The 57671-nt window shown below is 59.4% G+C and carries 50 protein-coding genes, 5 tRNA genes and 1 pseudogene (2 of these 56 only partly in view); 41 read left to right on the top strand and 15 right to left on the bottom strand.

Annotated elements, in window-relative coordinates:
* The 18 genes and pseudogenes from ispD to ACRX4W_RS00960 all read left to right on the top strand — a co-directional run.
* Positions 1–539, top strand: partial view of a 2-C-methyl-D-erythritol 4-phosphate cytidylyltransferase gene (ispD, locus tag ACRX4W_RS01045; RefSeq protein ID WP_432298926.1) — the 3' portion only. It extends 190 nt beyond the left edge of the window; the window shows 539 of its 729 coding nt (coding positions 191–729); its start codon lies off the left edge, out of view; it ends in the stop codon at positions 537–539.
* A complete protein-coding gene (gene ispF, locus ACRX4W_RS01040; protein WP_006234975.1) occupies positions 529–1023 on the top strand; it encodes a 2-C-methyl-D-erythritol 2,4-cyclodiphosphate synthase in 495 nt (164 codons plus the stop codon). The genes ispD and ispF overlap by 11 nt, the downstream gene beginning before the upstream one ends.
* Positions 1024–1026: 3 nt before the next feature.
* Positions 1027–2493 carry a cysteine--tRNA ligase gene (cysS, locus tag ACRX4W_RS01035; protein WP_432298925.1) on the top strand — a complete coding sequence of 489 codons (1467 nt, stop codon included), beginning with the start codon at positions 1027–1029 and terminating at the stop codon, positions 2491–2493.
* Between the two features lie 186 nt (positions 2494–2679).
* A complete protein-coding gene (gene rlmB / locus ACRX4W_RS01030; protein WP_432298924.1) occupies positions 2680–3594 on the top strand; it encodes a 23S rRNA (guanosine(2251)-2'-O)-methyltransferase RlmB in 915 nt (304 codons plus the stop codon).
* Positions 3595–3597: 3 nt separating this feature from the next.
* A complete protein-coding gene (locus ACRX4W_RS01025) occupies positions 3598–4275 on the top strand; it encodes an NYN domain-containing protein (protein ID WP_432298923.1) in 678 nt (225 codons plus the stop codon).
* A 223-nt stretch (positions 4276–4498) separates the two neighbouring features.
* Positions 4499–4573, top strand: a tRNA-Thr gene (locus ACRX4W_RS01020).
* A gap of 794 nt (positions 4574–5367) precedes the next feature.
* Positions 5368–5449 (top strand) — tRNA-Tyr (locus tag ACRX4W_RS01015).
* A gap of 10 nt (positions 5450–5459) precedes the next feature.
* Positions 5460–5535 (top strand) — tRNA-Thr (locus tag ACRX4W_RS01010).
* Between the two features lie 3 nt (positions 5536–5538).
* A tRNA-Met gene (locus ACRX4W_RS01005) sits at positions 5539–5615 on the top strand.
* 96 nt (positions 5616–5711) lie between these two features.
* On the top strand, positions 5712–6902 hold the full coding sequence (gene tuf / locus ACRX4W_RS01000; RefSeq protein WP_089572520.1) for an elongation factor Tu: 1191 nt from the start codon (positions 5712–5714) through the stop codon (positions 6900–6902).
* Positions 6903–7181: 279 nt separating this feature from the next.
* Positions 7182–7331: a 50S ribosomal protein L33 gene (gene rpmG, locus ACRX4W_RS00995; RefSeq protein ID WP_022093895.1), complete on the top strand. Its 150-nt coding sequence runs from the start codon at positions 7182–7184 to the stop codon at positions 7329–7331.
* A gap of 13 nt (positions 7332–7344) precedes the next feature.
* Positions 7345–7420 (top strand) — tRNA-Trp (locus ACRX4W_RS00990).
* Between the two features lie 76 nt (positions 7421–7496).
* Positions 7497–7835, top strand: a complete 339-nt coding sequence (gene secE / locus ACRX4W_RS00985) for a preprotein translocase subunit SecE (RefSeq protein ID WP_117855823.1) — start codon at positions 7497–7499, stop codon at positions 7833–7835.
* A gap of 3 nt (positions 7836–7838) precedes the next feature.
* The gene (gene nusG / locus ACRX4W_RS00980; protein WP_006234984.1) at positions 7839–8375 is read left to right on the top strand and encodes a transcription termination/antitermination protein NusG; all 537 of its coding nucleotides are present in this window, start codon (positions 7839–7841) and stop codon (positions 8373–8375) included.
* 120 nt (positions 8376–8495) lie between these two features.
* The gene (gene rplK, locus ACRX4W_RS00975; protein WP_022093893.1) at positions 8496–8924 is read left to right on the top strand and encodes a 50S ribosomal protein L11; all 429 of its coding nucleotides are present in this window, start codon (positions 8496–8498) and stop codon (positions 8922–8924) included.
* Positions 8925–9041: 117 nt separating this feature from the next.
* A complete protein-coding gene (rplA, locus tag ACRX4W_RS00970; protein WP_022093892.1) occupies positions 9042–9749 on the top strand; it encodes a 50S ribosomal protein L1 in 708 nt (235 codons plus the stop codon).
* Positions 9750–10062: 313 nt separating this feature from the next.
* Positions 10063–10782: pseudogene (locus ACRX4W_RS00965) on the top strand (beta/alpha barrel domain-containing protein).
* Positions 10706–11356, top strand: a complete 651-nt coding sequence (locus ACRX4W_RS00960; protein ID WP_233502585.1) for an isocitrate/isopropylmalate family dehydrogenase — start codon at positions 10706–10708, stop codon at positions 11354–11356. Before ACRX4W_RS00965 ends, ACRX4W_RS00960 begins: the two are co-directional and overlap by 77 nt.
* A 351-nt stretch (positions 11357–11707) precedes the next feature.
* Here the strand turns inward: ACRX4W_RS00960 and ACRX4W_RS00955 are convergent, their stop codons facing one another.
* The 11 genes from ACRX4W_RS00955 to ACRX4W_RS00905 form a co-directional block, all read right to left on the bottom strand.
* The gene (locus ACRX4W_RS00955; RefSeq protein ID WP_432298922.1) at positions 11708–12838 is read right to left on the bottom strand and encodes a DUF4179 domain-containing protein; all 1131 of its coding nucleotides are present in this window, start codon (positions 12836–12838) and stop codon (positions 11708–11710) included.
* The gene (locus ACRX4W_RS00950) at positions 12780–13379 is read right to left on the bottom strand and encodes an RNA polymerase sigma factor (RefSeq protein ID WP_432298921.1); all 600 of its coding nucleotides are present in this window, start codon (positions 13377–13379) and stop codon (positions 12780–12782) included. The genes ACRX4W_RS00955 and ACRX4W_RS00950 overlap by 59 nt, the downstream gene beginning before the upstream one ends.
* A gap of 232 nt (positions 13380–13611) precedes the next feature.
* Complete coding sequence (locus ACRX4W_RS00945; RefSeq protein ID WP_117639531.1) at positions 13612–14322, bottom strand: metallophosphoesterase family protein; 711 nt, start codon at positions 14320–14322, stop codon at positions 13612–13614.
* Positions 14319–16241: a BMP family ABC transporter substrate-binding protein gene (locus ACRX4W_RS00940; RefSeq protein ID WP_432298920.1), complete on the bottom strand. Its 1923-nt coding sequence runs from the start codon at positions 16239–16241 to the stop codon at positions 14319–14321. The genes ACRX4W_RS00945 and ACRX4W_RS00940 overlap by 4 nt, the downstream gene beginning before the upstream one ends.
* A gap of 94 nt (positions 16242–16335) precedes the next feature.
* Positions 16336–17103, bottom strand: a complete 768-nt coding sequence (locus ACRX4W_RS00935) for a mechanosensitive ion channel family protein (protein WP_432298919.1) — start codon at positions 17101–17103, stop codon at positions 16336–16338.
* Between the two features lie 330 nt (positions 17104–17433).
* Positions 17434–18228, bottom strand: a complete 795-nt coding sequence (locus tag ACRX4W_RS00930; protein WP_022093887.1) for an ABC transporter ATP-binding protein — start codon at positions 18226–18228, stop codon at positions 17434–17436.
* A complete protein-coding gene (locus tag ACRX4W_RS00925; protein ID WP_432298918.1) occupies positions 18221–19144 on the bottom strand; it encodes an ABC transporter permease in 924 nt (307 codons plus the stop codon). The genes ACRX4W_RS00930 and ACRX4W_RS00925 overlap by 8 nt, the downstream gene beginning before the upstream one ends.
* Before the next feature lie 189 nt (positions 19145–19333).
* A complete protein-coding gene (locus ACRX4W_RS00920; RefSeq protein WP_432298917.1) occupies positions 19334–20314 on the bottom strand; it encodes an ABC transporter substrate-binding protein in 981 nt (326 codons plus the stop codon).
* Positions 20315–20474: 160 nt separating this feature from the next.
* Complete coding sequence (locus ACRX4W_RS00915; RefSeq protein ID WP_117736550.1) at positions 20475–21260, bottom strand: hypothetical protein; 786 nt, start codon at positions 21258–21260, stop codon at positions 20475–20477.
* A 250-nt stretch (positions 21261–21510) separates the two neighbouring features.
* Positions 21511–22914 (bottom strand): asparagine--tRNA ligase, encoded by a 1404-nt coding sequence (gene asnS / locus ACRX4W_RS00910; RefSeq protein ID WP_055285210.1) that lies wholly within the window; start codon positions 22912–22914, stop codon positions 21511–21513.
* A 181-nt stretch (positions 22915–23095) separates the two neighbouring features.
* Complete coding sequence (locus ACRX4W_RS00905) at positions 23096–23659, bottom strand: PTS sugar transporter subunit IIA (RefSeq protein ID WP_118206428.1); 564 nt, start codon at positions 23657–23659, stop codon at positions 23096–23098.
* A gap of 244 nt (positions 23660–23903) precedes the next feature.
* On the opposite strand from ACRX4W_RS00905, the gene ACRX4W_RS00900 reads away from it, so the two are divergent.
* The 3 genes from ACRX4W_RS00900 to ACRX4W_RS00890 all read left to right on the top strand — a co-directional run bounded on the left by ACRX4W_RS00900 (position 23904) and on the right by ACRX4W_RS00890 (position 29492).
* Entirely contained in the window at positions 23904–24806 is a 903-nt protein-coding gene (locus tag ACRX4W_RS00900; protein WP_035137525.1) for an alpha/beta hydrolase, read from the top strand.
* A 295-nt stretch (positions 24807–25101) separates the two neighbouring features.
* Positions 25102–27513 (top strand): ferrous iron transport protein B, encoded by a 2412-nt coding sequence (gene feoB / locus ACRX4W_RS00895; protein WP_432298916.1) that lies wholly within the window; start codon positions 25102–25104, stop codon positions 27511–27513.
* 314 nt (positions 27514–27827) lie between these two features.
* A complete protein-coding gene (locus ACRX4W_RS00890) occupies positions 27828–29492 on the top strand; it encodes a PTS transporter subunit EIIC (RefSeq protein ID WP_158551627.1) in 1665 nt (554 codons plus the stop codon).
* Positions 29493–29554: 62 nt separating this feature from the next.
* Here ACRX4W_RS00890 and ACRX4W_RS00885 read toward each other — a convergent pair whose 3' ends face one another.
* Positions 29555–30307, bottom strand: a complete 753-nt coding sequence (locus tag ACRX4W_RS00885) for a MurR/RpiR family transcriptional regulator (RefSeq protein ID WP_158550125.1) — start codon at positions 30305–30307, stop codon at positions 29555–29557.
* Between the two features lie 175 nt (positions 30308–30482).
* Here ACRX4W_RS00885 and ACRX4W_RS00880 point away from each other — a divergent pair, with 175 nt between their 5' ends.
* The 5 genes from ACRX4W_RS00880 (at position 30483) to ACRX4W_RS00860 (ending at position 36244) form a co-directional block, all read left to right on the top strand.
* Positions 30483–31856, top strand: coding sequence for a family 4 glycosyl hydrolase (locus tag ACRX4W_RS00880; protein WP_117583084.1), 1374 nt, complete (start codon positions 30483–30485; stop codon positions 31854–31856).
* Between the two features lie 165 nt (positions 31857–32021).
* On the top strand, positions 32022–32774 hold the full coding sequence (locus tag ACRX4W_RS00875; protein ID WP_432298915.1) for a hypothetical protein: 753 nt from the start codon (positions 32022–32024) through the stop codon (positions 32772–32774).
* 175 nt (positions 32775–32949) lie between these two features.
* Positions 32950–34146: an MFS transporter gene (locus ACRX4W_RS00870; RefSeq protein WP_432298914.1), complete on the top strand. Its 1197-nt coding sequence runs from the start codon at positions 32950–32952 to the stop codon at positions 34144–34146.
* A gap of 154 nt (positions 34147–34300) precedes the next feature.
* Positions 34301–35677 carry an alpha-amylase family glycosyl hydrolase gene (locus ACRX4W_RS00865; RefSeq protein WP_118079361.1) on the top strand — a complete coding sequence of 459 codons (1377 nt, stop codon included), beginning with the start codon at positions 34301–34303 and terminating at the stop codon, positions 35675–35677.
* Between the two features lie 3 nt (positions 35678–35680).
* A complete protein-coding gene (locus tag ACRX4W_RS00860) occupies positions 35681–36244 on the top strand; it encodes a DNA-deoxyinosine glycosylase (protein ID WP_118079363.1) in 564 nt (187 codons plus the stop codon).
* 1 nt (position 36245) lies between these two features.
* On the opposite strand, the gene ACRX4W_RS00855 is transcribed toward ACRX4W_RS00860, so the two are convergent.
* Positions 36246–36905, bottom strand: coding sequence for a hypothetical protein (locus tag ACRX4W_RS00855; RefSeq protein ID WP_118079365.1), 660 nt, complete (start codon positions 36903–36905; stop codon positions 36246–36248).
* Positions 36906–36998: 93 nt separating this feature from the next.
* On the opposite strand from ACRX4W_RS00855, the gene ACRX4W_RS00850 reads away from it, so the two are divergent.
* The 6 genes from ACRX4W_RS00850 (at position 36999) to ACRX4W_RS00825 (ending at position 49130) form a co-directional block, all read left to right on the top strand.
* Entirely contained in the window at positions 36999–38135 is a 1137-nt protein-coding gene (locus ACRX4W_RS00850; RefSeq protein WP_118079367.1) for a pyridoxal phosphate-dependent aminotransferase, read from the top strand.
* 507 nt (positions 38136–38642) lie between these two features.
* Positions 38643–39164 carry a 50S ribosomal protein L10 gene (rplJ, locus tag ACRX4W_RS00845; protein WP_006235004.1) on the top strand — a complete coding sequence of 174 codons (522 nt, stop codon included), beginning with the start codon at positions 38643–38645 and terminating at the stop codon, positions 39162–39164.
* A 102-nt stretch (positions 39165–39266) separates the two neighbouring features.
* On the top strand, positions 39267–39644 hold the full coding sequence (rplL, locus tag ACRX4W_RS00840) for a 50S ribosomal protein L7/L12 (RefSeq protein WP_006235005.1): 378 nt from the start codon (positions 39267–39269) through the stop codon (positions 39642–39644).
* Between the two features lie 313 nt (positions 39645–39957).
* Entirely contained in the window at positions 39958–40866 is a 909-nt protein-coding gene (locus tag ACRX4W_RS00835) for a UTP--glucose-1-phosphate uridylyltransferase (protein WP_118079369.1), read from the top strand.
* A 287-nt stretch (positions 40867–41153) separates the two neighbouring features.
* Complete coding sequence (gene rpoB / locus ACRX4W_RS00830; protein ID WP_255415126.1) at positions 41154–44645, top strand: DNA-directed RNA polymerase subunit beta; 3492 nt, start codon at positions 41154–41156, stop codon at positions 44643–44645.
* Positions 44646–44651: 6 nt separating this feature from the next.
* Positions 44652–49130, top strand: a complete 4479-nt coding sequence (locus ACRX4W_RS00825; RefSeq protein WP_432298913.1) for a DNA-directed RNA polymerase subunit beta' — start codon at positions 44652–44654, stop codon at positions 49128–49130.
* A gap of 97 nt (positions 49131–49227) precedes the next feature.
* On the opposite strand, the gene ACRX4W_RS00820 is transcribed toward ACRX4W_RS00825, so the two are convergent.
* Positions 49228–49548 (bottom strand): hypothetical protein, encoded by a 321-nt coding sequence (locus ACRX4W_RS00820; protein ID WP_432298944.1) that lies wholly within the window; start codon positions 49546–49548, stop codon positions 49228–49230.
* Here ACRX4W_RS00820 and ACRX4W_RS00815 point away from each other — a divergent pair.
* The 6 genes from ACRX4W_RS00815 (at position 49441) to rpsJ (ending at position 54669) form a co-directional block, all read left to right on the top strand.
* Positions 49441–49959, top strand: coding sequence for an RNA polymerase sigma factor (locus tag ACRX4W_RS00815; protein WP_432298943.1), 519 nt, complete (start codon positions 49441–49443; stop codon positions 49957–49959). The genes ACRX4W_RS00820 and ACRX4W_RS00815 overlap by 108 nt on opposite strands.
* A complete protein-coding gene (locus ACRX4W_RS00810; RefSeq protein ID WP_432298912.1) occupies positions 49910–50986 on the top strand; it encodes a DUF4179 domain-containing protein in 1077 nt (358 codons plus the stop codon). The genes ACRX4W_RS00815 and ACRX4W_RS00810 overlap by 50 nt, the downstream gene beginning before the upstream one ends.
* A gap of 269 nt (positions 50987–51255) precedes the next feature.
* Positions 51256–51633, top strand: a complete 378-nt coding sequence (rpsL, locus tag ACRX4W_RS00805; protein ID WP_006235012.1) for a 30S ribosomal protein S12 — start codon at positions 51256–51258, stop codon at positions 51631–51633.
* 74 nt (positions 51634–51707) lie between these two features.
* Positions 51708–52181: a 30S ribosomal protein S7 gene (gene rpsG, locus ACRX4W_RS00800; protein WP_006235013.1), complete on the top strand. Its 474-nt coding sequence runs from the start codon at positions 51708–51710 to the stop codon at positions 52179–52181.
* A gap of 19 nt (positions 52182–52200) precedes the next feature.
* Complete coding sequence (gene fusA / locus ACRX4W_RS00795) at positions 52201–54300, top strand: elongation factor G (protein ID WP_022094183.1); 2100 nt, start codon at positions 52201–52203, stop codon at positions 54298–54300.
* Between the two features lie 60 nt (positions 54301–54360).
* On the top strand, positions 54361–54669 hold the full coding sequence (gene rpsJ, locus ACRX4W_RS00790) for a 30S ribosomal protein S10 (RefSeq protein ID WP_022094184.1): 309 nt from the start codon (positions 54361–54363) through the stop codon (positions 54667–54669).
* A 116-nt stretch (positions 54670–54785) separates the two neighbouring features.
* Here the strand turns inward: rpsJ and ACRX4W_RS00785 are convergent, their stop codons facing one another.
* Positions 54786–55562, bottom strand: coding sequence for a biotin--[acetyl-CoA-carboxylase] ligase (locus ACRX4W_RS00785; protein ID WP_432298911.1), 777 nt, complete (start codon positions 55560–55562; stop codon positions 54786–54788).
* A 176-nt stretch (positions 55563–55738) separates the two neighbouring features.
* Between ACRX4W_RS00785 and ACRX4W_RS00780 the strand changes: the two genes are divergently transcribed.
* The 3 genes in view from ACRX4W_RS00780 to fabK are tightly spaced (at most 51 nt apart) and all read left to right on the top strand, a layout consistent with a single transcriptional unit that may run on beyond the window.
* Positions 55739–56698, top strand: coding sequence for a 3-oxoacyl-ACP synthase III family protein (locus tag ACRX4W_RS00780; protein WP_432298910.1), 960 nt, complete (start codon positions 55739–55741; stop codon positions 56696–56698).
* Positions 56699–56749: 51 nt separating this feature from the next.
* A complete protein-coding gene (locus tag ACRX4W_RS00775) occupies positions 56750–56986 on the top strand; it encodes an acyl carrier protein (RefSeq protein ID WP_117639573.1) in 237 nt (78 codons plus the stop codon).
* A gap of 2 nt (positions 56987–56988) precedes the next feature.
* Positions 56989–57671, top strand: partial view of an enoyl-[acyl-carrier-protein] reductase FabK gene (fabK, locus tag ACRX4W_RS00770; protein WP_432298909.1) — the 5' portion only. It continues 262 nt past the right edge of the window; only the first 683 of its 945 coding nucleotides appear in the window; the start codon lies at positions 56989–56991; its stop codon lies off the right edge, out of view.

Below are 57671 nucleotides of genomic sequence, written 5' to 3'. Positions count from 1 at the left end.
GCCTGGCCATCGACCCGTTTGACTATGACACGCCCATCAGTTTTGCCGATGCCGGCGATACCCGTCAGGATTCCACCCGTGCCGGCGTGCATGCGGTACCGACGGGTTTCGAATATGTCGCCATCCACGACGGCGCCCGTCCGCTTATCACGACCGAGGCCATCGATCATGCGATTGACGTGCTTGTGGGTGACCGCTCGCTCGACGGTGTCGTGTGCGGTCAGCCCGCGATCGATACGCTCAAGATCGTCGACGGCGACAATATCGTCGAGACGCCGCCGCGCGAGCTCTATTGGGCCGCGCAGACGCCGCAGATCTTTAGCGTCGATGCTATGAAGCGCGCCCACGCTGCAGCCATTGCCGAGGGCTTTATCGGTACCGACGATTCATCGCTGGTCGAGCGCATGGGCGGGCGCGTCCGCTGTGTCCAGAGCCCGCGCGATAACCTTAAGGTGACGGTGCCCGAGGACCTGCGTCCCGTAACCGCGATTCTGCTTGGCCGCATGGCCGAGGGAGAGGACCTTCCCCATGTTCAGTAACCTGCGCATTGGCCACGGCTACGACGTCCACCGTTTGGTGGAGGGGCGTCGATGTATCATCGGCGGGGTCGACATTCCCTACGAGCGCGGCCTGCTGGGCCACTCGGATGCCGATGTGCTTGCGCACGCCTTGGCCGACGCCATTCTGGGCGCCTGCCGCGGGGGAGACATCGGCAAGCTATTCCCCGACACCGATCCCGCCTACGAGGGTGCCGATTCGATGGTGCTGCTCGCTCGCGTGATGGACTATGCGCGCGAGTTGGGCTTTGAGTTTGTCGATGCCGATTGCACCATTGCCTGTCAGCAGCCCAAGATCACTCCGCACCGCGATGCCATGCGCGCCAACCTTGCCCATGCCCTGGGTGTCGACGTCGAAAACGTGGGCGTCGCCGCCACCACGACCGAAAAGCTCGGTTGGGAAGGCCAGGGCGAGGGAATTGGCGCCTGGGCCGTCTGCCTGCTACAGAAAACCGTTAAGGAGTAACGAATGCGTATCTACAACAGCGCTACCCATAAAAAGGAAGAGTTCCAGCCCATCGAGTCCGGCAAGGTCCGCATGTACGTGTGCGGCCCCACGGTCTACGACAACATACACATCGGCAATGCCCGCACGTTCATCAGTTTTGACGTGATTCGTCGCTGGCTCATCGCGAGCGGCTACGAGGTCACGTTCGCCCAGAACCTCACCGATGTCGACGACAAGATCATCAAGCGCGCCAACGAGCAGGGCCGTACGGCTGCCGAGGTCGCGACGGAGTTCTCGGATAAGTTCATCGGCGTCATGCGCGCCGCCAACGTGCTCGATCCCGATGTGCGCCCCCGCGCCACCAAGGAGATCGGCCCCATGATCGCCATGATCAAGACGCTCATCGAGCAGGGCCACGCTTACGCCGCCGATAACGGCGACGTGTACTTTGCCGTGCGCAGCGATCCCAACTATGGCCAGGTCTCGGGCCGCAACATCGATGACCTTATGGTTGGTGCACGTATCGAGGAGAACGAGGACAAGAACGACCCGCTCGACTTTGCCCTGTGGAAGGCCGCAAAGCCCGGCGAGCCCAGCTGGCCGAGCCCCTGGGGCGAGGGCCGTCCCGGTTGGCACACCGAGTGCGCCGCCATGGCGCACCGCTACCTGGGCACCCCAATTGACATTCATGGCGGCGGCTCCGACCTTGCCTTCCCGCATCACGAGAACGAGTGCGCCCAGGCTACCTGCGCTTGGCACCAGGGCTTTTCCAACACCTGGATGCACACGGGCATGCTGCTGGTTGACGGCGAGAAGATGTCCAAGTCGCTCGGAAACTTCTTTACGCTGGCCGAGGTCCTCGAGCAGCACTCCGCTGCCGCCCTGCGCCTGCTGATGCTGCAGACGAGCTATCGCTCGCCGCTCGACTTTTCTTGGGAGCGCCTGGAGGGTGCCGAAAACTCGCTCACGCGTATCGCCGGTACGGTCGAGAACCTGCGTTGGGCCGCGAACCACGCGACGGCCGATGCCGATGAGGCAGCATCCGAGGCGTTTGCCGCCAAGGCCGCCGAGACCCGTGCCACCTTTAAGGAGTGCATGGACGACGACTTTAACACCGCCGGTGCCATGGGTGCCGTCTTTGGCTTTGTGACCGAGTGCAACCAGTACCTGGAGCAGGCGGGCGACGCTGCCGACAAGGCCGCCGCGCTTGCCGCCGCCGATACGCTGGTCGAGCTGCTCGATACGTTTGGCGTTGAGCTCCCCGAGCCAAAGGTCGAGTTGCCGCTGGGCCTGCTGGGCGTAGCCGCCGGCCTGGTTGCCTACACGGGCGACGACGTGGACGAGGCCGCTGCCAAGATTCTCGAGGCCCGCGCCGAGGCCCGCGCTGCCAAGAACTGGGATCTGGCCGACGCCATCCGCGATCAGCTCAAGGACCTGGGCCTGACGATTGAAGATACCGCCGCCGGCACCCGTATCAAATCTCTCTAATCCCCTCGGGTTTCCCAAGCACCCGACCTTGCCGTTCAAACCGTCGCTCGCGTACTCAAGTACGCGTCGCTCCTCTTTCACGGCAATCTCGGGCACTTGGAAAACCCGTACCGACCGCTTGAGCTATTCGTCTTAAGCGGTCGCTTCTTTTGTCCTGTTTGAAAATTTTTTAAAGGAGGCCGTTTTATGGCCGACAATCGCAAGCGTGCGCCTCGTGGCGGCAAGCAGACTGCTTCTGGCTCGCGTCCGATTCGCCGCAACGACCGCGCTGCCGCTCCCGAGGGCCAGCGCGATCGCGCCCAGGCCGCACGTCCGCAACGCGATCGTAACCGCGACGCTGTCCAGGTTCCCAAGGGCGAGTTTATCGAAGGTCGTCGTGCTGCCGCCGAGGCACTGCGTACCGGCTTTCCCGTCAAGTGCGCGCTCATCGCCGAGGGCGGGGAGCGCGATGCCGCCTTGTCGCGCCTGGTCGACGACCTCAACGCCGCGGACGTCCGCATTAAGTATGTGCCGCGCACGCAGCTCGATGCGCTGTCGAGCCATGGCGCTCACCAGGGCATTGCGCTCGAGGTGGGCAATTTCCCCTATGCTGATGTCGCCGATATCCTCGATCGCGCGGGTGACGGACCGGCGCTCGTCGTCGTGCTCGACCATGTGACCGACGATGGCAACTTTGGTGCGATCGTGCGCTCCGCCGAGGTCGTGGGCGCGGCGGGCGTCATCATTGCAAACAAGCGCGCCGCCGGTGTGACCGTGGGCAGCTACAAAACCTCTGCTGGTGCCGTCATGCACCTGCCCATCGCGCAAGTTCCCAATATCGCCCGAGCGCTTGACGACCTCAAGGCCGCCGGCTTTTGGGTGGGCGGTGCTTCCGAGCACGCCGAGGGCAGCTGCTGGGATGCTCCCTTCGAGGGCCGCGTTGCGCTCGTCATGGGCTCCGAGGGCGACGGCATCTCGCGCCTGGTGCTCGAGAAATGCGACTTTTTGACCAAGCTTCCCCAGCGCGGCATGACCGAGAGTCTCAATGTGGCCCAGGCGACCACCGCGCTGTGCTTTGAGTGGCTGCGCCGCAATGCCGGCGAGCTCATGGGGGAGGAGTAGCGCATGTCCAAGAAGAACCGCGCCAAGTCCAAGGCCAAGCGCTTTGGCGAAGGCTCGGCCAAGCCGATTGTTTCGGCCGCGACCTATGGCGTGGGCGGCAATGCGTTTGCGCAGGCCATCGCCGACCCGGTCTCGACGGTGCACCCCAATAAGCCCGAGCTGCTGGTGGTCGACGGCTACAACGTGATCCACTGCACGCCGCGCTACGAAAAGCTCGTCTACGACCATTCCGATGATCCGTATTCCAGCGACGTTCACGATATGGCGCGCACGGCACTCATCAACGATGTTGCCGCGTTTGCCCAGGGCCGCTACGAGGCCGTAATCGTGTTTGACGGCGCGGGCAATATCTCCAGCGAGCGTCCCAACCTGCCGGCCCGCGGCGTGCGCATCGAGTTTTCGCCGACGGGCGTATCGGCCGACACCGTGGTGCAGAAGCTCTGCATCGAGGCGCGCGAGGAAGGCCGCGCGTGCTCCGTGGTGTCGAGCGACGGCACGATCCAGGCCGTCGTCATGGGTAAGGGCGTTACGCGCATCTCGAGCCGCATGCTGGTGGACGAGATCAAGCAGATAGATAACGATGTTCACGAGGCAGAGGAAGCTCCGCAGATCAAGATGACCCTGGGCAGCCGCCTGAGCCCCGATGCCCTGGCCAAGCTCAAGGCCCTGCGCGGGAGGTAGGGGATTATCCATAGAGACCCGTTTCCCAATTGGCCGGCCCGTTGATTTGTAATCAACGGACTGTGGGTTGCCGTCGCCAAAACGAATAGTTTTTGGTTTTGGCGAACGGATAAAACTATTCGTTCTGACGAATAGTTTTGAGATATGGTCGGTCGAAGGGTCTGTTGCGCCTCGTCCGCAATTCCTTTATTCTTAACTGGCTTCGCGCGAAAGCGCCAAGTGTGCCAGTGTGGCGCAACGGTAGCGCAACTGATTTGTAATCAGTGGGTTGCAGGTTCGATTCCTGTCACTGGCTCCATGAGAGTTTCGGGCCCTGTCCCCCTGAGGGACAGGGCCCGTTTCTATTTATGTCGATAAGTCAGCGTGTTTGGCGCCAACCAAGCTTCAGGTTTGACTCGATCTGTAACACGAGTGGGCTGAAGACCCTCCTTATAGTTACAGATCGAGACATTGCCAAGGGACGGCCGATAACATCTCGATCTGTAACACGAAGAGGCTGAAAGCCGTTCTTGCTGTTATAGATTTAGATAAACAGACAAGCCGCCAGGGAAACATCTCGATCTGTAACAGATAGAGGAGGAATAACCCTCTTACTGTTACAGATCGAGACAGAAGCCAGGGTGAGGTTGGTCATCGTCATCGAGCGAGGATTTTCGGACACACGAGAGTGGAAAATCTCCCGCCTGGAGAATGAGCGTGGATAATCTGCCACTTTGGCCTCAGAAACACGCCAAAAGTGGGAGATTATCCACGCTCGATGTCAAACGGGAGAAAATCCACGCTCGATTGTGCCGGTGAAGCCCGATCACGACCTATGTAATAAGCGCAAGGGATCCGTTATCGAGGGTCGAGACTGCAGACATACTCCATTACGCCAAAGTGTTCCCTTGGGAAATGACGCCGGCATTGCCAAATTCATCACTCCACATAATCAAACTCAACAAAACCGCAGGTCAAAGGTATATAGATACGCCCGGAACCGTGTATCTAGAGGTTTTCGTTGACAGCCCCCAAGGTTGCATCGTATTATCTTTTTCGTTCGCGGGGGCGGCGGTCCAAAAGACCAAAGAACCTGCGGATACTTGAACGATTGGGAGTTTGCCCGAGTGGTTAATGGGGACGGGCTGTAAACCCGTTGGCTCTGCCTACATAGGTTCGAATCCTATAGCTCCCACCCGTCAAGTGCCTGTATAGCTCAGTCGGTAGAGCACTTCGTTGGTAACGAAGAGGTCACCAGTTCAAGTCTGGTTGCAGGCTCCATCCGGCGGTGTAGCTCAGTTGGTTAGAGCACACGGTTCATACCCGTGGCGTCACTGGTTCGAATCCAGTCACCGCTACCATAGGTAACACGGTGGCTTCTCAATAGTATGTTGAGAGGCCACTATGGTATAAAGGCAAAGTCCCGTCCGGGGACGACCTGTTAAGAGGAGGGCTTTATGGCCAAAGAGAAGTTTGAGCGCACTAAGCCGCATGTTAACATCGGCACCATTGGTCACGTCGACCACGGCAAGACCACGCTGACCGCTGCCATCACCAAGGTTCTCTCCGAGACCGAGGGCTGCAAGGCTGACTTCACTGCGTTCGAGAACATCGACAAGGCTCCCGAGGAGCGCGAGCGCGGCATTACGATCTCCGTCTCCCACGTCGAGTACGAGACCGCTTCCCGTCACTACGCTCACGTTGACTGCCCGGGCCACGCTGACTACGTCAAGAACATGATCTCCGGCGCTGCTCAGATGGACGGCGCTATCCTGGTCATCGCTGCTACCGACGGCCCCATGGCTCAGACTCGCGAGCACATCCTGCTCGCCCGTCAGGTCGGCGTTCCCTACATCGTCGTCTTCCTGAACAAGTGCGACATGGTCGACGATGACGAGCTTATCGACCTCGTCGAGATGGAGACCCGTGAGCTCCTCTCCGAGTACGATTTCCCCGGCGACGACATCCCCGTCATCCGTGGTTCCGCTCTGGGCGCTCTCGAGGGCGACGCCAAGTGGATGGACGCTATCCGCGAGCTCATGAACGCCGTCGACGAGTACATCCCGACGCCTGCTCGTAACAACGACCTTCCGTTCCTGATGGCCGTTGAGGACGTTATGACCATCTCCGGCCGTGGTACCGTTGCTACCGGCCGTGTCGAGCGCGGTGAGCTCAAGCTCAACGAGCCCGTCGAGATCGTCGGCATCAAGGATACCCAGAACACCGTCGTTACCGGTATCGAGATGTTCCGTAAGTCCATGGACTTCTGCGAGGCTGGCGACAACGTCGGTCTGCTGCTCCGCGGCATCAAGCGCGAGGACATCGAGCGCGGCCAGGTTCTCTGCAAGCCCGGTTCGGTTACCCCGCACACCAAGTTCACCGGTGAGATCTACGTTCTGACCAAGGAGGAGGGCGGCCGTCATACCCCGTTCTTCGATGGTTATCGTCCTCAGTTCTACTTCCGTACCACCGACGTTACCGGTACGGTCAAGCTCCCCGAGGGCACCGAGATGGCTATGCCTGGTGACCACATCACCATCGAGGGCGACCTCATCCACCCGATCGCCATGGAGGAGGGCCTGCGCTTCGCTATCCGCGAGGGTGGCCACACCGTCGGTTCGGGCATCGTCTCCACGATCATTGAGTAAATTAGCTCTTTGATATAGCTGACTTAGAGAACCCGGCACTTATTTGGGTGCCGGGTTCTTTTCTGCAATGGATATTGAGCCGTTGCTGGTGTCGAGAGGATCGATAATGGTCCTGGATGCACCGTCGATTAGATCTCGATGGCTTCATTGATGTGTTCCAAATATGAATGGATCCACCGAGAACCAATTGACTCGAGGTTTTCATTGACAGCACTTACGTGGAGCTGATAAAGTAACAACTCGTGCCCGTACGGGGCGGAAATGAAAGGTTCAGGATACATGCGTACTCTAGTTACTCTTGCGTGCACTGAGTGCAAGCGCCGCAACTATACGACCACCAAGAACAAGTCGACCATGCCTGATCGTATGGAGATCAAGAAGTATTGCCCCTGGTGCCGTCACCACACGCTGCACAAAGAGACTCGCTAGTCTCTAGTCATATACGCCAGTAGTTCAATTGGTAGAGCATCGGTCTCCAAAACCGAGTGTTGAGGGTTCGAGTCCTTCCTGGCGTGCCAGTCATTATTCCGTAAGCTCCCACTTGGGGGCTTACGGTTTACTCATGTATAAGCGCATTGCGCGGAGGTAACCCAAATGGCCAACAAGAAGAACAAGAAGAAGGCACAGCAGCAGGCGCCTGCCAACAACGCTGCCGCCAACTCCAAGGTTGAGGCCAAGAAGGCCGTTGCCAAGAAGAGCGAGAAGGCTGCGAAGTCTAAGAAGAACGAGAAGCCTGGTTTCTTCGCCCGCACCAAGAAGTATTTCGCTTCGGTCAAGTCCGAGATGAAGCGTGTCACGTGGCCTGATAAGAAGGAGCTCGTGAACTACTCGGTCGTCGTTTGCGCTTCTCTGGTCGTCGTCGGCGTCGTCATCGCTCTGCTCGATGCTGGCTTTGGCGAGGCTCTTGCTCTGTTCTCTGGATTGAGGGGCTAAACCATGTCTAAGCGTTGGTACGTCGTTCACACTTACTCCGGATACGAGAACCGCGTAAAGTCCGATCTCGAGCATCGTATCGAGACCATGGGCATGCAGGACCGTATCTTTGATATCGAGATTCCTATGGAGCGTGTCACCGAGATCAAAGAGGGTGGCAAGCGCGAGACCAAGGATTCCAAGATCTTTCCGGGTTATGTCCTGGTTCGCATGGAGATGGATGACGATGCGTGGACGTGTGTTCGCAACACGCCCGGCGTCACCGGTTTCCTAGGCGGCAACGGCAAGCCCGCTCCGCTTTCCCGCGACGAGTACAACAAGATGACTCGTCGTCCCGGTAAGGGCGATTCGCCCAAGCGCACCTCGGTTGATATTCAGGTCGGCACGTCCGTCCGCGTCACCGATGGCCCGCTTACCGACTTTGATGGCAAGGTCTCCGAGGTTAACACCGAGGCTGGCAAGCTCAAGGTCACGCTGATGATCTTTGGCCGCGAGACGCCGGTCGAGCTCGACTTTAACCAGGTCGCTGTCATCGCTTAAGTTTTCGTCCGTTCGCGCGAGCGTGCTTCTTCTGTGACTGCTCATCTCAGGAGTGCTTCTAACACGTGCGTGCTTACGATATAGCAAGTACTTCACACTCGTGATTCGAAAGGAATGACCATGGCTGAGAAGAAGGTTGCCAACGTCATTAAGCTCCAGATTCCTGCTGGTGCAGCTAACCCCGCTCCTCCCGTCGGCCCCGCTCTGGGCGCTGCTGGCGTGAACATCATGCAGTTCTGCCAGGCCTTTAACGCCGAGACGCAGGACAAGAAGGGCGACATCATCCCCGTTGAGATCTCTGTCTACGAGGATAAGTCCTTCTCCTTCATCACCAAGACCCCGCCGGCGGCTCACCTCATCAAGAAGGAGCTGAACCTCAAGTCTGGTTCCGCTAAGCCCCAGGCCGACAAGGTTGGTCAGCTCTCCCAGGAGCAGCTCACCAAGATCGCCGAGATCAAGATGCCGGACCTCAATGCCAACGACATTGACGCCGCCAAGAAGATCATCGCCGGTACCGCCCGTTCCATGGGCGTCACCATCGCTGAGTAGCGATTTCTTATGGTAACGACGGGTGCTCCGACCTGGGCGCCCGTTAAATGTGTGCAATAGGGCACACGATACGATGTGGGAGGGCTCACGCCCGTTTAACCACAGGAGGTAATGCACATGGCTAAGCATGGTAAGAGCTATAACGCCGCTGCCGAGAAGATCGATCGCGCCACGCTCTACACCCCCCTTCAGGCTGCCAAGCTCATTAAGGAGCTCGACACCGCCAAGTTCGACGAGACCGTCGAGGCCCACTTCCGTCTGGGCATCGATACTCGTAAGGCTGACCAGAACATCCGTGGTTCCATCTCCCTGCCCCACGGCACCGGCAAGACCGTTCGTGTTGCCGTCTTCGCCGAGGGCGAGAAGGCCCGCGAGGCTGAGGCTGCCGGCGCCGACATCATCGGTTCCGACGAGCTTGTCGCCCAGATTCAGAAGGGCGAGATCAACTTCGACGCCGCTATCGCTACGCCGAACATGATGGCCAAGGTTGGCCGCATCGGTAAGATCCTTGGTCCCCGTGGCCTCATGCCGAACCCCAAGCTCGGCACCGTGACCATGGACGTCGCCAAGATGGTCTCCGAGCTCAAGGCCGGCCGCGTTGAGTATCGCGCCGACCGTTACGGCATCTGCCACGTGCCCCTGGGCAAGAAGTCCTTCTCTGAGCAGCAGCTCGTCGAGAACTACGCTGCCCTGTACACCGAGATCCTGCGCGTCAAGCCCTCTTCTGCTAAGGGCAAGTACGTCAAGTCCATCTCCGTGTCTTCCACCATGGGCCCTGGCGTCAAGGTCGATCCCGCTGTCCAGCGCGACTTCCTGGCTGAGTAACTGCTAGTTTACTGCCTGAGCAAAGCAAGCATTGCTAAAGAAACCCGGTTCTGCCTCGCGCGCGACCGGGTTTCTTGCTTTTGAGTCAACGAAACCACCACGAAGGGGACAGGCACCCTTGTGGTGGTTTTACTTGTGTTGTACTTTAGCGCGATGTAGTACTACCCGAGGCCGAAGGGAGCCCAACATGTTTAAGAACACGCAACAGCTCCTAGGCCTAGCGCTACTAGATTGGATAGCGCGCTAGGGTTGTAATCTCGCTATAACGATTTGTTGTACCCGGGTGCGCTATCGTCTGCCGCTTTCAGGCGTGATGAGCGACACGGGTATTTTTCTATCTCTAGGCCTTCTCTCTCTCCTGAAAGCCATCTGTCATAAAACGGTCAATCAGGAGGAACATATAAGCCGCAAAATCACAATCTTTGACGCCACCCTGTGCGACGGTGAGCAGTCGCCGGGCGCCAGCATGAATACCGAGGAAAAGCTCTTCATCGCCCGCCAGCTGGTGCGCATGAACGTGGACGTTATCGAGGCGGGCTTTCCCATCTCGAGTCCTGGTGACTTTCGCTCCGTACAGGAGATTGGCAAGATTGCGGGCGACCGATGCACGGTATGCGGCCTGACGCGCGCTGTCGACAGGGATATCGAAGTGGCTGCAGAGGCGCTCAAAACGGCCCAGAGGCCCCGTATCCATACAGGGCTGGGTGTGAGCACCAGTCACCTGCGCGACAAGCTCCATATGACTGAGGAAAGGGCAATTGAGTGAGCGATCCATGCCGTCAAACATGCTCGCAAGTTCGTTGACGATGTTGAGTTTTATGCCGAGGATGCCGGCCGCTCCGATCAGGAGTTTCTGGTGCGCATTATCGAGGCGGCCGTAAAGGCCGGTGCCACGGTCGTGAACATCCCCGATACGATGGGCTACAACATGCCGTGGGACTTTGGCGCCCGCATCCGTGACCTGCGCGGGCGCTGCGGGTGCGGCCGGTCAGCGTGCGGTCGACGTGATGGAGTATCGCGAGTACGAGATTGAGCGCATTGCGCGCCAGGCATTTGAGGCGGCGCGCAAACGTCGCGGCAAGGTGACGAGCGTTGATAAGCGCAACGTGCTGGAGACGAGCCGCATGTGGCGCGAGATCGTGCATCGCGTGCAAGACGAGGAGTACTCCGACGTGGAGCTTGAGGACCTGCTCGTCGACAACGCCGCCATGCAGCTCATCAGTCGACCGGCAGACTTTGACGTCGTGGTGACGGAGAACATGTTCGGCGACATCCTGTCCGATGAGGCGGCTCAGATTACCGGATCGCTCGGTATGCTTGCCTCTGCCTCGCTGGATGATGGCGTATCGCTGTTTGGGCCGAGCGCTGGCAGCGCTCCTGACATCGCGGGGCTCGGCGTGGCCAATCCGCTGGCTCAAATCTTGTCGGTGGCGATGCTGCTGACCTACGCGCTCGACATGGGCGAGCAAGCCGCGTGGATCGAGAGCGCCGTGGCGCGCGTGCTCGACGAGGGCTGGCGCACCCGTGACATCGCCGATGTCAACACCCCGGCAGATAAGATCCTCGGCACCACGACGATGGGCGACAAGGTCGTCGCCGCGCTGTAGGCGATGCCGATTCAAGCTGTCAAATATCTCAATCTGTAACATCTAAGGGGCAAAATCGTTCCTACCTGTTACAGATTGAGATTTTCGGCTGAGCATCCGTGGTCTGTCTCGATCTGTAACAGCTAACCGATTATTTGGGCCCTACCTGTTACAGATTGAGACAAACCGTTGGGACAGGTCGGACGAGTCAGCAAAACCACCACAAAGGTGCCGGTCCCCTTCGTGGTGGTTTTTAGCGCAACGAGGTGTTCCCAGCCGACCATACGGGCGGCCTTGCGCTCACGCTGCTCGATGACAGCGCATCTTTAGACGCGAAGTGCGGAACCGGGTGCATATACGAGCCGCGTAGCGTTACGAATTCATGGGAATGACCGTATCGCCAATTTGTACGCTTGCAATCTTGTCTGTGTCACAAACTTGCGAGAACGGCCAGGTCTTGTGGACATCAGTGGTGCCGTTATCCAGTTTATTTGCGAAATAGCCGCTGTGGCTGGTTGCGTCCTCAACATGACCGTCTTTGAACGTCACGATGAGGGGTATGTTGCCAACGGCATCCATAGACTCCTCCATGTTTTGAGACATCTTGCCGCTGTTGTTGTCGTGTTCGATGGAACGATCTATGTTGTAGCGGACTGAAACGCCAACGCAGGATACGGTGGCCTCTTGAATCGTCGCCTTGGTGCCGTTAAAGTTGACCGATTTGGGCGCGGGAATCGTAACGGATGTATCTTCGTAATTCAGCTGGAACTTAAGATCCCATGGGCCCGTAAGTATTTTCTTATACTCGGGAAGCTCTTTGCCAGCACGTGGCACAACGAGAGAGTTGATATGCGTGCGGACGGTCCTGCCCATAAGGCCGGGTGATTCAACGCTGAACTGTGCAAAGTATTGAATGCTGGAGTCATTGGGGTTCTTGTCAATGAGCCATGATTGGCCTTGGCCGCCATGCTCGCCATCAACGTATACGTTTCCATCGACACTTCCGGCGATAGTTCCGTTCTCGCCCGGCTCGGAAAGCTTTTTCAGGGCAGCGGGATCGTCGAACGTAAGCGTATAGGCGATGGTAACCATATCCTTGTCGCCCATGATGGCGTCGGCGGTCACGGTGACTCCGTTGTTGGAGCAGCTAGCACCGACGGGCCGGCCAATACGGTCGATGATCTCGGTTTGAGAAGCAGGTCCGTCAAAGATGTCGGAAAGCATGTCAGAAGGAAGCGGCAGGACGCCTGTTGCCATAGCCGTGCCAGCGCCTCCAATGACGATAGCGAGGACTGCCGTTACAGCGGCAATGCGAGCGACTGTTCTTACGGGATGGCGGGCGATGCGCGGCTTGCGTCGCGTGCCATTAAAGTTGCTTTGAGCGGTCGCCGCATCGCTTGAGGCGACGGACTGAGCAATCGAGTTTGCCATGTGCTGCTTCGCATTATCGGTAAACGAAATGTGCTCCAGGGCGTGGCGATAGCCATTCGAATTCGTAGTCATTGTGGTCTCCTTTCAAGGAAAGCCGAAGTGACGCACGTCCGCGGCTAAGGTGCTGGGCGGTTGCAGCTGGCGTCGCGTGAACGGCGTCTGCGATTTCCCTGATGCTCATGCCTGCGTAGTAGTGCAAAAAGATGGCGATGCGCTGTGCTTGAGGCAGGGCCGTGACAGCGGAAAGAATGGCGCAGTCGCGTTGCGCGAATTCTTGCTCGGTATGTGTTACGGGTGCGCAGAAATCGGGGAGCGAATCGAGGTCGACAACCGGGTGATTCGCGTGCGTACGGCCGATATCGCGACATGCGTTCAGTGCGACTCGGATCACCCAAGCACGTTCGTGTTCGAGCGAGTCGAACGGTTGAGTGCGTTGGAGAATCTTGATCAGCGTGTCCTGGCAGATGTCTTGAGCGTCGTCAGCGGATCCAAGGGCCGAATAGCACAATCGAAGGATGAGGTCGGAATACGTGTCGACCAAGCGCTTTGCTTCCCGCTCGATCTGATCGGCATCGCATCGGAGCGTGCTATTGCGGTTACGGCGTGCAGGCATAGTGTCACCTCCAATTGGTCGTGGTGGATATAGGGAAGGCGTCTCGCGAGGTCCCTCTACATACAACACGGTCGAGACTGCATAAGTTGACAAAAAAAGACGGCACGTGAGCGCCGTCCTTACAAAACAATGAGTGTTCTCGTTAATTACACAAGCACCGTGATGGACAGGTCGGACGAGTCAGCAAAACCACCATAAAGGCGCCTATCCCCTTCGTGGTGGTTGTTGGCAGTTACCAGGGGGTTCTGGCGGTTGAAGACTCGATTGCTTCGTGGCGTTTGAGCTCGCGGCGCATGGTTTGCGAGTTGAGCCAAGCGGCCTTCCAACCGCGCGTGGGGTAGCGCGCCTCGTCAATTTCGATCTTGGTATAGCCGCAGGCGTTGACAATCTTCGTTCCGCATGGGTGTTGGCGCTCGCGTTGAAAGTTGGGGCCGTAGCTTTGGTGCACATGCCCGTGAATCATATAGTCGGGACCCCAAGACTCAAGAGCCGCATTAAAGCACTCGAATCCTCGATGCGGCAGGTCGTCCAGGTCGCCCATGCCTGCGACGGGTGCATGGGTAAGTAGAATATCGCATCCGTCTACCAGTGCGATTTTTCGCGATAGCTTGCGCATGCGTTTTGCCATCTCGCGCTCGGTATACATGTTCGCGCCGTCGCGGTAGCGCATGGAACCGCCCAGACCCGCAATGCGAATACCTCGGTACACATATACGCTGTCCTCAACACAAATGCACCCGCCCGGTGCATGGCGCGCGTAGCGGTCGTCGTGGTTGCCACGAACGTACACAAGCGGTTTGTTGATGACAGTGACCAAAAACTCAAGATAGTCCGGATCCAGGTCGCCTGCGGATAGAATCAGGTCAACGTCCTCAAAGCGCTCCTTGCGAAAACATTCCCACAGGCAGCGCTCCTCTACATCGGCAATGGCTAGGATATTCATAGGGCACGGACCTCCGGCTCGTTATCGAGCTGCGGAATCGAGCCTATAACGTTGTCAGCCAGCCAGTTCATCTCGACAATCTGCGTACTCGGCAGGGGAGGGAAGCCCTCAATCTGAACCACGCCGTCCTGGCTGTGGAGCTCGCCGCCAAATGGGTTGATGGAGCCCTCGACAATGCCGTTGCGAAGCAGCTGCACAAGTTTACGCGTCTGATAGGGTAGGCCCGGAGCGTAGCGAATATCGATGACGCCGGAGCTCATACCGTACCAGTAGTTGACGGCGCGCACCTGCTGGTCATCGGCGGTCTCGTCCCATGTGCCGTGCAGTAGGCTGCGTACGATGAGTTCGTAGTAACGGCCCCAGTTCCATACCGGCATAGCAATACCGGTAACTTCCTTGCCGTTTACCAGACGGTGAAGCCCGTAGGCGGTGGGGTCCTCGAGAGACTTGGACATATCGGCGCCGGTCATGACGCTCACGCCCTCGCGACACATGGCTTCGGCAAGACCGCCGGCGGGAACATCTCCCCAACTGAGGATAATCTGCGCACGAGGGTCGAGCAGCGAGGCACCGATAGCGAAGGCGTTGATTTCGCTCAGCGCGCCCGAGGCGAAGACCGACGCATGGTAGCCAATACGGTGGTTGTCGGCCATGCTGGCGGCAAGGGCGCCCAGTAGGAACTTGGCCTCGTACATCTTTCCAAAGTACGAGCGGACGCTTTGGTGGGGAAGGCCGATTGAGCAGTTAAGGAACCGCACCTGGGGATACTCGACTGACGCCCTGAGCGTGTATTCCATGAGCCGGTGTGAGGTCGAGAAGATGACGTTCGCCCCGTGCTTTACGGCTGTCTCGACGGCGGCGTAGAACACGTCCGAATCGTGGCAGTCCTCGAACGCCTCGGTGCGCACGATGCCGCCAAAGTGCTCATCAAGATACCGGCGGCCCTGGTCGTGTAGGCTGTCCCAGCTCGACGTGGCACAGGGAAACTCGTGGATAAAGGCGATTCGCATGGGATTGGCAGTGGAGTAGACGGTCTTGCTCATAAAGAAGTTGAGCACGCCCGAGGTAGCTTTTGTCGGTGCGCCCTCTTTCTCGTTGGGCTGCGGCGCTTCGACAAGATCGACTTTGTCCTCGTCGCTTTTGCCGGCAATGACAAGCTCGCGCCAAATCTTGCACAGACGGTTGACGACGATATCCGTCGGCGTATCCAGCAGACGGTCCTGGTTGTAGACGTTGAGGTAGACGAGCATGGCATCGGCAGGCGTAATGTCCAAGTGGTCGCCGCCCGCGCGAAGATAGGCGCGCTTAAAGAGCAGGAAGGTGTGACGTAGGTAGTCGACCTTCTTTTGAGGCCATTTTTCGACAAGATCTTGGCCGAGCATTTTGGCAAGCATCTCGTAGCTGCCCTCGCGCGAAAACTCAATCTCGTACAGGGGGCATACGTACCAAAAGGCGCAAAACTCACCGTACAGGCGGCTCTCGACGGAATCCCACTTACCGGGGTACAGACGCGTCACCTTGGCCGAAACCGTCGGAGCGTCAAGGAATTTGAGGACGCTGACACGCTTGTTGCCCTCTTGGACGTAAAAGCGGTGCATGAACTCGGTGACGATGATGGGGTCGCGGTAGCCCTCGGAGATTTGGATATCGTAGAGGTTGGACCATTTGCGGGCGAATTCGGTATTCCAGGGGAGCAGCGGCATAAAGTTACACGAAAAGGCGGACTGGCGACCTTTGGTAACCGTGCCGACGACCATTTCGAGCGGAATGTCCCGCAGGCCGATGTTCTCGCGCTGCCCGCAGGGAAGCTGGGCGACCAAGCTGTCGAGGTCCGTAAGATATGGATGCTCGCTTTGGCTGATGGCGCGACGGCGTCCCTGCTCGCCGCGCTTGCGTGCTTGACGATAGGCCTCTTCCATGGTGTCTACTCCCTTAGTCGTTTAAACAACGATATGAACCATGGTACCACGATGCGAAACCACCACAAAGGTGCCTGTCCCCTTTGCGGTGGTTTTAGGCGATGATGGGGGCGATGGCGCGGATGCAGGCGTCGGCTGCCGTGAAAGTGGTGCTGTCGTCGCTGACGATAAAGATGATTTTGCCCTTGACGCCAAAGTCGCCGATCTCGCTAAAGAGCACGTAGGGCTCCTTGTCAAAGCCCGAGATGGGAAGCACCGCGGCCTTGGTGGCGTCGGTGAGCTCATCTGCCAACGCGTCCAGTGAAGCCCACTTGGACGTGTCCTTGACCGCGACGGGGACGGCCACGCGCCCAAAGGGCATGAGGTGCACGAGTGTGTTCTTGGAGATGTTGGAGTTGGGGACGATGATGGTCTGCCCGCAGGCGTCCTCGATGGTCGTATGGCGCCAGGTGATGTCTTGGACCACGCCCGATACGCCACCGACCTCGATATTGTCGCCGGGCTTGATGATGCCCATAAACGTTACCTGCATGCCGCCGATAAGATTTGACAGCGTGTCCTGAAAGCCGAGCGAGATGGCGATGCCGCCGACGCCAAGAGCGGCAACGAGGGCGTTTGCGTTAATGCCAAAGCAGTTGTCGAGGATAAAGCTGCCGCCGATCATCCAGATAACGGCGCGCGCGATGTTGATGAAGATGCTCGATGCCGGAAGCGGATTGTCGTCTCGGTTAAGCAGATGGTGCAGGGTCTTGGATGCGACCTTGGCGGCGACGGCGGTGCCTATTGCCAAGATGCCGGCCCAGATGATGTTGTGGACCCATCGCTGCGCAAAGAAATGGAGAATCGGCTCAAACAATTCCATGTAGGGAAAACCTCCTATGATCGTTCAACCATGATACCCACCAAAAGCCCGTCCGATCACATCGGACGGGCCGATAACTTGGGATGGGGGGCGGTGGCGTAAGCTGGGGCGCCGGCGGGCGCACCGGCGAGGAGAGCGGCGGTCAAGGCAAGACGGGGAAGGAGTCTTCTCATGGCAGTTTCCTTAGCTCTTAACCAGTGATCCCTGCTGACGCTGGATTATCGACATAATATGCGAAAACCGCCGCAAGGGCGTCTGTCCCTTTGCGGCGGTTTTGACGTTTGCGCAGGTAAAACCTACCAAAATAAACCAGTCTCTTTTTGGCAGGTTTTAGCTCAGCAGCATGCGGTCGTTGGCGAGCTCGCCGCCCGAGACCTCCTCGAACTTCTGCAGCAGGTCGGCTACGGTGAGCGACTTCTTCTCGTCGCCGGCCACGTCGTAGATCACATGGCCCTCGTGCATCATGATCAGACGGTTGCCCAGACGGATAGCGTCATTCATGTTGTGCGTAACCATGAGCGTGGTCAGATGGTTTTCGTCGACAATCTCCTCGGTCAGGTTGAGCACCTTAGAGGCCGTCTTGGGGTCGAGGGCCGCCGTGTGCTCGTCGAGCAGCAGCAGGCGCGGCTTGGTGAGCGTGGCCATCAGCAGAGTGAGTGCCTGGCGCTGGCCGCCCGAGAGCAGGCCGACCTTGGCGTTGAGGCGCGTGTCCAGACCGAGGTCCAGGCGCTTGAGCAGCTCAACGTACTCGTCCTTCTCGGCCTTGGTGACGCCCCACGAAAGACCGCGACGCTGGCCGCGGCGCTTGGCGAGGGCCAGGTTTTCGGCAATTTGCATGTCGGCTGCGGTGCCGCGCATGGGGTCCTGGAACACACGGCCCAGGTACTTGGCGCGCTGCGACTCGCTCAGACGCGAGATGTCGGTGCCGTCGAGCTCGATGACACCCGAATCGAGCGGATACACGCCGGCGATCATATTGAGCAGCGTGGACTTGCCGGCGCCGTTGCCGCCGATCACGGTTACAAAGTCGCCATCATTGAGGGTAAGGTCGACGCCGGTAAGCGCGCGCTTCTCGGTGACGGTGCCCTTGTTAAAGGTCTTCTTGACGTGCGAGAGCTTAAGCATCTGCCTCATCTCCCCTCGTATAGGAGCTGCGGAGCTTGTAGCGCTCCCAAACCACGGGCACGCACAGGGCCACGGCGACGATCACGGCGGAGAGCAGCTTCATGTCGTTGGCGTCCATGCCCAACTGCAGCACGATGGCGCGGATGAGGAAGTACACCACGGAGCCAAAGACGGCGGAGGCAAGACGGACGCTAAACTGCGTGAGACCGCCGGGCAGCAGGCGGCCGAGCACCTCGCCGATAACAATAGCGGCAAGACCGATAACGATGGCGCCGGTACCCATGCCAATGTCGGCATACTTTTGGCTCTGGCAGATAAGCGCGCCAGAGAGGCCGATGAGGGCGTTGGAGAGCACGAGGGCGATCATCTTGGTGGTGTTGGTGTTAACGCCCAGGGCGCGGATCATGTACTCGTTGTTGCCGGTGGCACGCAGCGCCGAGCCGATCTCGGTGCCAAAGAACCAGTACAGGATGGCGACGATGGCCACGGCCAGCACAATGCCTAGGATAATGGCAACAGTGGACTGCGGCAGGCCCGTCATGTTGCTGACGGATGAGAAGATAGTGCCCCTGGCAAGGATGGGCGTGTTGGACTTGCCCATGATGCGCAGGTTGATGGACCACAGACTGATCTGCGTAAGGATTCCGGCGAGGATTGCGGGAATCTCAAAGACGGTGGTCAAGATGCCCGTGACGGCGCCCGCGATGGCGCCCGCGCACATGCCGGCCAGCACGGCGAGCAAGGGGTCGACGTTATTGTTGACGATGAGCACGGCGCAGACACAGCCGCCGAGGGCAAAGCTGCCGTCGCAGGTCATATCGGGGATGTCGAGCAGGCGGAACGTGATAAACACGCCAAGCACCATAATGCCCCAGAGGACGCCCTGCGAAACGGCGCCCTGCAATGCAATGAGCATGCTTCATACCTCCTAGGATAGGGTGGACACGTGATTTTCCATAATAGCGGTACCAATGCATAAAAGAGCGGCGGACAGACGTTTTGTTTTACCTGAAACAAGCAGGGCGAACGCCGGCCTTTAGCGTTCGCCCCAATGACTCAGATATTGAATAACGCAGCCGTGGCGCGCGTGCGGGCCCTAGACGCGTTATTCGTCCAGAGCGGAAAGGTCGATACCCAGGGCCTCGGCCATCTCGTCGTTCTTGACGACGACCAGGTCCTTGCTCGAGAGGTGCTTGATCGGCATATCCTCGGGCTTGGCCTCGCCCTTCAGGATCTTAACGGCCATCTCGCCCGCGGCGTAGCCCAGGTCCTTATAGTTGATGGAGAGGGTGAACAGGCCGCCGGCCATGCACATACCCTCCTCGCCGGTCACGAAGGGGAGCTTATTCTCCTTGCAGATCTGGCCGACCTGCGAAGCACCCGCGGCGATGGTGTTGTCAGTGGGGGAGTAGAGTGCGTCGACCTTGCCCACGGCGGACTCGACGACGGACTGAATCTCGTTGGAGCTCGAGACGGTGAAGTCGGTGTACTCCAGGCCAAGCTTGTCGAGTTCCTTCTTGGCGGCCTTGATTTGGACGTCGGAGTTGGACTCGGCGGTGCAGTAGAGCAGGCCGACCTTCTTAACGTCGGGCAGGACCTTCTGCATCATCTCGAGCTGCTCGGCGACCGGGGTGAGGTCGGAAGCGCCCGTGACGTTGGTGCCGGGCTTGTCGTTGTCCTGGACCAGGCCGGAAGCGGCGTAGTCGGTGATGGCGCAGCCAACGATGGGGATATCAGCGGTGGCACCGGCGGCAGCCTGTGCGGCGGGCGTAGCGATGGCATAGATCAGGGCGACGCCATCGCCCACGAACTTGTCGGCGATGGACTTACACGTGGACTGGTCGTTCTGGGCGTTCTTCTGGTCGATCTTGACCTTAAGGCCGCTCTCCTTGATGGCCTTGACAAAGCCGTCGTTGGCGGCATCGAGTGCGGAGTGCTCGGTGAGTTGCAGAACGCCGATGGTGTGGTCGGAACCGGCGGCAGCAGAGCCGGAACCAGAGTTGCCGCCGCATCCGGCGAGCGGGACGAGCGCGAGCAGGCCGGCGGAGACCAGAAGGCTCCTGCGGCTGATGGTGATGTCCTTCATATCATTACCCCCAGTATAAAAATGGCTGGAAACACTGCACTGGGACAAAGTGCAAGTGGAACTATAGTAGCGCTGATGTCCATTTTTACAACAGCTCGGCGGGTTTTTTAATACAGAACCGGATGGGCGGTACGGGTAGTCGAATGGACGGCGGAGGGTCTTATGCGGCGGAGGCGGCGTCGTCCTCGTCCAGGGCGGCGAAGAGCTTCTTGCCGTCGAGGAGACGTGTGGTGACGTTTCTCATGCGGCCGATCTCAACGGTACGCAACGTGTCATCGGCGCCTCGCGCGTCATAGACCGTTCCCAGCAAATACGAGATGCCGTCTCGTTGCTTGATGGCAAAGGGCCGGAGTGTCATCCGTGCCACTTCGACCTCTCCGCGTGCCGTGACACTCGAAATATCAAAACTCACCGTGGTTCCGTGGTCGATGGCCTGCTCGATGAGCTCGCAGGCATCGATGCGCTTGACGGGCGTGCGTGTGGCCTTGGTGGATTTGCCGCCTGCGCTTGGAGCAGGCTCGGGTGCATCGAGGTAGCCGCGAACGTCGGCACTCGCCATGGCGACCAGGTGCTGCGCCATGCTTTTTCGAATGGCGATGGGCGTAGAGCGGTTGCGCATGACCATGCCGTGGAGTCGGATGATCTCTTCGTCGGTGAGCGGACGGGTCAAGAGCCGATACCCCACGCCGCGCTTGTACTCAATTTCGTATCCAGCATGGCGAAGTGCGGAGATGGCGGTGTAGATGCTGCGCCGCGCCGCCGAGATGGGCATGCGGGCGGGGTCGTCGGGATGGGCGAGGCGCCGGATCAACTCATCGGAAAGCATGGCCTTGTCCTCACCGGTGTTTTCGCTCAATAGTTGCAGGATGCGAACGGCGCGATAGGCTGCCATCGAGGCGGCGCCCCTCGTCGTGGTCTCGTAAGTTTCAACAGCGGTTTCGGTCATGGCGCCCACGTCCTTTCCGTTTTGGGTGGCGACGGTATGGAGCCTAGGACGAGGGGCTTTCCCAGGGGCGCAGGACGCCCTGGGCGGTCGGTAGCCGTCGGCAAGCGGCGGGTCGAGTTTTCAACAGCCCTGCTCAACTAACCAAAACCTTGCCAAAAGCTTGACGGGTGCTGTTGAAAAAAAGCGCCCCTCGGCTTGCCGAGAGGCGCTGGCGCGATGCGCTGTAACGCGCTGGGTGGCGCTGTGGCGATTAGAAGTCGGCGTTGCCCACGGTGCGCGGGTGCGGCAGGACGTCGCGGATGTTGCCCACGCCGGTCAGATACATGACCAAGCGCTCGAAGCCCAGACCGTAGCCGGCGTGCTTGCAGGAACCGTAGCGGCGCAGGTCAAGGTAGTACTTGTACTGCTCGGGATTCATGCCCAGGTCCTTGATGCGGGCCTCGAGCAGATCCAGGCGCTCCTCGCGCTGGGAGCCGCCGATAATCTCGCCGATACCGGGAACCAGGCAGTCGGCGGCGGCGACGGTCTTGCCGTCCTCGTTCATGCGCATATAGAACGCCTTGATCTCGGCCGGGTAGTCGGTTACGAAAGTCGGTCGCTTAAAGTGTTCCTCGGTCAGGAAACGCTCGTGCTCGGTTTGCAGGTCGATGCCCCAGCTCACGGGATAGTCAAACTTGTGACCGGCGGCGACGGCCTGCTCCAGGATCTCGACGGCCTCGGTGTAGGTAACGCGGGCAAAGTCGGAGTTGGCGACATGGTCCAGGCGCTCGAGCAGACCCTTGTCCACAAACTTGTTGAGCATATTGAGCTCGTCGGGGCAGGTGGCCATAACGTCCTTAAGGACGTACTTGAGCATGGCCTCGGCGTTGTCCATGTAGTCGTTAAGGTCGGCAAAGGCCATCTCGGGCTCGATCATCCAAAACTCGGCGGCGTGGCGCGTGGTGTTGGAGTTTTCGGCGCGGAAGGTGGGGCCAAAGGTGTACACGTCGCCAAAGGCCATGGCAAAGTTCTCGGCATTGAGCTGGCCGGACACGGTGAGGCTTGCATGCTTGCCAAAGAAGTCCTGGCTCCAGTCGACCTCGCCGGACTCGGTGAGGGGCGGATTTTTGGGGTCGAGCGTGGTCACGCGGAACATCTCGCCGGCGCCCTCGCAGTCACTCGTGGTGATGATGGGGGTGTTGACGTAGACAAAGCCCTGCTCCTGGAAGAAGCGGTGGATGGCGGCAGCCGCGACAGAGCGGATGCGGAAGACGGCGCGGAACAGGTTGGTGCGCGGGCGCAGGTGCTGCTGGGTGCGCAGGAACTCGACGGTTGCGCGCTTCTTCTGCAGCGGGTAATCCGGGGCGCTCGTGCCCTCGACCTCGATGGAGGTGGCAGAAAGCTCGAAAGGCTGGGGCGCATCGGGGGTCAGCTTGACGGTGCCGGTGCAAATAAGTGCGGCCGAGACGTTTTGATGGGCGATCTCGTCGTAGTTGTCGAGTGCCTCGCGGTTCATGACGACCTGCAGGTCGCGGAAGCAGCTGCCGTCGTTGAGCGTAACAAAGCCAAAGTTCTTCATGTCGCGGACGGACTTGACCCAGCCGGCGACGGTGACGGTCTGGCCGCCGAGCGACTCGGCATCGGCATAGAGCTGCGCGATTTTGGTGCGGTTCACGTATCCTCCCATAACGGTTGAATGATAGTTATCCATACAGTTCGATATTCTAGCAGCTCGGCTCATTTGGGCTATACAGATAAGGCATTGGCGGGATGGTTTTTCAAACGAAAAGCGCCCGCGGCCAAATGGTCGCGGGCGCTTGACGAGGTGCCTTTTGGCTGTGTGGCGCGGGGCCTTGCTACTTGGTCTTGGCAACCAACAGCGGGTCGCCCAGCTTGACGAGCGGATTGCCGCCGATAAGCGTGCCAGACTCGCCGACGTGATCGATGCTCTTGAGGCGGTCGAGCTCGGAGACGATGACGGTCACGATGTCCTCGTGGCCGGCGGCCTTAATGGCGTCGCGGTCGAAGCTGATGAGCGGCTGGCCGGCCTTGACCTCATCGCCCATCTCAACAAAGCGGGCAAAACCCTTGCCGTTCATTTCCACGGTGCCCAGGCCGACATGGATGAACACGCGAAGACCGTCCTCGGTGATCATGCCGATGGAGTGGTTGGTGACGGTGGTGGCGCCGATGCGACCGTTGGCGGGCGCATAGATGGTGCCGGTAATGGGCTCGATGCCATAGCCCTGGCCAAGCATGCCCGAGGCGATCGTCTCGTCGGGAACCTCGTCCAGGTTGACGAGTACGCCATTGACGGGGGCATAGATGACGCCTTCGCGGGTGGCGAAGCTTGCTGCGGGCGGAACGGACGCCTCGCCGGTCGAGGTGAAGGTGGACTTAAGCGAATCGAGCAGACCCATAGTTGCCTCCAACTTAAATAGGCGCATATCGCGCGTTTGGTTTGCCGGAAACGTTTCATATGTGTTTCGCGGCTTGGTCAACGCCCCCTATTCTACGCTGCTCAGCGATACCTCTGAGCTGGGATTATGTGATATATCAGTTGGAGGGAAACTTATTGCCGGAGAGTTTCTGCGTCCTGCACCCAACTGGGGTACGCTTAGATGCGAAAAAAGAGTGCGCATAATTTGCGCGAAGGGAGCACATATGATTGTCGAGAACCATGCGCTGTGGGGCGAGGAGCCGACCGAGGATTATCCGGCGACCTTTACGTATCTGGGAGCCGAGCCGCTGCCCGATAAACCGAATGGCCGCCGCCCTGCCGTGATTATCTGCGGCGGAGGTGCGTTTACGCATATCGCTCCGCATGAGCAGGACCCGGTGGCGTTTGCGTTTTTGGATCACGGTTACCAGGCCTTTGTGCTCAACTATGTCACGAGTTCTACGGGTGACGTGAGCTTTCCGCACCCCCAGGCAGATCTTGCCAAGATGGTCGCCACGGTGCGCGCCAACGCCGACGAGTGGCATGTCGATCCCAAGCGCGTGTGCGTCGTGGGCTTTTCTGCTGGCGGCATGATTTGCGCCTCGCTGGCAACACAGTGGAAGACCGGCCCCTTCGCGGCACTTGCCGGGGCGCGTCCGGACGACATTCGTCCCGATGCCGTGGTGCTGGGTTATCCATTGCTCGACTTTGCCTATGTGCGTGACATGCAGACGCGCGATCCGCGCATTGACTTGCGTGTGCCCAAGACGGGCGGCAAGACGGGGCGCGATCTGCTCAACGACTACCTGTCGATGGTGACGGGTGGCGAGGCAACTGACGAGCATTTGGCCGATATCTGCCCCACCACGCATGTTTCGCGTCAGATGCCACCGACCTTTGTGTGGGGCGTGTCCGACGACAAGACGGCACCGATCGCGCAGGTCTACCCGTTTGCGCAGCGCATGGCCGAGGAGGGCGTTGCATGCGAGATGCACGTCTTTGACCAGGGCGGTCACGGCCTTTCGCTCGGCAACGCCAACACCGCGGTCGACAACGAGGACAAGCAGGTGGCGGTCCGCCCTTGGATTCGCCTAGCCTTCCGCTTCCTGGAGCGCCACGGGTTTTAGCTACGGCGTTTTACCAAACGCCGTAACCACTTGACGCTACAAGCCCGCCAGAGCGGCAATCTGCCTTTCAACTTCGGCGGCATGACCAGAAGGTCAATGCCGTCTCGTTTCAAGGCACCTCGCTCGCTCTGACGGGCTTTCGCTGTCGGTTCCAAGGCATCGGCATCGTCCTAGTTGTCAAGGGCTTGGTGCAAAGTAATCCGTCCCCCCTGCACCGATCTGTTGATTGAACGTCGCCGTGCGTTCGCGCTATCATGCATGGTTAAAATTGGTTAGCCATGGCAAACGGTTAGCCATGGTGAACATAAATACAACGCCCTGTGGGCGCCGGGGGAGGAACACGGACGTGAAGCTCGATACACTCGAGATTGGAAAGGACGCCGTTGTCGCATCGGTGGCATCGGACGATCAGGCACTCCGACAGCATATTTTGGACATGGGCCTGACGCCGGGCACCGAAGTCACCATGATGAAGTACGCCCCCATGGGCGACCCGCTCGAGATTCGCCTGCGTGGCTACGAGTTGACACTGCGCAAGGACGATGCCGCTCGCATCGAGCTTGTGGGTATTCACGACACCGATACGGGTCCGCGCGCTAACGCCGCAATCGGCACGACGGAGCATCCGGCCCTGGGCGAGGGAACGTATTCGCCCCGTGCGGCAAAGACGGCCGTGCCCGAGGGCGCGCCGCTGCACTTTGCCCTTGCCGGCAACCAAAACTGCGGCAAGACCACGTTATTCAACCAGCTGACGGGCTCCAACCAGCACGTCGGTAACTTTCCCGGCGTGACTGTCGACCGCAAAGATGGCACCATCCGTAACCATCCCGAGGCGAGCGTTACCGACCTGCCTGGCATTTACTCCCTGTCGCCGTACACAGGCGAAGAGGTCGTGAGCCGTCAGTTCATCCTCGATGAGCGTCCGGACGCCATCATCGACATCATTGACGCCACCAACATTGAGCGCAATCTGTACCTGACGCTGCAGCTTATGGAGCTCGACCGCCCCATGGTCATCGCGCTCAACATGATGGACGAGGTAACGGCCAACGGAGGCGCCATCGACGTCAACCTGCTCGAGAGCCTGTTGGGCGTGCCTGTTGTCCCCATTAGCGCTGCCCGCAACGAGGGCATCGGTGAGCTGGTGGAACACGCTCTGCACGTGGCGCGGTTCCGCGAGCGTCCCGGCCGCCTGGACTTTTGCGCGCCCGATGGCCCGGACGGCGGAGCCCTGCACCGCTGCATCCACGGTATCGCCAACCTTATCGAGGACCATGCCGTGACGGCGCATATCCCGGTGCGTTTTGCGGCGACCAAGCTGGTTGAGGGCGACGAGCTGGTGACGGAGGCGCTTCACCTGGACCGCAACGAGCTCGACGCCATCGAGCACATTATTTCCCAGATGGAGGGCGAGGCCGGCACCGACCGCCTGTCCGCGCTGGCCGATATGCGCTTTAGCTTTATCGGCGACGTGTGCGGGCGCTGCGTCGTCAAGCCGCACGAAAGCCGCGAGCACGTGCGCTCCGTCAAGATTGACCGCATCCTGACAGGTCGTTACACAGCCATTCCGGCGTTTCTGGTGATCATGGGCCTCGTCTTTTGGCTGACGTTTGGCGTGATCGGCGCGGCGTTGCAGGGACTCATGGAGGACGGCATCGCGGTCATCATCGCCTCGGCCGATGCGGGCCTCAAGGCGTTCGGTACCAACGACGTGGTGCGCTCGCTGGCTGTCGACGGCGTGCTTACGGGTGTGGGCAGCGTGCTGACCTTTCTGCCGATTATCGTCGTGCTCTTCTTGTTCCTCTCCATTCTGGAAGACTCCGGCTACATGGCACGCGTGGCCTTTGTCATGGATAAGGTGCTGCGTCGCTTTGGCCTGTCGGGCCGCAGCTTTGTGCCCATGCTCGTCGGTTTTGGCTGCACCGTGCCGGCCATCATGTCGACGCGCACGCTGCCGTCCGAGCACGACCGCAAGATGACCGTCATGCTCACGCCGTTTATGAGCTGCTCGGCCAAGCTGCCGGTTTACGGCTTGCTGTGCGGAGCATTCTTCCCGCAGGCGACGGTCCCCGCCATGGTCTCGCTCTATCTGATCGGTATCGTGGTCGGCTGCATTGCCGCCCTGGTGCTCAACCGCACGGCATTTAAGGGCGACCCGGTGCCGTTTATCATGGAGCTCCCCAATTACCGCCCGCCGAGCGTCAAGACGACGGTGATGCTGGCATGGGATAAGGCCAAGGACTTCATCACCAAGGCCTTTACCATTATCTTTGCCGCTACGGTGGTCATCTGGTTCCTGCAGACGTTCGATATCCGCTTTAACGTGGTCGCCGACCAGTCGCAAAGCCTGCTTGCCGGTCTGGGTAGCATCATCGCGCCGGTGTTGGCCCCGCTCGGTTTTGGCGACTGGCGCGCATCCACGGCGCTCGTCACCGGACTTATTGCCAAGGAGAGCGTCATCTCGACCCTCACCGTGCTTTTGGGTGCTACGTCGCCCGCGGCACTGTCGACCATGTTTTCGCCGTTCACCGCCTACGTGTTCTTGGTCTTTACGCTGCTGTACCCGCCCTGCGTGGCGGCCATCGGCGCCGTCAAGAGCGAACTGGGCGGGCGTTACGCCGTGGCCGTATTCGCGTTTCAGGTGACGGTCGCCTGGATCGTGGCGTTTGTCGTGCATTCGGCGGGCATATTGCTGGGGCTGGCTTAGGGGCGCGTTGATGCTCCGCGCTTTTGGGCGAGCAACAATTCAATAAATATGAGCCAAAATACCGGTAATTGTCGGCCTGCGGGGACTGTCCTACGCTGCAGGTTGCCGTTCGCTGCCTATTTGCTGCCGTTTACGGATTCGTAAATACTTGCAATCGTCAGTCGATTTAACCGCATTACGCGATGCCGATGCGCATTTTGTGTGCCCCTTTCTACAATCACTTTGTGTCTATTGCCGAACATGTCTTCCGTTTCGCCTGTGTGGGGACGTGGGGTGCAATAGTCGTTTGTAGAGGCTCATTGAGGAGGGAATTGATGAAAGAAAAATTCCAATCGTTCGGAAAGGCAATGCTCGTTCCGATTACGCTCATTGCCATTTCCGGTCTCTTTTTGGGTATCGGTAGCGTTTTTACGACCGAACTGACCCTTGTGTCCCTTGGCGTTAATTGGGACTGGTATGCCGCTTCGCCGCTCTTTACGTTCTTCTCGGTATTTAAGGGTCTCGGCGAGGTAATCATTGGAAACCTCGGTGTTTTGTTTGCCGTCGGCTGCGCCTTCTCCTTGTCTCGCAAAGAGAAGGGCTGGGCTGCCTTTTCTGCCCTTGTCTGCTATCTCACCATGCTCAAGACGGTTGAGATTCTGCTTGGAGCAGCTGGCTTGGCTGCCGACAATACAACGGTGGAAGCTCTTCAGAAGGTCGGCCTTACGTCCATTCAGGCGAGTGAGCAGTCCGCACTCTACACTACCTCGCTCGGCTTTTTTGGCTACAGCTCTGGTGTCTTTGGCGGCATTATCGTGGGCTGCCTGGTCGCCTGGATCACCGGCCGTTTTTACAAGACCAAGCTTCCAACGGCGCTGGCGTTTTTTGCGGGCAGTCGAACGGTTCCCATTGTATCGCTGGTCGCCGGTGGCGTCCTGGGCGGCATCATGTACTTCGTTTGGCCCGTCATCGGTGGATGCTTCTCGGGTATTGCGACGTTCGTGAAAGGCTCCGGTCTGGTCGGTACGTTTGTCTATCGCTGGGTGCTCGAGAGCCTTGTGCCGTTTGGCTTGCATCCGCTGCTCGAGACGCCCATGTATTGGACTGAGCTTGGCGGCTCCATGGTCGTCGACGGAACGCGCGTGGTGGGCAATAGCGCTATTCAGCTTGCACAGCTAGCTTCTCCCAGTAGCGACAAGCTCTTGGTTAGGGCCTTCATGGCTGGCTATGGCATTAACGATTACGCGTTGTTCCCGGGCATCGCCCTTGCTATGTGGTCTTGTGCCAAGCCCCAGAACCGCAAGAAGGTTGCTGGTCTTTTAATCCCCACAGTGATTTCGACTGTTTTCTTTGGCGTTACGGAGCCTATTCTCTTTACGTTCCTGTTTGCCGCCCCCTGGCTCTACTTTGGCGTTTACGCTCCGCTTTCCGGACTGGGTGAAGTTCTCTCGGAGGCAATGGGCGTTTCGGTGTACCAGGGAAATATCAAGGACCTGATCCCATTCTTATTCCGCCCCGAGAAGCTTAATCTGCTTCCGTACCTTATTCTGCTCCCCGCCTTTTTCCTGGCAGCTTTCTTCCTCTTCCGGTTCTTTATTACTAAGTTCGATATCAAGACGCCCGGTCGAGACGATGGTGACGATATTGAGTTGATCAACAGCAGAGCCGAGTTCGAGGCAAAGGCCGCTGAGGCAAAGGGCGAGTCTGATAGCACTCCCGAGAAGACAGTCCAGGGCCGTGCGACCAAGGACAGCGCGCTTGCTGTTGGCATTGTCGAAGCGCTTGGTGGAGCCGACAACATTGATGATCTTGACAACTGCATCTCACGTCTTCGCGTGATTGTCAAGGATGGTTCTAAGGTTGCAGACGACGAGGTGTTCACCAAGAATCTTGAAGCTATGGGCGTTATCCGCCTGAGCGACAAGGCAATCCAGGTCATTTACGGTCCTCGTGTCGGCGAAGTCGCTTCTGAGGTGCACGAAGTTCTCGGTGACGAGTAAAACGCGCAAGTGGCTTTCAATTGCATAGCGCAATTCTAGGGCTTGGCTTCCTATCGCATGATTTAGGGAGCCAAGCCTTCTTGTTTTAGATTGTCAAGGCAGATACTCAATAGTTCTTCGAATGCGAGAATACAACTTCCGGTAAAGCAGTTAGGCTTAACGTTCTTAAGATCCATTGGGTGATCGTCATGTATCGTAAAGATCGCGTCTGCCGTCTTGGCGAGCTCGCTGTCTTCGTTGCCGGTAAACGCGAGGGTCGTAATGCCCGCGTCGTGGCATGCCCTTGCGGTTTCCAGGATGGCTTCTGTCTGGCCCGATTTGGATATGAGCATCATGCAGCTGAGCGTATTTCGGTTGGATTCGACAAACTGATCGGTTTCTAGGAAGTCCTGTATGACGGCCAAAAAGCCAAGTCCAACGAGCTTGGTCGCCATGTACTGCGCAACGATGCGTGAGAAGCCCTCTCCGTTTACTCCGATCATTCTGTTGCGATGCAGTGCGGCGATGAATACGTCTACATCTCCGGTGTGGCATACGAAGTGGACGCTACTGTCTTTGAGTGATTGATTCATTTCGCGGGAGACATGCTGAAGGTGCTTGAGATCGTACATCATTTCGCGGTAGCCACGGTAGCCGAGCTTTTTCGAAAGCCTGATGACTGTCGTCATGCTGGTAAAGCATGCCATGGCGACGGGTTTTATGCCAATATCATCGAGGGTGTCGATATTGTTGAGCAGGTATTCGAGTACGCTTTGCTCGGTTTCGGATAGCTTTGCGGCTGAGTAGAGCTTGGAAATCTGCTTTTTATCAACCATCGGTGCTCCCTTCCCGCCGGACGTGTGTGGCCGCTTCCGTTGCGTAAATAATAACTCCTTGGGGAATTCCTTTCCCGCCTTGCAGCCGGGGCGGGAAGCGGCCCTCCATGCTGGATACAATATCCATACACAGGCGAACCATGCAATATTGAATGTGCTAATTGGGGGTTTCGATATGAAACTTACGGTCATAGGCGGCGGTGGCGTCCGCTCCATGTTTTTGGCAAAGAGCATAGCCCAGCAGGCGTCATCGCTTGGAATCGATGAACTTGTGTTTATGGACAATGATCCCGAGAAGCTGCGCATCTACGGTGGCCTTGCCGCCCATGTCTCGGGCATGCTTTGCCCCACGCTTAATTTTTCACTGACGGGCGATGCAGTCGAGGCCGTTAAGGACGCCGATTACGTGATCACGACGATTCGCGTCGGTGGGGACCATATGCGCGTTCGCGATGAGCGCATTGCTCTCTCACATGGGGTTCTTGGCCAAGAGACGACTGGCGCAGCCGGCGTGTCTTTTGCCATGCGCTCCGTCCCTGCGCTTGCTTCGTATTGCGAGTTAATCAAGAAGTACGCAAAGCCGGGCGTCAAGGTGTTTAACTTTACTAATCCCGCTGGCGTCGTATCTCAGGCCTTACGCGATATGGGCTACGATTTTACTTATGGCATTTGCGATGCCCCCTCGGGCATGTTGCATCAGTTTGCCGAGTATAAAGGCGTTGATCCCGCATCGGTTCAGGGCGAGTGCTATGGACTCAACCACCTCTCGTTCTTCCGCAATGTGACGGTTGACGGCGAGGACATCATGCCCGACTTGATCCACGACGACGGGGCATATGCTCATACGGATCTTAGGTTCTTCGAGAAGGATCTCGTTCTAAATCGCGGATGCGTGCCAAATGAGTACCTATACTATTTCTACTATCGCGAGCGCGCCGTTGCCAACGTTCTCTCTTCGCCCCAGACGCGCGGCGAACTAATCGAAGAAATTAATCGAGAAATGACGAGCGAGCTTGCATCTATCGATATTGAGAACGACTTCGAAAAGGGCCTCGCGTGCTTTGAGAAGTGGTACGGAATGCGCGAAAACAACTACATGGCGGCCGAGACAGGTATTCACCGCGACAAGCCGTGGACGTTTGACGTGTACGGCAAAGATGCTGGCGGATACGCAGGTGTTGCGCTCCGTTTCATGGATATTGCTCGCTCTGGCAAGACGCAGCAGATGATCCTGTGCACCCCCAACAATGGCGCCATCCCCGGCCTTCTCGATACAGATGTCATCGAGTCAACGTGCGATATCTCCACCGATGGCTGTGTACCGCATCGCGTCGAAGCCGATTCTGTGCCCGCGGGAAACCTCGAATTGATTCGTCGCGTCAAGTACTACGAGCGCACCGTGGCGCGTGGCATCGTTAACCGATCGAAGCGCGACATTGTCGAGAGCCTCGCGATGCACCCGCTCGTTAATTCGTACTCCTTGGCGAAAGACATCGCCGCGCAGTACTTTGAGCTTAACCGCGACTACATCGACGGCTGGACAGACTAGTCTGGACGTTAAAACTAGAAATCATGGATGGGCGGACCGGCGTTTATATTGGCGCTCGTTCGCCCTGCCTAGTAAGAAAACGGGTATAGAGTGAACTTGCGAGAGAACTTCAATGTCTTTCTGGAATCGGGCGATCGGGCGAAGGGATGCCGGAGTGGCTGCACGATGGCGTTATATATCCCCTTGTTTGTTATGAGCGCGCTTCAAATTGGTGTATCAAACGTTGCAACTGAGCTCGCCTATATCAATCCGTCCATTACGCTTATTTGCACTGTGGTCGCGGCCTTTTTAAACCTGCTTCTATCGAATGTGGCTTTTTCATTATTTGCCGTCGACCGGTCCAAAGAGACGGTGCAACCTGCTCGAACCCCTCCGGTTTATCTCTTGGCCTCGACGGTTCCCCTCCAGATTTCTGGGGCGCTGCTAATTTATTTGGTTCACTTGATTTTATCGGCAATTGTAGTCTTTGCCTCGCTTGCGAGCAGCCAGCTCGGGGTGTTGTGCTCGCTTGTGGTGGCAGTAATCGTGACGCTTCTTTCCGCGTCGTTCGTATTCGTGTTAATTGAAGATGCGGGCGTGGAGCAGAGGGGACTACGAGGCATTCGGTTTGCACCACGCTACATCATGCGTTCGGTCACGGTGCTTCGTTCCTCCTGCAGAGAAATCGCGCGTCCCGCAACGCTGCTAGTGGCATGGAACCTGGTTGCAAGTTGCGCTATCCAGGTTCTTGTTGGATGGGTAGTTTCGAGTGCGGCGCTGCCGTCGGCACTTTCAGTGACGGCGCTTGTACATGAGGGACTTTATAATGGGGCGTTTGCTTATATCCTTCTTTTGCTAGTTCATTGTGCGGTTGCGAGTTGGCTCGAAATTGACGTGCTCATGGGGGTGTCCTTGTGCGTATCCGAGCAGGCGCGATAGCCCGAAGATGAAGCCGCGTTTTCGACATTGAGTTCCTGCGTACCTTGCTTTCTAAGTAGAATTGGCGCGCCGTCTGTTAACGATCGTTTTCCAAGAATTCTTTTGTTGCTCATTTTATAGACTTCTCATTGCTATAATCGCCCACCGCTCAAGATAATCGGAGAGGTTTTCCTATATGGCCCAAACAAAGCAAGGTGGTATCGCACTCAGGCAGTGGCTCCCGCTTATCGGGCTCACCTGCTGTGCGTTCGTGTTCAACACGTCGGAGTTTATGCCCATCGGCCTTTTGACTGATATCGCCGCGTCGTTCTCGCTCACCGAGGCCCAGGCGGGCATCATGATCTCGGTCTATGCCTGGGGCGTCATGCTGCTGTCGCTGCCGCTCATGGTGTTCGCCTCGCGCTTTGAGTTCAAGCGGATGCTGCTGGGCGTGCTGGCCGTGTTCTCGCTCGGTCAGTTCCTGTCCGCTGTGGCGCCGACCTATCCCATCCTGGTCTGCGCGCGCCTGGTGGTCGCTTGCGCACATGCCGTGTTCTGGTCGGTCGCCTCGATTATGGCCTCGCGTCTGGTTGACACGCGCCACGGCGCGCTCGCCATCAGCATGATCGCTACGGGCTCGTCCATCGCGCAGATCTTTGGCCTGCCTCTCGGTCGCGCCATTGGCTTGGCCGTGGGCTGGCGCATGACGTTTGCCGTGGTCGGAGCGCTGTCTGCTGTCGCGGTCGTCTACCAGGCCACGGTGTTTCCTGTCATGCCAGCGGGCGAGCGTTTTACGCTCAAGCAGCTGCCCGAGCTGCTCAAGAACCCGTTCCTCATCGCACTCTATGTGGTCACGGTGTTCATGGCGACCGGCTATTACGCGGGCTATAGCTATATCGAGCCTTTCCTGGCTCAGGTCGCGCATGTCGACGCAAGCGCCATCACTATGACGCTGACGGCGTTCGGCTGCTCTGGTCTGCTCGGAAGCTGGCTGTTTGGCCGCCTGTTCGATGGGCATCGCTTCCCGTTCCTTGCAATTACGCTCTCCGGCGTGCCGGCGGCCCTGCTGCTCATGGGTCCGGCCGCATCGTCGCTCGCGGCAGTGCTTGCCGTCTGCGCGCTGTGGGGCTGCTGCGCCACGGCCTTTAATGTGGCGTTTCAAGCCGAGCTCATCAAGTACACGCCCGCGGATTCGTCGGCTGTCGCCATGTCGATCTTCTCGGGCCTGTTCAATCTCGGTATTGGCACGGGCACCGCGATCGGCGGCGCCGTGGTTTCGGGTCCCGGTATCGCTTGGATCGGCTTTGCGGGCGGGGCGATCGCCGTCGTGGGCGTCATCCTCGCCATTACGGTGCTGTTCCCGGCCATACGCCGCGCCAAGCCCGTCGCCTAATCACGTCCCCTCATCAGTTGCGGTGGAATAGTTCTTGTTTAAGGCCTCTGAAGACCCAAGCAGGAACTATTCCACCGCAACTTATTTTGGGGAAGAGGATACAAGCTGGGCATACAATGGGTGGCGTTGCGTGAAGGATTTCTGGGAGGCTGTTATGTGGGCATACGAGACGACGTTCTATCAGATCTATCCGCTGGGCTTTTGCGGAGCTCCGCACGAGAATGCCGCGCCCGTTGCCGAGGACGAGCTCGCCCAGGTTGCCAACGCCGCGCCCAATCCCGACGCTCCCATCATGAAGATCGCCCAATGGGCCGACTACCTGCAGGAACTCGGCGTTGGCGCCGTGCTCATCAACCCGCCGCTCGAGTCCGATAGCCACGGCTACGACACGCGCAGCCTGCGCCATATTGACCGCCGCCTGGGTAGGGATGCCGACTTTGCCGCCGTGTGTGAGACGCTGCATGCCCACGGCATCCGTGTGGTGCTCGATGCCGTCTTCAACCACGTCGGTCGCGGCTTTTGGGCCTTCCGTGATGTGCAGGAGCGCAAGTGGGATTCGCCGTACAAGGACTGGTTCCACATCAGCTTCGACGGTGACTCGTGCTACGGCGACGGCTTTTGGTACGAGGGCTGGGAGGGCCATTTTGAGCTTGTGAAGCTCAACCTGCAAAACCCCGCTGTGGTTGATTACCTGCTTGAGTCCGTGCGTCACTGGGCCGAGGTCTTTGGCATCGACGGCCTGCGCCTGGACGTCGCCTATATGCTCGACCGCGACTTCATGCGCTGCCTGCACGCCTTTACCCGTGAGCTCAAGTCCGACTTTGTGCTGATTGGTGAGACGCTCCACGGCGACTACAACCAGATCGTCAACGACGAGATGCTCGACTCCTGCACCAACTACGAGTGCTACAAGGGCCTGTACTCCAGCTTTAACTCGGTCAACATGTTCGAGATCGCCCACTCGTTGCACCGTCAGTTTGGCGGCGACCCGTGGTGCATCTACCGCGGCAAACACCTGCTGTCTTTTGTCGACAACCACGATGTGCCGCGCCTGGCAAGCATCCTGACGGACAAGTCCTGCCTGCGCCCCGCTTATGGCATGCTCTTTGGCATGCCGGGCATCCCGTGCGTCTACTATGGTAGCGAGTGGGGAATTCCTGGCGAAAAGGGCGGCCCCGATGGCGACTGGGCGCTGCGACCTGCGCTCGATGAGCCTGCGCCCAACGAGCTGACGGCCTTCATCAAGCAGCTCACGCACCTGCGCTCGACAGACAGCGCGGCGGCCCGCGCCCTCAACTACGGTGCCTATCGCAACGTGGTGATCCAGAACAAGCAGCTGCTGTTCGAGCGCGCCTGTGACGGCGCGACGGTGCTCGTGGCGGTGAACGCCGTGGGCGAGCCTTACACCTTTGGCGCCGGCGAGCTCAACGGCTCCTTTGTCGATCTGCTTGCCGACGACGCGCTCGCGGTCGAGCTGACGGGCACCCTCGAGCTTGCGCCCTACGAGGTGCGCTATCTGTTGAGGGCCTAGATCATGGCGGCGTCCGACGAGGGCTATCAACATATTGAGCATGGGTTTGAGCCCGTGTTCGACCAGCACTCGCGCGTTTTGGTGCTCGGGTCGTTTCCCTCGGTGCTTTCGCGCGCCAATGCCTTCTACTATGGCAATCCGCAGAATCGCTTTTGGCGCGTGATGGCCGCGTGCCTCGGTGTGCCTGTGCCGCCCAACGAGGGCGATCCTTTGGCAAGCGGTGAGCACGCGGCGCTCGATGCCTCCATTGCCGTCAAGCGATCTATGCTGCTTTACGGCGGCGTAGCCCTATGGGATGTGATTGAGAGCTGCGACATTAAGGGCTCGAGTGACGCGAGCATTCGCAACGTTGTGCCGGCACATATCGAGTGCATTACCGGCGCAGCCCCCATTGAGCAGGTGATATGCAACGGTGGCACAGCTGGTCGGCTCTACAGGCGCTATCTACAAGAACGCACCGGGCTGCCCGCCATCGTTCTGCCGTCGACAAGTCCCGCCAATGCGGCATGGCGCCTGGAACGCCTTGTCGAGCGCTGGCGCGATGCCGTTGATTGGGGCGCTCTGTAATTTAGATATCTGATTGGGCGCGGGTGCCGAGGCGTTTGATGATGACGCGCCAGATTGGTGCGGGCACGGCGGGCCTGGCACGCACCATGCCGTCGGCATCGACACTACCGGCATTGCCACCGCCAAGCAGCTGCGCATGCTCGATGGAGCAGCCCATGCGCACAGCGCCTACAAGCTTATCCATCGCTTCCGAAAATGGTCGGCGCAAGACGCCCATGCGTGGGGAATGGTGAAGCGCTGCGATGCCGCTGCCGGCACAGATGACAACGCCGTCGCACCATGGCAGGTCACGTAGAATGCATGCCCGGTGCAAGCGGTCGAGGACTTCGTCCGCCTGCTTGTTGTTTTTTGACAGGGCCTGGACGACGACATAGATGCGTGTCTCTGTATTCCCAAGGCGATCGAGTATCTGCTCGACAGCAATCATAGCCTCATCATCAAATGCATCGTCAACAGCGAGCACCATGCCATCGACTGCACCGGCATCATTTGCCTTCAAGTTGACTGGGCGGGGGAGTACGGTGCCAGAAAGCTGGGCATAGGCGGCGATGGCATCCTGGAGGTCCCAGAGCAAAAACTCAAGATCGGCGCTCTCGGGAATACTGACAAACGCGATGTTATACAGCGTTTTTGGTATATCGCCGTGTGCGGTCGTCTCCATGCCGCCTCCTTTCCGGTTGGTTTCCGTTTAGGTTACACCGTCTGGCGGCGTCTCGCCGCGCTATCCTAGTGCAACCCTTACGAAAGGAACGCCATGCGTCTGCCCATGAATACCTCGCTTGCCACGCTCAAGCCCTCCGGCATCCGTCGGATCAATGCGCTCGCCGCCCAGCATCCGGGGTGCATCGCGCTTGCGCTTGGCGAGCCTGATTTTCCCACGCCCGATGTGATTAGCGCCGAGGTGACCGCCGCGCTGGGCCGCGGCGACACGCACTATCCGCCCAACAACGGTCGCCCCGCCCTGCGCGAGGCGCTGTCTGCCTACATGGGGGACGCGGGCCTTACGTTTTCGGCCGACGAGGTCATCCTGACCGACGGAGCGACCGAGGCCCTGTCGGCAACATTTATGGCTATGCTCAACCCCGGCGACGAGGTCATTATCCCAACGCCGGCCTTTGGCCTGTACGAGAGCATCGTCGTGGCCAATCATGCCAAAGCGGTCTTTTTGGATACAGAGCCTGCACAATTCCAGATTGACGAAGACGCACTTCGTGATTGCGTGACACCGGCGACTAAGGCCATCGTCATCTGCTCGCCCAACAATCCCACGGGTTGCATCCTCGACGCGGCGTCGCTCGACGCCGTGGCGCGCGTGACAGACCAGACGGGCATCTACGTAATCTGCGACGACGTATATAACCGCCTGGTCTACGTGGACGGCTACGAGCGATTTGCCCAGCGTCACCCGGAGCTTCGCGATCAGACGGTAGTTATCGAGAGCTTCTCCAAGCCCTGGGCCATGACCGGCTGGCGCTTAGGTTGGCTCGCAGCCGCAGCCCCCGTCATCGCCGAGATCGCAAAAGCTCACCAATACCTAGTATCGAGCGCCGTCTCCTTCGAGATGGACGCCGCAGCCCGAGCCCTGACCGTCGACCCAGCCCCCATGCTCAAAGTCTACCGAGCCCGCCGCGAACGCGTACTCGCAGCCTTAGACGCCATGGGCCTCGACGTAGTAGAGCCCGCAGGAGCCTTCTACACTTTCCCGAGCATCAAACAGTATGGCCTAACCAGCAAAGACTTCTGTATCAAAGCCATCAAAGAAGCAAACGTAGCCCTAGTCCCAGGCGACTGTTTCGGCACCGAAGGCCACATCCGCCTCAGCTACTGCGTCTCCGACAAAGATCTGGACGAAGGCCTAAATCGCCTGTCCACCTTCATTTCAACCCTGTAGCCATCAGGGACGCAACACATCAGCCCACCGACCCAAGCATTATGAGTGGGGCGCGCCGGCCAACGGAAAACCGGGCTGCCCCATAGTTGACGCAGGTCGCGCCGCCGAAGGCCAGGCGCAAGCTTTTCGTAGATTCCGCACGAGCCGAAGAGCACTTAATGTGCTCTTCGTGCGAGCCCAGGACCTGACCGAGCGAAAAGCTTGCGCCTGGCCTTCGGCGGCGCGACCGAGATGGTGGAATTGTGTGCAGCCAGGGTTGCCGTTGACCGACGCCGGGGTCCCCGCCATAATACTTTCGGTTCACGCACGAATCCGCTGCCAGAGACAGCCGGTGCAAACGGGCATCGCCCGCGAGCTTAATGGGATATCCCGCCAGCCGAGGTGGTCGAGTAGATATGTCTTCTCGCCCCCGTCGCTCATGCAGCGCGGGGGCTTTCTTTTTGGACATGCCCCCGTCACGTCCTTGTGGCGGACCGTGCCCGGAAAGAATTCGAGGAGGTGTAATTCATGCCCCAGCAGTACAAAATCGACAAGGTTGCAGAGATCGAGTCCCGTATCGCCGAGAACGCCGGTCTGTTCGTCGTCAACTACAACGGTCTGACGGTTAAGCAGGCTCAGGAGCTGCGTCATCAGCTTCGCGAGTGCGGCGCCGAGATGAAGGTCTACAAGAACAACCTGGTCAAGATCGCTCTCAAGAACCAGGAGCAGCCCGAGCTCGACGAGATCCTCGCCGGCCCCGTCGCTTATGTGTTCTACGAGTCCGAGCCGGTCGAGGCCGCTAAGGCCCTTAAGGACTTCTCTGCTAAGTCCAAGGGCGTCCTTGAGATCAAGGGCGGTATCTCCGACGGCAAGGCCGTTTCCGCTGATGATGTTAAGGCTATCGCCGAGCTGCCCACCAAGGATCAGCTTCTCGGCCAGATCGCCGGTCTCATCTCCGGTTTCGCTCGCGACATCGCTGTCTGCGTCAACGGCGTTTCCTCTGGTCTCGCTCGTTCGATCCAGCAGGTCTCCGAGCAGAAGGCAGCCTAGTCGCTGCTTTCACCCGCGGCGGCAACGTCGCACCCCTGGCGCATTCGCGCCGTGTTTTAACTGATCTCCGTGCACAGACACGGAAACCGAAAGGACTTAGAAATGGCTAAGCTTACCACCGATGAGATCATCGATGCTCTTAAGGAAATGACCCTTCTCGAGGCTTCCGAGCTCGTTAAGGCTATCGAGGACACCTTCGGCGTTTCCGCCGCTGCTCCTGCCGCTGTTGTCGCCGCTCCCGCTGCTGGCGCTGCTGAGGCCGAGGAGAAGACCGAGTTTGACGTCGTGCTCGAGGGCTTCGGCGACAACAAGATCCAGGTCATCAAGGCCGTCCGTGAGCTCACCAACCTTGGCCTGAAGGAGGCCAAGGAGGTCGTCGAGGGCGCTCCCAAGGCTGTTCTCGAGGGTGCCAAGAAGGAGGACGCCGAGGCTGCCAAGGAGAAGCTCGAGGCTGCTGGCGCTGCTGTCACCCTCAAGTAATCAGGCTTTCTCGCCAGATTTCTTTGCAGACGGGGTTCGCATTGCGAGCCCCGTCTTTTTTGTTTTGGCCTCTCATTCCCATTGCTCGGCACGCAGAACACCGTTGTCTTCGCCGTGCCAATCCCGTTACCGCTGGGGCGTAAAATTGCACCATTCGAGCAATAATTTGCGTTGACCTGCTGAAGAATTGCGTTTGCCTTACGGTGACGTATGTCTCCGGCGGTAAGATACTTCGGTATCGCAATTTGGTCTGCGGCCGCCGTGCCGCACGCACAGGGCGCATCCTGCGCCTGCGAAAGGATCCTTGAATAACATGAAGGCAATCATCCCCGCCGCCGGTCTTGGCACGCGTTTTCTGCCTGGCACCAAGTGCACGCCCAAAGAGATGCTGCCGGTGCTCGACAAGCCGGTCATCCAGTACGTCGTTGAGGAGGCGCTCGACCCCGAGGAGGTCGATGATGCCATTATCGTCACCTCTCCCGGCAAGCCCGAGTTGCTGAGCTACTTCCAGCCCGATCGTTCGCTCGAGAACCTGCTGCGCGAGCGCGGCAAGGATGCTTATGCCGACGCCGTCGCCCATGCGGGCGGTATGCCGGTCGACTTCCGTTATCAGTACGAGCCCAAGGGCCTCGGTCACGCCATTCGCTCTGCCGCTGACGCTGTGGCGGGGGAGAACTTCCTGGTTCTTCTGGGCGACTACGTTGTGCCCAACCGCGACATCTGCGATAAGATGCTCGCCGTTTCCAAGGAGCACGGTGGCGCTTCGGTTATCGCCGTTGCCGCGTGCGCTCCCGAGGAGGTCAGCCGCTACGGCGTTATCGCCGGCGATCGCGTGGGCTCTCTCGAGGGCTTCGAGAATGCCGCCGACGACGAGCCCGGTGCCGTTTGGCGCATCGGCGGCCTGGTCGAGAAGCCCGCTCCCGAGGCGGCTCCGTCCAACCTGTACATCGTTGGTCGCTACCTGCTGAGCCCGCTGGTCATGGACCTGCTGGCCGATCAGCAGGCCGGTAAGGGCGGCGAGATCCAGCTGACCGACGCCATGGCACGTTCGCTCGACCGCGAGGCCATGTATGCAGTCGTCATCGACCCGCTGTCGGGCTACGACACCGGCACTCCCTCTGGCTGGATGGCCACCAACGCCCTCATGGCTGCAAGCGACCCCCGCTTTGCCAGCGCCTTCTGGGACGCCATCGACGAGCGCGGCGGATTGATGCGTAAGTAAGCCTTCGGGCATCGACATTTACGGGCGCGGACTTCGGTTCGCGCCCGTTTTTTATAAGAGCTGCGATTGCTGGCTCCCTGTTCACAGAAAATATATGAACAGATGTTCGATACACATACATCTACCTGCGTGTTTTCCGTCGAAAAACTTTGCTACTCCAAAAACTCAATCGCGTCAAGGCTTTTCTTGCCCAACGGTCGGTACCTGATAAACTATTAGGTTGCGATAACTGGCGAAGCTATGCCTCGCCAACCCACCGAGCATTTCCGTGAAGGAGGAAAAACCTGGTGACCTACGCATACACTGCCACTGAGCGCAAGCGCGTCAGCTTCGGGAAAATCCCGGAGGCCATGGAGCTCCCCAACCTTATCTCTGTTCAAAGGGAATCCTTTGAGCGTTTTAAGGACGAGGGCCTTCGTGAGGCGTTCAAGGAATCCAGCCCCATCCAGAGCCAGAACCATGTTCTCGAGGTTACCTTCGGCGAGCATCAGTTCGGCGACCCCGCGCACACCGTCGAGGAGTGCCGCGAGAAGGATATGACCTATCAGGCTCCGCTTCTGACCGACGTCCGTCTCACCAACAAGGAGACCGGCGAGATCAAGGAGCAGCTCGTCTTCATGGGCGACTTCCCCATGATGACCGATCAGGGCACCTTCATCATCAACGGTACCGAGCGTATCGTCGTCTCGCAGCTCGTCCGCTCCCCGGGCGTGTACTACAGCTCCGAGATGGATTCGGGCAAGCAGATCTACAAGGCCCAGATCATCCCGTCCCGCGGTGCCTGGCTTGAGTTCGAGGTCGACAAGCGCGACCAGCTCATGGTCTCCATCGACCGTAAGCGCAAGCAGAGCGCCACGATGTTCCTGCGCGCCCTTGGCATCGCCGTCACCAACGACGATATCATCGAGCTGCTCGGCAACTCCGATGTGATCAAGCGCACCCTCGAGCGCGATACCGCCCTTACCCGCGAGGATGCTCTTATCGAGATCTACCGTCGCCTGCGCCCGGGCGAGCCTCCCACCGTGGATGCTTCCCGCAGCCTGCTCGAGGGCCTGCTCTTCAACCCGCAGCGCTACGATCTGGCCCGCGTCGGTCGCTACAAGGTCAACAAGAAGCTCAACCTCACCACCGAGGAAGAGGTCACGGTGCTCACCGACGAGGACATCGTCGCTACGCTTCGCTACCTGCTGTCCCTCGCTGCCGGCGAGCAGGGCTTCAAGGTCGACGACATCGACCACTTTGGCAACCGCCGCATTCGCACCGTCGGCGAGCTCGTCGCCAACCAGTTCCGTATCGGCATGAGCCGTATGGAGCGCGTCGTCCGTGAGCGCATGAGCTCCCAGGACATCGACGAGATCACCCCGCAGTCGCTCATCAACATCCGTCCGATCGTGGCCTCTATCAAGGAGTTCTTCGGTTCCTCGCAGCTCTCGCAGTTCATGGATCAGGCGAACCCCCTGACCGGTCTGACTCACAAGCGCCGTCTGTCCGCACTCGGCCCTGGCGGCCTTGCCGGCCACAAGTCGGGCTCCAGCCGCCGCACCAACGTGCCGACGGCCGTCCGCGACGTTCACAACTCGCACTACAGCCGCATGTGCCCGATCGAGACCCCCGAAGGCCCCAACATCGGCCTGATCGGCTCGCTCGCCCTCTACGCCCGCGTCAACGAGTATGGCTTCATCGAGGCCCCGTTCCGTCGTGTCGAGAACGGCGTTGCCACCGACCAGATCGACTGGATGACCGCTGACGAGGAAGAGAAGCACGTCATCGCGCCGGCCAACACGCCGCTCGATCCCAAGACCAACGAGTTCATCACGACCGATGCCGAGGGCAAGATCGTCCGTCCGCATACCGTGATCGCCCGTACCCGCGACTTCGACGGCTCCTTCGGCGCTCCCGCCGACGTGCCTGTCGAGGACGTCGACTACATGGACGTCTCGCCGCGTCAGATGCTCTCCGTCGCAGCCACGCTGATTCCGTTCCTCGAGCACGACGACGCCAAGCGTACGCTCATGGGCGCCAACATGCAGCGTCAGGCCGTGCCGCTGGTTCACCCCGCCGCTCCCTATGTCGGTACTGGCATGGAGCGTCGCGCCGCCCTGGACTCTGGCGAGGTTACCCTGGCCAAGAACGCCGGCGAAGTCATCTATGCCGACGCCTCCAAGATTATCGTCAAGCACGCCGGCGGCATGGACGAGTATCACCTGGCCAAGTACCAGCGCTCCAACCAGTCCACCTGCATCAACCACCGTCCGCTCGTGCGCGTCGGTGACACCGTTGAGCAGGGCGAGCCTCTGGCCGACGGTCCTTCGACCGATCATGGCGAGCTCGCACTGGGCCAGAACCTCACCGTGGCATACATGCCGTGGGAAGGCTTCAACTACGAGGACGGTATCGTCGTGTCCGAGCGCCTGGTGGCCGAGGACCTGCTGACGACCATCAATATCACCCGTCACGAGATCGACGCCCGCGACACCAAGCTCGGCCCCGAGGAGATCACTCGCGAGATCCCGAACCTCTCCGAGGACATGCTTGCCAACCTCGACGAGGACGGCATCATCCGCATCGGCGCCGAGGTCGGCCCTGGCGACATCCTGGTCGGCAAGGTCACGCCTAAGGGCGAGAGCGCTCTGACCGCCGAGGAGCGCCTGCTGCGCGCCATCTTCGGTGCCAAGGCTCACGATGTTCGCGACACCTCCCTTAAGATGCCTCACGGCGCTTATGGCCGCGTCATCGACGTCGTCCGCTTTAGCCGCGAGAACGGCGACGACCTGGCCCCCGGCGTCAACGAGCAGGTGCGCGTCTACGTCGCCCAGCGTCGTAAGATCCAGCAGGGCGATAAGATCGCCGGTCGCCACGGCAACAAGGGCGTTATCTGTAACGTTCTGCCGGTCGAGGACATGCCCTACATGGCTGACGGTACCCCGATCGACGTTATCCTCAACCCGCTGGGCGTTCCTTCGCGTATGAACGTCGGTCAGCTGCTCGAGTGCCACCTTGGCTGGGCTGCTGCCTGCGGTTGGGATACCGAGGATGCCGACTCCGACAAGTATGTCCCCGGTCCGTTCTTCGTCTCGACGCCCGTCTTCGACGGCGCCAAGGAGGACGAGATCGCCGAGGTCATCTGTCGCGCCAACAAGAACATGCTCAACAAGGCCACCGCTGCCTTTGGCGATCACATGCGCCCCGAGTTTGTCACCCAGCTTGACGAGCGCGGCAAGACCCGCCTGTTCGACGGCCGCACCGGCGAGGAGTTCCGCGAGCCCATTACCGTGGGTACGTCCTACATCCTCAAGCTCGGCCACATGGTCGACGACAAGATCCACGCCCGTTCGACCGGCCCTTACAGCCTGGTTACCCAGCAACCGCTGGGCGGCAAGGCTCAGTTCGGCGGCCAGCGCTTCGGCGAGATGGAAGTTTGGGCACTGTACGCATACGGTGCTGCCAACGTCCTGCAGGAGATCCTGACCGTCAAGTCCGACGATACCGTGGGCCGCGTCAAGACCTACGAGTCCATCGTCAAGGGCGAGAACGTCCCGGTTCCGGGTATCCCCGAGTCCTTCAAGGTTCTCGTCAAGGAGATCCGTTCCCTCGCACTGGACATCGAGCCCATGCACGATGCCGACGAGGACGCCTCCGCCCCTGTGACCGCCGAGGAGACCTCTGCTCTCGACGACCTGGCTGCGCTCGCCGGCGTTGACACCGACGTTGAGGCCCAGGATGCCGAGACCGCCGAGGCACCCGAGGCTGTCGCCGCCACGACCACTGATAAGGAGTAGTTGACTGTGGCAGATTTCGAAGCTACTGATTTTGACTCGGTAAAGATCTCCCTTGCCTCCGCCGACCAGATCCGTTCCTGGTCGCACGGTGAGGTCAAGAAGCCGGAGACCATCAATTACCGTACCCTCAAGCCCGAGAAGGACGGCCTGTTCTGCGAGAAGATCTTCGGTCCCGCCAAGGACTGGGAGTGCTCCTGCGGCAAGTACAAGGGCATCCGCTTTAAGGGCATCGTCTGCGAGCGCTGCGGCGTCGAGGTCACCTCGGCCAAGGTGCGTCGCGACCGCATGGGCCACATCGAGCTCGCCGCTCCCGTGTCCCACATCTGGTACTTCAAGAGCCCCACGAGCTTCCCGATGAGCCGTATGCTCGACATCAAGTCCAAGGACCTCGAGAAGGTTCTGTACTTTGCCAGCTACATCATCACCGAGGTCGACTACGAGGCTCGCGAGGCCGACGCTGACGACCTGCGCGAGGAGCTCGCCGCCGATCTGGAAGAGATCGATGCCGAGTGCGCCCGCCAGATCGAGTCCCTCAAGGAGCAGGGCAACCCCGAGAACTTTGACGAGTTCTCCGACGAGGAGCCGCTGACCCCCGAGGAGATCGCCTCTGGCATCGTCGACATCGAGGAAGAGTGCAAGGACGAGAAGCAGCTCCGCACGGACGCCTTCAACGCCTTCATGAAGCTTACCGAGCGCGACCTCATCTCCGATGAGCCGCTGTTCCGCGAGATGACCCGTTACTACTCCATGTACTTCAAGGGTGGTATGGGTGCCGAGGCCGTCCGCGACCTGCTCGCTGCCATCGACCTCCCCTCCGAGGCCGAGAAGCTCAAGGCCATCATCGCCGACGAGGATTCCCAGAAGCAGAAGCGCGAGAAGGCCGTTAAGCGCCTCGAGGTCGTTGACGCCTTCCTGAAGGGCGGCAACAGCCCCGCGAACATGATCCTGGATGTCATTCCGGTCATTCCGCCCGATCTGCGCCCGATGGTCCAGCTCGACGGCGGCCGCTTCGCCGCGTCCGACCTCAACGACCTGTATCGTCGCGTGATCAACCGTAACAACCGACTCAAGCGCCTGCTCGACCTGGACGCCCCTGCGATCATCGTGAACAACGAGAAGCGCATGCTCCAGGAGTCCGTGGATGCCCTGTTCGACAACGGCCGTCGTGGTCGCCCGGTCTCTGGCCGTGGCGGTCGCCCGCTCAAGTCGCTCGCCGAGGCCCTCAAGGGCAAGCAGGGTCGTTTCCGTCAGAACCTGCTGGGCAAGCGTGTCGACTACTCCGGCCGTTCGGTAATCGTTACCGACCCCAAGCTGCTGCTGCACCAGTGCGGTCTGCCCAAGACCATGGCGCTGGAGCTCTTCAAGCCCTTCGTCATGAAGCGCCTGGTCGAGCTCGGCAAGGTCGAGAACATCAAGGGCGCCAAGCGCGCTATCGACCGCGGTGCCACCTTTGTGTGGGATATCCTCGAAGAGGTCATCGACGGTCGCGTCGTGCTGCTCAACCGTGCACCGACCCTGCACCGTCTGTCCATCCAGGCCTTTGAGCCGGTGCTGGTCGAGGGCAAGGCTATCCACCTGCACCCGCTGGTCTGCTCGCCCTTCAACGCCGACTTCGACGGCGACCAGATGTCTGTCCACGTGCCGCTGTCCAGCCAGGCTCAGGCCGAGGCTCGCGTGCTCATGCTCTCTGCGAACAACCTGCGCTCGCCGGCATCCGGCAAGCCGGTTAACATCCCTTCGCAGGACATGATCATTGGTGTGTACTACCTCACCCAGGTCCGCGAGGGTCTGCCGGGCGAGAACCACGTGTTCGCCAGCTTCGACGACGCGCTGCACGCCTATGACTGCCGTTCCGAGGTCGACATGCAGGCCAAGATCCAGGTTCGCGTGTCCGCTGCCGATGCCAACGTCATCAACGAGGACGGCACCCGTATCTTCCGCGTCAAGAACGGCAAGAACGAGTTCGTCGACTACGACGTTACCGGCAACAAGACCGCGCGCTTCGAGACCTCTATCGGCCGCATCATCTTCAACCGCCAGTGCCTGCCCGAAGACTATGAGTTCATGAACTACAAGATGGTCAAGGGCGATGTGGCCAAGCTGGTTGCGGACTGCTGCGATCGTTACCCCGAGGCCAAGGTCGGCCCGATCCTCGACGCCATCAAGTACTCCGGCTTCCACTACGCTACCCGCGCCGGCCTCACCATCTCGGTGTGGGACGCTCTCATCCCTGCCGAGAAGCAGGAGCTGCTCGATCGCGCCCAGGCCAACGTCGACCAGATCAACGAGTACTTCGAGGAGGGCTTCATCAACGAGACGGAGCGCCACATCGAAGTCGTTAACGAGTGGACCGCTTGTACCGACAAGGTTGCAGCGCTCATGCTCGACTTGTTCGACGAGGAGAACCCGCTCTATATGATGGCCGACTCCGGCGCCCGTGGTTCTAAGACCCAGCTGCGTCAGCTCGGCGGCATGCGTGGCCTGATGGCAGACATGTCCGGCGAGACGATCGACCTTCCCATTAAGGCGAACTTCCGCGAGGGCCTGCTGCCGCTCGAGTACTTCATTTCGACCTACGGCGCCCGTAAGGGCCTGGTCGATACCGCATCCCACACCTCGGACTCTGGTTACCTGACCCGTCGTCTGGTCGACGTGGCCCAGGACGTCATCGTCCGCGAGGAGGACTGCGGTACGCACGAGGGCGTCACCTACAACCTCATCATCCCCGGCACCACCGACCTCAACACCGACCTCGTCGGCCGTTGCTTCATTGAGGACGTCGTGGCCCCCGATGGCACCGTGCTCTTTGAGCAGGACGGCTACATCGAGAAGGTCGCCGACATCCAGAAGATGGTCGATGCGGGCCTCAAGAAGGTTAAGCTCCGCGCGCTGCTCACCTGCCGCTCCAAGTACGGCGTGTGCCAGAAGTGCTACGGCTGGGATCTTTCCACCCGTCGTCCGGTCGCCATCGGTACCGCGGTCGGCATTATTGCCGCCCAGTCCATCGGCGAGCCCGGTACGCAGCTTACGATGCGTACCATTCACTCCGGCGGCGTCGCTGGCGTCGACGATATTACGCAGGGTCTGCCTACGGTCAGCCGTATGTTCGATATCGTCGGCAACGTCAACGAGAAGATCCTGGGTCGCGAGGCCGAGCTGGCTCCGTACTCTGGCCACCTCTCGATTAAGCCCGAGAAGTCCGAGTACGTGCTGACGCTCACCGACTCCGAGGATCACACCAGTGTCCTCGACGAGCGTCGCGTCCCCGCTTCGGTGCGCTTTATGCCCGAGATCGAGGACGGCTGCGAGGTTCGCGCCGGCGACCAGATCACCAAGGGCTTCGTCAACTTCCGCAACCTGCGCAAGCTGACCGACATCGAGTCGACGATGCACACCTTCGTCGAGAGTGTCAAGGACGTCTACACCAGCCAGGGCGTCGACCTGAACGACAAGCACATCGAGGTGCTCGCACGTCAGATGCTGCGTCGCGTTCAGATCACCAACCCCGGCGACTCCAAGTACCTGCTTGGTCAGTACGTCGACCGCTACGAGTTCGCCGACGAGGTCGAGCGCGTTGCCCGTCTGGGCGGTCAGGCTCCTGTGGCTGAGCCCGTCATCCTGGGTACGCTCAAGGTCGCGTCCAACATCGACTCCTGGCTGTCGAGCGCTTCGTTCATCCGTACCGCCGGCGTCCTTACCGAGGCTGCCATCGAGGGCAAGGTCGACCACCTGCTCGACCTTAAGTCCAACGTCATCGTCGGTAAGAAGATCCCGGCTGGTACCGGCCTCAAGCCGTACGCCAACGCCAAGCTGACGTATCGCACGGCTGACGGCTACGTGGACATCGACGGTCCGGCTTCGCCCAACGCCAAGTCGCTGCCCGAGTGGGCTCCGGTTGAGCTCAAGGACCTGGACGAGCAGCTCCCGCAGCAGCTCGACTGGGCCGGCTACGACGAGTTCGGTGGTGCTGACGGTTCGTTCACCCGCAACGGCCACACCATCTCCGCCGAGAAGGCTCGCCTGTACCTGTTCGACGACCTGGGCGTGTCGCAGCGCTGGACCAACAAGTTCAGCGAGGTCGGCATCGAGACGGTCGGCGACCTGGTCGGCAAGTCCGAGGAGGATCTGCTGCGCATCGATGGCATCGGTGCCAAGGCGATCGAGGAGCTCCGTGATGGCCTTGAGGCCCACGACCTGCTCTACATCCTCGAGAACAACGACGACGTTGCCGACGAGGAAGACCTCTCGCAGCTGCTGCAGATGGTCTTTAGCCCCGACGGTCCGGACGACATCCTGCTGGGCACCTCCGCCACGCCGACGCATCACGCCGACGCCGACGAGGAGCTCCTGGGCGCCCCGATCGACGACAAGAAGGCTCCCGCCAACGGTGCCATCAACGAGGACATGGCTTCCCTCGACGAGTTGCTTAACCAGCTCGTAGACACCGACGACGCCGAAGAGGCCAAGGACAACGACGAGGAGTAATTAGTTCCGCCGTTCTAACGAACGGCGGCGACCTCCGTCGCTGCGCGGCCCCCAGAGCTACAATCTGTCATTCAAAAGGCAGGGCATGACCAAAAGGTCAATGCCCTGCCTTTTTCATGCCATCTTGTACGCTCTGGGGGCCGCTCGCTTGCGTATGCTCAACCTGTTGCGTTCCGTTGATCCCTTGCCAAAAAGGGACAGGTTTATTTTGGTAGGTTTTTCCTGCTTGGATTTGAAACATTTCGTTCGGCCAAAGCGTATCTATGGTGAGGACCTCATCAAGAACCATCAGCGTCACCGGGAGGTGATTATGGAAGAACAAGCTTTTAGACAGGCGGTCGAAGACCACCGGGATGTCGTGTTTCGGATCGCATTGACGTATCTGCGTGATCGCGCTGACGCCGACGATGTCGCTCAAGACGTCTTTCTTAAGTTGCTCAAAAGCGACGCGCAATTTGAAAACTGGGAGCATCTTCGTCGATGGCTTATCCGGGTCACGATCAATGAATGTAAATCTCTCTTTCGAAAGCCGTGGAGGCGCGTGGAGGATATTGAGAATCTGGCCGATTCGCTTTCGACGGCGCAGGAGGAGACCAAGGCGGTCCTGTCAGACGTTATGCGACTTCCGGAGCGATTCCGTATTCCTATCGTGCTCTATTACTATCTGGGCTTCTCGACTTCAGAAATTGCCGAGTTACTGCATGTGCCAGCCGCGACCGTTCGAACGCGTTTAGCTCGCGGCAGATTGAAGCTCAAGTTCATCCTAGAGGAGGGCGACCGTGAAATCCAACCAGATCAAGCAGGCCTTCGAGTCCGTCCAAGCCGATAGCGATCTTGCTGACCGTGTTCTTTATGCCGCTGCTGGCGAGCCGCTTCGCCGAAAGGGTCACGCGAAGCCTCTGTATGTTGCCGTAATCGGATGTCTTGCCGGAGTGCTGGCGACCGGAGGGGTCGCCTACGCCGTCGTCAATTCCAGTTATTTTGCCTCTGCCTGGGGAAACCATGGCAACGGAGGGTCCATTACCTGGACTCAAGGTGGCTCGTCGGGGACTAAATATACATACACCAGAGAGTTTGGTGATGGTATCGCGCCCCAAAGCTTGGAGGGTTCAGTACAGAAGGTCAATCTGTCCGTCGAGGGCAACGGCTATACACTCGACATTCATGATATGGCTATCGACCAAAACGGCTGCGGTGCTGTGACGTTTACGCTGTCCAATCCAAATGGTGTTAACTACTACAAGCCGGCAGCAGAGACAGGCGAACTTGTTCTCTATGGTGAAGAAGAACAAGGCATCGGTACACCCAGCATGAACTTCGGCGAGGAATGGGCTGATACACGCTGCACCATTGATAAAGACACATCAAGCGACACGGTCATTAACGGCACGATGTACTTTGCCTCTATGGATCGCGAGCGAGGTTTTCAACATGCGGTCACCTGGAATATCTCGTGGACCGAGGGCGAAGGAGAGGATGCGAAGCCGTTCGAGGCATCGACGCCCGAGTTTAGCGTTGGAGCGTACGTCGATACTAAGGAACTCCGCTCCGATGACTCGCCTCTCGAGATCAGCCCGTTTTCCATCCAGACGCACATCGATGATCTGGGCATTGACGCAGTCACGAAGAAGTTGACGGTTACCTACAAGGATGGATCGGAGCAGATTATCGAAGATGACGACGCAGGGGCGTTCAACTTATATTTTTCTTATACGCGCAATAGCGGAGAGAACATCTGGGTGCCAACGAAGTTGATTGATGTCGACCAAGTGGTCTCGGTGACCCTCGAGGGCACGAGATGCACATCAACAGGAGAGACCGAAACAGAAGTACCCTTTACCATCGTCTATTCGTAAGGTCTAGGCCGCTTCCCAAGAGGGGAAGCGGCCATTTTTGCGTTACATGGACGGCTGGAATGGGCACTTGCGCACAGGCGGGGATTCCTTTTATGGAGGCTTTGCGGAAATATGGCTATTTTGGGATACGCCCGGCGGCGTGGTCTGTTGACGGCACAGCTAACGGCACGTATCCTATCGAACTGCGTGTTTCGTAGGGGGATGCTGACCCCTCGATTCAAGCCGTTGCACTTTACAGAAAGCTGGAATCATTCGAGAAGGAGTACGCTTTGCCTACTATTAACCAGCTGGTTCGCCAGGGCCGTCGTTCCGTGCCCAAGAAGTCCAAGAACGCTGCTCTGCAGCACAACTCCCAGAAGCGCGGCGTGTGCACCCGCGTCTTCACCACGAGCCCCAAGAAGCCGAACTCGGCTCTTCGTAAGGTTGCCCGTGTTCGCCTTGTCAACGGCATCGAAGTTACTGCTTACATCCCGGGTGAGGGCCACAACCTGCAGGAGCACTCCATCGTGCTCGTCCGCGGCGGTCGTGTCCGTGACCTCCCTGGTGTCCGTTATCACGTCATCCGTGGCGCCTACGACGCTGCTCCGGTCCAGAACCGTATGCAGGCCCGTTCCAAGTACGGTGCTAAGCGCCCCAAGGCTAAATAAGCCAGATAACGTTTTGATACTTTCGCCGTGTGCCGTCTTGAGCGCCGCACGGTAGACACTTAAGGAGATTTCACATGCCGCGTCGTGCAGCAGCTAATCGTCGTGAGGTTCAGCCTGACGCCGTTTACAACAACCGCCTGGTGACTCAGCTCATCAACAAGGTCCTTCTTGACGGCAAGAAGGCCACCGCTGAGCGCATCGTTTACACCGCTTTCGAGATCGTTGCCGAGAAGTCCGAGGGTGGCGACGCTCTCGCTACCTTCAAGAAGGCTATGGACAACGTCAAGCCCACGCTCGAGGTTAAGCCCAAGCGTGTCGGTGGCGCTACCTATCAGGTCCCGATGGAGGTCAACTCCCGTCGTTCCACCGCTCTGGGTATCCGCTGGATCGTCAACTTCTCCCGCGCTCGCAAGGAGAAGACCATGGCCGAGCGTCTCGCCAACGAGATCCTCGACGCTTCCAACGGCCTGGGCGCTTCCGTCAAGAAGCGTGAGGACGTCTTCAAGATGGCCGAGGCCAACCGCGCGTTCTCTCACTATCGTTGGTAAGTTAAGGTAAGGAACTAACATGGCTAAGCCTAAGTACAAGCTTTCCGATACCCGTAACATCGGCATCATGGCTCACATCGATGCCGGTAAGACCACCACGACCGAGCGTATTCTTTACTACACCGGTAAGACCCACAAGATCGGTGAGGTCCATGAGGGCGCTGCCACCATGGACTGGATGGTTCAGGAGCAGGAGCGCGGCGTAACCATTACCTCCGCTGCTACCACGTGCTTCTGGAACAAGGACGGTAAGGACTACCGCATCCAGATCATCGACACCCCGGGCCACGTTGACTTCACCGCCGAGGTCGAGCGCTGCCTGCGCGTCCTCGATGGCGCTGTCGCCGTCTTCGACGCCGTTGCCGGCGTTCAGCCCCAGTCTGAGACCGTTTGGCGTCAGGCTTCTACCTTCAACGTTCCCCGCATCGCCTTCATCAACAAGTATGACCGCGTGGGCGCTGACTTCTTCAACGCTATCGAGACCATGAAGGATCGTCTCGACGCTAACGCCGTGGCCGCTCAGGTCCCGATGGGCGCCGAGGACAACTTCTGGGGCGTCATCGACCTGGTCACCATGACCGCATGGGACTTCAAGGCCGACGAGAAGGGTATGACCTACCCCGAGCCGATGGACGAGATCCCGGCTGAGTTTGCCGACATCGCTGCCACCAAGCGCGAGGAGCTCCTTGACGCTGCTGCCAGCTTTGACGACGAGCTCATGGAGAAGATCCTCATGGAGGAGGACTTCACCGTCGAGGAGCTCAAGGCTGCTCTGCGCAAGGGCGTTCTGGCCAACGAGCTCAACCTCGTCTTCGTGGGTTCCGCCTACAAGAACAAGGGCGTTCAGGAGCTGCTCGACGCTGTCGTCGACTACCTGCCCAGCCCGCTCGACGTTGAGGCCGTCACCGGTACCGATCCGGACACCGGCGAGGAGATTCAGCGTCATCCTTCCTTCGACGAGCCCTTCTCCGGCCTGGTCTTCAAGATCATGACCGACCCGTTCGTCGGTAAGCTCACCTATGTCCGCGTTTACTCCGGCCGCGCCGAGTCCGGCTCTTACGTGGTCAACGCTTCCAACGGTCAGCGCGAGCGCCTCGGCCGCATCCTCGAGATGAACGCCGCCGAGCGTATCGACCGTGACGACGCTGCCGCCGGCGACATCGTCGCTTGCGTCGGCTTCAAGAACTCCACCACCGGTGACACCCTGTGCGCCGAGGGCAAGGAGATCGTCCTCGAGAAGATCGAGTTCGCTAAGCCCGTTATCGACGTTGCCATTGAGCCCAAGACCAAGGCCGAGCAGGACAAGATGTCCCTGGCTCTGACCAAGCTCGCCGAGGAGGACCCGACCTTCCAGGTGTCCACCAACCACGAGACCGGCCAGACCATCATCGCCGGCATGGGCGAGCTGCATCTCGAGATCATCGTCGACCGTCTGCTCCGTGAGTTCAAGGTTGACGCTAACGTTGGTAAGCCCCAGGTTGCCTACCGCGAGACCGCTGGTCACGACGTCGAGAAGGCTGAGGGCAAGTTCGTCCGTCAGTCCGGCGGTCGCGGTCAGTACGGCCACGCCGTCATCAAGCTCGAGAAGATGGAGGAGGGCTTCGGCTACGAGTTCGTCAACGCTATCGTCGGCGGCGTCGTGCCCAAGGAGTACATCCCGTCCATCGACAAGGGCATCCAGGAGGCCCTGAACACCGGTGTTATCGCCGGCTTCCCGGTCCTCGACGTTAAGGTCACCCTGTTCGACGGTTCTTACCACGAGGTCGACTCCTCCGAGGCCGCCTTTAAGATCGCCGGTTCCATGGCTATCAAGGACGCCCTCAAGAAGTCCGACCCGCAGCTGCTCGAGCCGATCATGGCTGTCGAGGTCGAGACCCCCGAGCAGTACATGGGCGACGTTATGGGCAACCTCTCCGGTCGCCGCGGCAAGATCGAGGGCATGGAGGATCGCAAGAACAGCAAGCTCATCCGTGCCAAGGTGCCGCTGGGCGAGATGTTCGGTTACGCTACCGACCTTCGCTCCCAGACCCAGGGTCGTGCATCCTACACGATGCAGTTCGACTCTTATGAGCCCGCGCCCAAGTCCATCGTGGACGAGGTCATGAGCAAGAACGCCTAAGTTCGAGCTCCCTGTTACGTAATCCGCGAGAGCATCTCTCGCACTCTTTGGAGGTTTAAGTTGGCTACCCAGAAGATCCGCATTCGCCTCAAGGGCTATGATCACGAGGTCGTCGATCAGTCCGCGAAGCTCATCGTCGAGACCGCTCAGAAGACCGGCGCTCGCGTTTCCGGTCCTGTCCCCCTGCCCACCGAGCGCAACCTGTACACGGTTATCCGCTCGCCGCACGTGAATAAGGACTCCCGTGAGCAGTTCGAGATGCGCACCCACAAGCGTCTCATCGACATCCTCGACCCCACCTCGGGCACCGTTGATTCGCTCATGCGTCTCGACCTCCCCGCTGGCGTCGACATCGACATCAAGCTCTAAGCGATATCGCTCATAGCTTAAAGGGCCCCGCTGCCGTTACGGTAGCGGGGCCCTTTTGTTTTGCATGATGGGTTTGGATCGCCGGGTAAGGCTGCCGAGCGGCTGGATGTGGCGACCTACTCACTCAAGGGGCGCAATGACGCTTCCTCAAAATGGAAGGATCGCAAGCCGTCTTCTGTTTCGATGCACGCACGACCAAAGCCATCGACCGTTTTAAAGATGCCTCGCGCCAGCTCGTCACCGGCAGGGGAGCGGGCGATAACGTGCTTTCCAATCCAATTGAGGTGAGCGACATATTCGCCGTGGACGGGCGCGAGCGGTCCGGTGTTTTCTTCCATGGCGTTGAGGCGTTCTGCCCAGGCATCTATAGCGTCTATAACTGCGTGATAGACCTCATCGAGGAGCATGTCGACAGCTGGAACGTTCTCGTTAAGGTCCGAGAGACCGATTGCTGGCAGGCCGCCATCGGGCACCTCTTGGGGCGCATAGTTCACATTGACACCAATGCCACAGACGGCGAAAGGTTTGCCTTCGTTATCGCGTGCGGCCTCGACCAGAATGCCGCCGAGTTTGCGCCCTCGAGCGACCAAGTCGTTGGGCCATTTGAGGCCAATCTCGTTTGCAAGACCCTGCTTTTCGAGCGCCTCGAGTACCGCTAGGCCGCTGACGGCGGCAAGGCCAGAGTACTTGGCGGGATCAACACATGGACGTAGGACAATCGAGAGTAACAGGTTGCCGGCGGTTGAATCCCACTTGTGGCCGCGTCGGCCGCGTCCTGCCGTTTGCGCGCGGGCTGCAAGCCCCGTGCCGTGCGGCTCTCCCTGTTTTCCTGCTTCGAGCAGGTCGTCGTTGGTCGATCCGGTTACGTCGACTATCGTTAATTGGGCATCCATAGCGGCTGCTACCTCCTTAATGAATAAGTGAATGACGTAATGGTGTCGATAGATAGACACAATGTGAAGCCTTTGTCGCATTTGGACAATTTAATGTTAACACGTCAACAAAGCGAAGAATGCGCTATCCTCTCTTGGTCGATGTAAACACGTCAACAACTCAAAGGAGGTTAGTGATGGGTTTCACGATACTGGGAACGGGCTCGGCACTTCCCGAGCGCAGCGTTTCCAACGACGAGCTGTCCGAGTTCCTGGACACCTCGGATGAGTGGATTTTTACCCGCACGGGGATCAAGAGCCGCCATGTGTGCACCGCCGAGTCGCTCGACGACCTTGCCGTGGCAGCGAGCGAGCAAGCGCTCCAGACGTCCGGAATCGATGCGAGCCAGCTGGATCTTATCGTCTGCTCGACGACGACGGGTGACCACCTTGTTCCCGCCGAAGCGTGTGCCGTTGCCGAGCGACTAGGCGCGACGTGCCCTGCCTTCGATGTCTCGGCGGCCTGCGCCGGCTTCGTATTTGCGCTCGATGTCGCCGAGGGCTATATCGCCCGCGGCCGTGCCGAGCGCGTGCTTATCGTTGCTGCCGAGCAGATGACGCGCGCGCTCGACTGGACCGACCGCGCCACCTGCGTGCTCTTTGGCGATGGGGCAGGCGCCGCAGTGATTGGGGCTGGGGGAGACAACCCCATTGCTGTTGAGCTTTCGACGGCGGCCGACGTCGAGACGTTGCGCGTTCCCGGCCTGGTCGGCACCTCGCCGTTTAAGGCCTCCGCAGATTGCGAGAGCGTGCTGTCCATGAATGGCCGCCGCGTGTTCAAGTTTGGCGTCAACGCCATCTGCGACACGGTCCGTAGGCTTGCGAGCGATGCGGGCATTTCGGTCGAGGATATCGATCATTTTGTATTCCATCAGGCTAACGAACGAATCCTGAGCCAGGCGGTCAAGCGCCTCGGCGTGCCAGACGAGCGCGTGATTCGAACGCTGCGGGAGACCGGCAACATTTCGAGCGCCTGCATTCCCTTTGCGCTTGACCGACTGGCACGCACCGACGCACTGAATGTGGGCGACACCATCGCCTTGGTTGGATTTGGCGCCGGTCTGGATATAGGTGGCTATCTGCTTCGTTGGAAGTAGTCGCACATAGGAAATAAAAACGCCCTAGGGCACAACCAAAGGAGAACTACCATGGCAGATCAGAAGACCTTCGAGCGCGTTTGCGACGTTATCCGCGAGACCGCTGGCCTTGACGACGTCGAGATGAAGCCCGAGTCCACGCTCGAGGAGATTGGTCTCGACAGTCTGGGCACCGTGGAGATCCTCGTCGCCGTCGAGGACGAGTTTGGCATTGAGCTCGATACCGAGGAGAACCCCAAGACGGTCGGCGAGTTCGCCGATACGGTCGAGGCGGCATTGGAGAAGTAGAGATGCTCAAGACTCCTCTCTGCGATCTGCTCGGCATCGAAAAGCCCGTGTTCCAGGGCGGTATGGCCTGGATTGCCGACGCCTCGCTGGCATCTGCCGTGTCCGAGGCGGGCGGCTTAGGGATTATCGCGGCGATGAACGCCGACGCCAACTGGCTGCGCGATCAGATTCACGAGCTGCGCGCCAAGACGGATAAGCCCTTTGGCGTCAACGTTATGCTCATGAGCCCGTTTGTCGACGAGGTCGCACAAGTGGTGATTGATGAGCAAGTGCCGGTCGTCGTGACGGGTGCCGGCAATCCCACCAAGTACATGAAGGCGTGGAACGACGCCGGCATCAAGGTTATCCCGGTTGTTGCCTCGGTGGCGCTGGCGCGTCTCGTGGCGCGTCGCGGGGCCACCGCCGTGGTTGCCGAAGGCACCGAATCGGGTGGGCATATTGGCGAGACGTCGACGATGGCACTTGTCCCGCAGGTTGTCGATGCGGTCGATATTCCCGTGGTTGCGGCTGGCGGCATCGCCGATGGCCGCGGTGTGGCGGCCGCCTTTATGCTCGGCGCCGCCGGCGTGCAGGTGGGAACACGCTTTCTGGTCGCAAACGAGTGCACCGTATCGGAGCAGTACAAAGAGCTGGTGCTCAAGGCGGGCGACACGTCGACGCGCGCGACCGGTCGCTCGACGGGACA

Origin of the sequence: Collinsella aerofaciens, from assembly GCF_964283865.1 — a bacterium.
In the GTDB taxonomy this organism is placed as follows: Bacteria; Actinomycetota; Coriobacteriia; order Coriobacteriales; family Coriobacteriaceae; genus Collinsella.
The sequence above is the reverse complement of the archived record's forward strand: the minus strand, read 5'-3'. Positions and strand labels throughout refer to the sequence as shown.

Excerpts from the sequence above, each read along its gene's own strand:
- ACRX4W_RS00855 (WP_118079365.1), bottom strand. The coding sequence starts at position 36,905 with ATGGAGACGACCGCACACGGCGATATACCAAAAACGCTGTATAACATC.
- ACRX4W_RS00780 (WP_432298910.1), top strand. The coding sequence starts at position 55,739 with ATGGGTTTCACGATACTGGGAACGGGCTCGGCACTTCCCGAGCGCAGC.
- tuf (WP_089572520.1), top strand. The coding sequence starts at position 5,712 with ATGGCCAAAGAGAAGTTTGAGCGCACTAAGCCGCATGTTAACATCGGC.
- ACRX4W_RS00860 (WP_118079363.1), top strand. The coding sequence starts at position 35,681 with ATGGCGGCGTCCGACGAGGGCTATCAACATATTGAGCATGGGTTTGAG.
- ACRX4W_RS00885 (WP_158550125.1), bottom strand. The coding sequence starts at position 30,307 with ATGGTTGATAAAAAGCAGATTTCCAAGCTCTACTCAGCCGCAAAGCTA.
- ACRX4W_RS00890 (WP_158551627.1), top strand. The coding sequence starts at position 27,828 with ATGAAAGAAAAATTCCAATCGTTCGGAAAGGCAATGCTCGTTCCGATT.
- ACRX4W_RS00945 (WP_117639531.1), bottom strand. The coding sequence starts at position 14,322 with ATGAATATCCTAGCCATTGCCGATGTAGAGGAGCGCTGCCTGTGGGAA.
- ispF (WP_006234975.1), top strand. The coding sequence starts at position 529 with ATGTTCAGTAACCTGCGCATTGGCCACGGCTACGACGTCCACCGTTTG.
- ACRX4W_RS00915 (WP_117736550.1), bottom strand. The coding sequence starts at position 21,260 with ATGACCGAAACCGCTGTTGAAACTTACGAGACCACGACGAGGGGCGCC.
- ACRX4W_RS00880 (WP_117583084.1), top strand. The coding sequence starts at position 30,483 with ATGAAACTTACGGTCATAGGCGGCGGTGGCGTCCGCTCCATGTTTTTG.
- secE (WP_117855823.1), top strand. The coding sequence starts at position 7,497 with ATGGCCAACAAGAAGAACAAGAAGAAGGCACAGCAGCAGGCGCCTGCC.
- ACRX4W_RS00935 (WP_432298919.1), bottom strand. The coding sequence starts at position 17,103 with ATGGAATTGTTTGAGCCGATTCTCCATTTCTTTGCGCAGCGATGGGTC.
- ACRX4W_RS00875 (WP_432298915.1), top strand. The coding sequence starts at position 32,022 with ATGGCGTTATATATCCCCTTGTTTGTTATGAGCGCGCTTCAAATTGGT.
- rlmB (WP_432298924.1), top strand. The coding sequence starts at position 2,680 with ATGGCCGACAATCGCAAGCGTGCGCCTCGTGGCGGCAAGCAGACTGCT.
- ACRX4W_RS00955 (WP_432298922.1), bottom strand. The coding sequence starts at position 12,838 with ATGACTACGAATTCGAATGGCTATCGCCACGCCCTGGAGCACATTTCG.
- fusA (WP_022094183.1), top strand. The coding sequence starts at position 52,201 with ATGGCTAAGCCTAAGTACAAGCTTTCCGATACCCGTAACATCGGCATC.
- ACRX4W_RS00900 (WP_035137525.1), top strand. The coding sequence starts at position 23,904 with ATGATTGTCGAGAACCATGCGCTGTGGGGCGAGGAGCCGACCGAGGAT.
- ACRX4W_RS00835 (WP_118079369.1), top strand. The coding sequence starts at position 39,958 with ATGAAGGCAATCATCCCCGCCGCCGGTCTTGGCACGCGTTTTCTGCCT.
- rplA (WP_022093892.1), top strand. The coding sequence starts at position 9,042 with ATGGCTAAGCATGGTAAGAGCTATAACGCCGCTGCCGAGAAGATCGAT.
- rpmG (WP_022093895.1), top strand. The coding sequence starts at position 7,182 with ATGCGTACTCTAGTTACTCTTGCGTGCACTGAGTGCAAGCGCCGCAAC.
- rplK (WP_022093893.1), top strand. The coding sequence starts at position 8,496 with ATGGCTGAGAAGAAGGTTGCCAACGTCATTAAGCTCCAGATTCCTGCT.
- feoB (WP_432298916.1), top strand. The coding sequence starts at position 25,102 with ATGGTGAACATAAATACAACGCCCTGTGGGCGCCGGGGGAGGAACACG.
- ACRX4W_RS00870 (WP_432298914.1), top strand. The coding sequence starts at position 32,950 with ATGGCCCAAACAAAGCAAGGTGGTATCGCACTCAGGCAGTGGCTCCCG.
- ACRX4W_RS00785 (WP_432298911.1), bottom strand. The coding sequence starts at position 55,562 with ATGGATGCCCAATTAACGATAGTCGACGTAACCGGATCGACCAACGAC.
- rplL (WP_006235005.1), top strand. The coding sequence starts at position 39,267 with ATGGCTAAGCTTACCACCGATGAGATCATCGATGCTCTTAAGGAAATG.
- ACRX4W_RS00815 (WP_432298943.1), top strand. The coding sequence starts at position 49,441 with ATGGAAGAACAAGCTTTTAGACAGGCGGTCGAAGACCACCGGGATGTC.
- ACRX4W_RS00905 (WP_118206428.1), bottom strand. The coding sequence starts at position 23,659 with ATGGGTCTGCTCGATTCGCTTAAGTCCACCTTCACCTCGACCGGCGAG.
- ACRX4W_RS01025 (WP_432298923.1), top strand. The coding sequence starts at position 3,598 with ATGTCCAAGAAGAACCGCGCCAAGTCCAAGGCCAAGCGCTTTGGCGAA.
- ACRX4W_RS00925 (WP_432298918.1), bottom strand. The coding sequence starts at position 19,144 with ATGCTCATTGCATTGCAGGGCGCCGTTTCGCAGGGCGTCCTCTGGGGC.
- ACRX4W_RS00920 (WP_432298917.1), bottom strand. The coding sequence starts at position 20,314 with ATGAAGGACATCACCATCAGCCGCAGGAGCCTTCTGGTCTCCGCCGGC.
- nusG (WP_006234984.1), top strand. The coding sequence starts at position 7,839 with ATGTCTAAGCGTTGGTACGTCGTTCACACTTACTCCGGATACGAGAAC.
- ACRX4W_RS00775 (WP_117639573.1), top strand. The coding sequence starts at position 56,750 with ATGGCAGATCAGAAGACCTTCGAGCGCGTTTGCGACGTTATCCGCGAG.
- ACRX4W_RS00865 (WP_118079361.1), top strand. The coding sequence starts at position 34,301 with ATGTGGGCATACGAGACGACGTTCTATCAGATCTATCCGCTGGGCTTT.
- rplJ (WP_006235004.1), top strand. The coding sequence starts at position 38,643 with ATGCCCCAGCAGTACAAAATCGACAAGGTTGCAGAGATCGAGTCCCGT.
- ACRX4W_RS00850 (WP_118079367.1), top strand. The coding sequence starts at position 36,999 with ATGCGTCTGCCCATGAATACCTCGCTTGCCACGCTCAAGCCCTCCGGC.
- ACRX4W_RS00950 (WP_432298921.1), bottom strand. The coding sequence starts at position 13,379 with ATGCCTGCACGCCGTAACCGCAATAGCACGCTCCGATGCGATGCCGAT.
- rpsG (WP_006235013.1), top strand. The coding sequence starts at position 51,708 with ATGCCGCGTCGTGCAGCAGCTAATCGTCGTGAGGTTCAGCCTGACGCC.
- cysS (WP_432298925.1), top strand. The coding sequence starts at position 1,027 with ATGCGTATCTACAACAGCGCTACCCATAAAAAGGAAGAGTTCCAGCCC.
- ACRX4W_RS00930 (WP_022093887.1), bottom strand. The coding sequence starts at position 18,228 with ATGCTTAAGCTCTCGCACGTCAAGAAGACCTTTAACAAGGGCACCGTC.
- ACRX4W_RS00940 (WP_432298920.1), bottom strand. The coding sequence starts at position 16,241 with ATGGAAGAGGCCTATCGTCAAGCACGCAAGCGCGGCGAGCAGGGACGC.